The following is a 41,105-nucleotide window of genomic DNA, read 5'->3' on the forward strand; positions in this document are numbered from 1 at the left end:
GCGGTCTCGGCGGAGGCTGGTCGAGGCAGGTTCCGCAGGACCAGCTCCATGTGCCCGTACGCCTGGAGCCGCTTCAGGTACTTGGTGGACAGCTGGATCCCGCCGTCTCCGGTCCCGAGGCCCACGTGCTCGGTGGAGCGGGCGATACCGCGGAAGAGGGCACGGGCATCGGCGGCGCTCGCGTCGGGGTTCTCGTCGCACAGGACGTCCAGGACGGCCACCGCCCGCTCGGCGCCCAGGGCGGCCATCCGCCGCATGTACTCCTCGCTGTGCTGCCGCGCCTCCTCGTCGTAGTAGTTCTCCAGGACATCGAGGAAGAGTTCGCCCCGGGCGTAGGCGGCGAATCGCTGAAAGCGCCGAGCGAACTCGATGTCCTCGTGCAGGAGGGCCTCTTGGGCGACATCCTCCAAGGCGTCCACCAGCCGTCTGCCCTTGCCGTACGGCCCGCCGTAGCCACCCATGATGTGCGACACCGCGTCGAGGCGCTCCCGCACGCCTGCGTGCTCGGTGAGCTCCCGTGCCTCCTCGACCATGCGCCAGAGCGTGAAGCCGGATCGGTATGTCGCCATGCGGGGCACCCTAGGGCGTGTATCGAAAGTAGCGTCGTCCGCCCGGAGGGCGGGGCCTGCGGCGTCCGGTGCGTGCAATCGCAAGGCGGAGGGTCGCCCTCGTACTGGACGTACTTGGGCGATTCCGACAACGCAGCGAGTGTGCGTGCTGGGCGTCGCAGGCCAGGCGGGACTTTCGCAACACGCCCTAGAACCGGGCACTGACAACCGGGCCTGGTCCGGTCGGACCGCGGGCGAGGCCCCGGCGGCGGCGCCGCGGCCGGTCTCCGGATAGGGGCTCGGCCGAGGGCGGGGGCAAGGGCGGGGGCAAGGGCGGGGCGCCGGGTGGGGCTCCGTCTGCAGGGCCCGGGGTGTCACCAGGACGGCATCATCGGCTCCGGGTAGCGCGATCCGGCCGCGCCGCGCGGCAGAATCCGCTGGATGCGGGCGAGGTTCTCGGGTGTGAGCGTCACCTGCGCCGCAGCGGTGTTCTGGGCGACCCGCTCGGGGCTGCGGGTTCCGGGGATGGGCACGATGTCGTCGCCCTGGGCCAGCAGCCAGGCGAGCGCGAGCTGGGTGACGGAGATGTGCTCGGCATCGGCGAGTGCGGTCAGCTCGCGGACAGCGGCCAGGTTCTTCTCGTAATGGCCGGGCTGCCAGCGGTCGTCGAAGCTGCGCACGTCGTCCGCGGGATACTCGGCGGCGGGCTTCACCACACCGGTCAGAAAGCCCCGGCCCAGCGGCGAGTAGGGCACGAACCCGATTCCCAGCTCGCGGACGACCGGCAGCACCTCGGCCTCCACGGCACGCTCGAACACCGAGTACTCGGTCTGGAGCACCGACACCGGGTGTACGGCATGGGCACGCCGAATGGTGTCCGGGCCCGCCTCGCTGAGGCCGAAGTACCGGACCTTGCCTTCGGCGATCAGCTCGCCCACGGTGCCCGCCACCTCCTCGATGGGCACGTTGGGGTCGACCCGGTGCTGGTACAGCACATCAATAACGTCCGTGTCCAGGTGGCGCAGGCTGTTCTCGGTGACCTCCCGGATGTGCTCCGGGCGGCTGTCCAGCCGCGTGAAGTTCTGCGGATCGCTCAGATCGAAGCCGAACTTGGTGGCGATGACGATCTCGTCGCGGAAGCCCTTCACCGCACGACCGAGCAGCCGCTCGTTGCTGCCGGTGCCCATGCCGTACAGCTCCGCGGTGTCGAAGAGGGTCACGCCCAGTTCGTACGCCCGGCGGATGGCGGCGGTCCCGCCCTCCTCGTCCCCGGTGCCGTACGCCATGGTCATACCCATCGTGCCGAGGCCGATCGCCCCGGCCCGGAGGCCCTGGGTGCCGAGCCTGCGGTGGGGAAGGTTCTCGTTCTGTGTCATGCCGTGAACGCTAGGTCCGCGCCCGCCTCCGGGTCATGGGGCGCAGACCGCATAGGATTGCCTGATCCTCTCAACAAGGAGTCAGCAAGGGAGCGTCGGATGCTGGACGGGCTGTCGGCGGCCATCGCCCGGCACGGCGTGGGACTGTGGTCCGAAACGGCGGTGCCACGTCTCTCGCTGATCACGCTCGACGAGCTGATCACCCCCGCCGACCTGCTGTACGACCCGATGATCTGCTTCGTGTCCGACGGCGCCAAACGGGCCGTCGCGGGCGAGCGAAGCTGGGTGACCGGACGCGGTGACATGTTCCTCAATACGCTCCGGGTTCCGGTCACGGCCTCGTGCGAACGGGTGCCGTACCGCTCGGCGGTCATGCTGCTCGACGGCCGGGCGCTCACCGAACTGCTCCTGGAGATCGAGGAGTCGAGCCCGCGCCCGCTGCCCGGCCCCGGCGGGCAGGTCGCCGCGACGATGACACCGGAACTCCTTGACGCGGTCACCCGGTGGGTGCGGCTGGTCGACACCCCGGACGACATCGGCCCGCTCGCGGCCCGTATCGAGAGCGAGATCCTGTACCGGCTGCTCAGCGGCCCGCTCGGCCCGGTCCTGCGCCAGTTCACGCTGGCGGACTCGGTGACGGCCCGGGTCCGCACGGCGGCGGCGTGGATCTGCGATCACTACACCGAGCCGCTGAGCGTCGACGAGATCGCGGCGGTCGCGCACATGAGCACCGCCACCCTGCACCGCCGCTTCAAGGCCGCCACCGGCATGAGCCCGCTCCGCTTCCAGAAGCACCTGCGGCTCCAGGAGGCCAGACGGCGACTGACAGTGGGCGACACCACGGCGGCGCGGGTCGCGGAGGCGGTCGGGTACGTGAGCGCGACCCAGTTCAGCCGGGAGTACCGGAGTGTGTACGGCCTGCCGCCGATGCGGGACGCGGCCCGGCTGCGGGGGCGGTTGGCGCCGGGGCGGGAAGGCTAGTGCGGTGACCCGAGAGGTTTGCCGGTGAGCCTGCGGCGTCCGGTGCGGTGCCGCGCAAGGCGGAGGTCCGCAGCTCGTACTCGCCGTACTCGCGCGGTCCGACAACGCAGGGGGCACCACCCGAGCCCGCAGGGCTACGGGGGAGACGTGCCGTGCCGGGCGTCGCAGGCCGGTGAACGTGTCCGGTCACCACACTGGACGGACGCCGGTCGTCGGCGGGGCGGATCACGCGCGTCACCGGTGCGAGTCCTGCACGGCACCGGCCACGGCACCGGCCAGGCGGGGGGGGCGGTCCACCCGTGAGTGCTCCCGAAGGACCGGACCCTCAGGGCGAAGCCGTCCGTACACCCCCGGCGGCGCCCCCGCCGCCCGGGGAGGAGGCGTGGGCGCCGTGGTCCGGCGGCCGGTGAGTGGCCGTCAGGCGGCCGCCAGCGCCTCGGTCGGGGGGAGCCGGGCGGCGCGGACCGCCGGAAAGAACCCGGCCAGGCCCCCGATGACGAGCGTGGCGCCGATGCCGCCGGACATCGCCCACAGCGGTACCACCGCCGGCCAGCCCTGGTAACCGGCGTAGCCCGCCGTCACCGCGATGCCCAGCGCGACCCCGCCGAGGCCGCCGAGTGCGGACAGCAGCAGGGACTCGCACAGGAACTGGGTACGGATCTGGCCCCGGGTGGCGCCGAGTGAGCGGCGCAGGCCGATCTCGGCGCGGCGCTCCAGTACGGAGATGACCATGGTGTTGGCGACGCCGACGCCGCCGACCAGGAGCGCCACCGCGCCCAGGCCGAGCAGCAGCCCGGACAGGGCGTCGTCGGTGGCCTGCTTCGCGGCGAGGGCGTCCGAGGGCCGGGAGACGTCCACCTCGTTGGGGTTCTGCGGATTGATGGTGGCGCCGAGGATCTCCTGGACATCGGCGACGGATGCCTCCTGGACGCGGGTGTAGATCGTCGTCGGGTAGCCGTCGAAGTCCAGCTCCTGCCCGGCGGCCGGCCAGCCGATCAGCGCGGCGGAGTCGAGCTCGGGCGCGAGCTCGTTGGCTGCCAGCAGGCCGACCACGGTGAACCAGCGGCCGCCGAGCCACACCTGTACGTCCGGCCCCGCCTCGTACACGCCGAGCTGCTGGGCCGCCCTCGCGCCGAGGACGACGGCCGGGTGGCGCTCGGTGGCGGCGTTGAGCCAGCTGCCGTGGACGACGTCGACGCCGACCGTCGCGGGCAGGTCGGTGCGGGCCGCGTAGACCGCGATGCCGCCGGTCTGCCCCTCGGGTACGTGGTCGTTGCGGTACACCTTCGCTCGCGTCCTGCCGATGGCCGAGACCGACTCGACGGCGTCGATGCCGCCGACCATGCCCACCGCCGCCTCGGGCAGATGGGCCGTACCGCCGTCGAAGGTCTGCCCGGGAGCCGCGGTGAGCAGGTTGGTGCCGAGCGCGGCCAGCCTGCGGCTGAGTTCCTCCTGGCTGGAGGTGGAGATGCCGACCACGCCGATCATCGCGGCGATGCCGAGCGCGATGCCGAGCGCGGAGAGGAAGACACGCATGGGGCGCGAGCGCAGGCCTGCGCCGCCGGTGCGGATCACGTCCGCAGGGCCGAGCCGGGCGGCTCTGGGACGGGTCGGGGCCGGTGTCGTCATGCGCCCACCTGTTCCGGTGCGGCCGAGTCGTGCTCGATACGGCCGTCCCTGAGGTGCACCTCGCGCGGCAGGGAGGCCGAGACGTCCCGGTCGTGCGTGATCACGACCACCGTCGTACCGGCCCGGTGCAGTTCGTGCAGCAGCTCCAGCACCACCGCGCCGGAGCGCGAGTCCAGCGCGCCGGTCGGCTCGTCGGCGAGCAGCAGCGGCGGGTCGCCGAGCACCGCCCGGGCGATGGCGACGCGCTGCTTCTCACCGCCGGAGAGCTGGTGCGGCTCGCTGGACAGCCGGTGGCCCAGACCCACTCTGCGCAGCGTCTGCCGCGCCAGCCGGCGGCGCTCGCGGCGGGGCCGGCCGCCGTAGAGCATCCCGTCCGCGACCGCGTCCAGGGCCGGGACCCCGGCGGCCAGGTGGAAGGACTGGAAGACGAAGCCGATGGTACGGGCGCGCAGCGCTGACAGCTCTCGGTCGGACAGTTCGTCGACGGCGTGCCCGTCGACGAGCACGGTTCCGGAGGTGGGGCGGGCCAGCGTGCCCATGATGTTGAGCATGGTCGACTTGCCGGACCCGGACGGGCCGACGATCGCCAGCATCTCGCCGCGCCGGACCACCAGGTCCGCGTCGGCGAGGGCGGTCACGTCGCCGTACGTCATCGACACCCCGGACAACTCCACTACGGGCGGCCTCACTGCGGGATCCCCACCTTCAGGCCCTCGGTGACGCCTTCGCCGGAGACCTCGACCCTGCCGTCCGCGAACAGGCCGAGTTTCACCGGGCGGTACTCGACCCCATCGGCGGTGACGGCCTGCACGGCGTAGCCGCCGCCCTTGCGGGCGACCAGAGCGTTGACGGGCACGGCGAGGACGTTCCCGCGGCTCTCCGCGGTCAGGGTCACGTCCACCGGGGCGGCCTGGTAGCGGCCGAGCTTCTTCTGGTCCTTCACGGACAGGGTGATCGGCAGCGTGACCGTGTCGCCGCCGCCCTGCTCGGCGGGCTTGGCGGTGGCCGCGTTGCCGACGCCGGTGACGACGGCCCCGGTCTCGGTGTCGTCGGGGAGCTTCACGGTGGCCCTGGTGCCTTCCTCGACCAGGTCCTCGTACCGCGCCTCCAGGTCGACGGTGACGATCCGCTCGGTGCCGGTCCAGCTGAGAACCTCACCGGAGGCGGCGTGCCCGCGGACGGCCGTGACCTCGGAGACGCGCCGGCCGCCGGGGGCGACGACGGCGTCGCCGGGCGCGACCTTGCCGGTCTCCTCCCGGCCCAGGTCCTCCTGCCAGGCGCGCACGGCGTCCGCGGTACCGGAGGTGAACTCCCGGTCCACGGTGAAGCCGGTGTAGCCGAGGGCGGCGAGGTTCTTCTCCAGCTGCCCGACGTCCTTGCCCTCGGCGCCGACGTCCAGGGTGCGGTAGAGCGGGGTGGAGCCGTAGAGCAGCGGCACCTTGTTCTCGTCCACGCTGTAGACGGGCTCCCCGCGTTTGATCACGGCGCCCTCGCCGGGCAGCCAGGTGAGCGTCCCGCCGCCGGACCCGCTTCCGCCGTCGCCGGAAGACCCGCCCCCGGACCCGCTTCCGCCGTCGGACCCGTCGGGCTGCCCGCCCCCGCCGCTTCCGGCCCGTACGGGGCTCGGGTCGCCGTAGCCGAGGGTGCCGTCCACGGTCTCGCTGCGGGTCAGGGTGGTCTGTTCCACCCGCGCGGTACGGGCCGGGCCCGAGGGGGCCGCGGCCGGGGTGTTCCCACCGCCGCCGCCCAGCACGCCGGTCGCGGCGACCCCGCCCCCTGCCGTCACCGCGGTGACGGCCAGGACGATGAGCAGGGTACGCACCGGGCGCCGACGCCGCCGCGGCTTCCCGGCCCCGGCCGGGAAACCCTCGCCGCCGCGGTCGTCGAAGAAGGCGCCCCCGGGCTCGCGGACCCCGCCGGACTCTCGGACCCTGGCGGACTCTTGGGCCCCGCCGGACTCTCGGACCCCGGCGGGCTCTTGGGCCCCGGCGGGCACTCGCGGGGAGTCCTGGCCGGTCATCGGCCACCGCCGTTGTGCCTCATCCTGAGGTTCCCGGCCGGACGTTCGTCCTGGCAGGTCTCCAGGGCCTTGTCCAACGTCCGGTCTTCGCCGTCCGCGCCGACGCCCGTCATGTCGACCTCCAGCGTGTCGCCCTTGAGTTCGGGGTCGGGGAACTTCGGCACACCGTTGTCGCGGACGCACTGCGCCCACTCGCGGGCCTTTCCCAGGTCGGCCGGCGCCCCGCCGTCCGACCCGTCCCCGCCCTGCGGGGAGAGCTCCTTGCAGGCCTCCTCCGCCTTCTTGAACTCCGCCGACTTCGGGTCGACGCCGGAGTCCTTCCCGACCATCAGGCTGCCGTCGTCCGCCGGGTCGGGGAACGCGGCCACACCGTTCTCGCGCATGCACGTGGCGAACGCGACACCGCGGTCCGCCGCGCCGGAGGGCTTCGCACCGCCCGCCTTCTCCTCCGCCGAACCCCCCGAGCAGGCCGTCAGCAGTACACCCGACAGCAGCAGCGGGACGAGGGGCAGCACCCTCGCCTTCGTACGCCCGTACGCCCGGGCTCCGGCCGAGCCGCCCCGGGAATCACTCGCCTGAACCGGTGTCCGTCCCATCCTGGTCACTCCTCGTCACTCCTCGCCGCGCTACGCCGCCGGCCTCCGCCGCGCCGGTCGGCCGTACGGACAGCGATCGTGCGGGGCCAGGATCAGCAGGGCTTGAGCCGAACCTCAGAGGTTCCTGAACGTGCGCGCCGACGGTCAGTGATTCCTGAGCGAACTCTCAGACGACGCTCAGGCGGGCGGGCCACCATGCGGACACGGCCGGATCGGACGCGCGAAGGGGAGGCACGGATGAGCGAGGCGAGGGACGGACACCGGCCAGGGCCGAGGAAACGGCTGCTGGTGGTCGAGGACGAGCCGAATCTCCTGGAGGTGCTGGCCGGAAGCCTTCGATACGCGGGGTTCGACACGGCCACCGCGGCGACCGGGCAGGAGGCGCTGACCGAGGCGAGACGCCGTCGCCCCGACGCCGTCGTGCTCGATGTGATGCTGCCCGACATGGACGGCTTCGAGGTCCTGCGCAGGCTGCGCGCCGACGCGCCCGTACCCGTTCTGTTCCTCACCGCCCGGGACGCCACCGACGACAAGATCCGCGGTCTGACCATCGGCGGTGACGACTACATCACCAAGCCGTTCAGCCTCGGTGAAGTAATCGCCCGTATTCACGCCGTGCTGCGCCGGCACCATGAATCCGGCGCCGCCCCGGCCGCCCGGCTGGCCTTCGCCGACCTCGAACTGGACCAGGAGACCTACGAGGTGTGGCGGTCCGGCGAGCGGATAGCCCTGTCGCCCACCGAGTTCAAACTGCTGCGCTACTTCATGGCGAACCCCGGCCGGGTCCTGTCGAAGGCTCAGATCCTCGATCACGTCTGGGACTACGACTTCCGTGGTGACGGCGGGATCGTCGAGACGTACATCCACGCGCTGCGCCGCAAGATCGGCGAACCACGGGCCCGGCTGATCCACAACATTCGCGGGATCGGCTACGTGCTGCGGCCGCCGTCATGAACCGGGGCCTTCTCGCGCGGACGTCCTTGCAGGTCAGGCTGGTCGCCGCCGTCCTCCTCCTCGTCACCGTGGCGCTCACCGCCATCAGCGCGGCGGGGGTCACGGTCCTGCACGGACAACTGCTCGCCAGGACCGACTCCCAGCTCGGAACGGTGACCGCCGACTACTTCCGCGCACCGGTCGGCGAGGGCCCGAAGGGGACATCGATGGGCTGGAGCACCGGCACCGGCCTCTTCCGGGTCCAGCAGCGGGACGCCGGCGGGAAGCCGGTGGAAGACGGCCGCACGGCGGACGCGACAGCCGGCCCCGACGTTCCCGAGGACGCGGCCTGGCTCGACGAGCACGCGGGTCGCCCGGTGACCGTGCCGGCGAGAGGCGGTGGCGGCGACTGGCGAGTCCTGGTACAGCCGCTGGCGGGGACATCGGGCTGGATCGTGGTCGCGGGGGCGCTCGGGGAGCTCAACGCCACCATCTCCAAGCTCGTCACCATCGATCTGACCGTGGGCGCACTCGTCCTGGCCCTGCTGGCCGCCGTCAGCATCGTGATCGTACGGGCGAGCCTGCGGCCGCTCATCAAGGTGGAGAGGACGGCGGCGGCCATCGCCGCGGGCGACCTGTCCCGGCGGGTTCCGGACCATCCACCGCGGACCGAGCTGGGCCGGCTCGGCCGGGCGCTCAACGGCATGCTCGCCCAGATCGAGGAGGCGTTCCTGGCGCGGGCCCGGTCGGAGTCGTCGGCCCGGCGCTCGGAGGAGCGGATGCGCAGATTCGTCTCGGACGCCGGACACGACCTGCGCACACCGCTGTCGGTCATCCGCGCCTGGGCGGAGTACGCCCACCACGGGCCCCGCCGGGATCGCGACGATCTCGAACGGATCCTGTCCACCGTGGGAACGGAAGCCACCCGGATGAGCGCACTGGTGGAAGATCTGCTGCTGCTCGCCCGGCTGGACCAGCAGCGCGCCCTGGAGCGGCACCCGGTCGACGTGCTCGCGCTGGCCGTCGACGCGGTACGCGATGCCCGGCTGCTCGCCCCCGAGCGGGACATCCGGCTCACGGCGGACGACCGTGCGGTCTACGTCGTCACCGGCGACGAGATCCGGCTGCGCCAGGTGCTGTCGAATCTGACCGGCAACGCCCTCACGCACACCCCGCCCGGCACACCCGTCTCGATCACCCTCGGGCCCGGTCACCTCGGCGAGGCACCCGCCCTGGTACTGGACGTCTCGGACCAGGGCCCCGGCCTCACCCCTGAGCAGACGGAGCGCGTCTTCGAACGCTTCTACCGCGTCGACACCTCACGAACCCGCCGCACCGGCGGCTCCGGGCTCGGACTCGCCATCGTGGCCTCACTGGCCGCCGCCCACGGAGGCACGGTGAGCGTGCGCAGTTCGCCCGGAGCGGGGGCGGCGTTCCGTGTCACCCTGCCGCTCGCGGACGCGGACCCGCCTCCGGACGAACCCGGCGAGCTGCCCGGCGCACCGGGCGGGCCGTATGCCGACGGTGACGACCGCGCCCCGGCACGTAAAGCACCGGCGGGTGAAGCACCGGACACCTGAACCACCGGCACGTAAAGCACCCGCGAGTGAAGCACCGGACACCTGAACCACCGGCTGGACAGCGGGAGAGAGGTGTGAGTGGCCCGGGAGTCGGGCCCCGGCGAGCGGCTCGGGCGGAACGAACGCGTCGTACGCGCGACCGGCGTGGCGGCCCGTCCGGCCGGACAGCTCACCGCCTCTTGAACTCCACCGGCCCGCCGTTCATCTCGATGGTGCCGTCCGGGTGGAGGACGGGCCGCCGTTCGGTCATGCGGGCGCTGTAGGCCTCGATGTGATGGATGGCCGCCCCGTCGGGGGCGCCGAAGTCGATGAGGGCGATGGCGACCCAGTAGCGGGTCTTGGTGTTCTCGAAGAGAGGAACGGTGACCGTGGAGCCGCGCCCGTCCGTGATGACGACCTTCGCGCCGAAGCTGCGGAACGAACCGAAGCCGTTACTGACGGCGGAGTACGCGCACAGCAGTACGTAGCCCTGCTCGTCGGGGCGGACGATGCGGACGGACTCACAGCCGGGGACGCGGGAATCGCCGTCGAGGCGGATGAAAGGGTGGCTCTTCAGCGAGCCGAGGCGCTTGTAGTAGACGACATCGGCGCCCTTCCCCTTCTTCGTCGCGGTCCGGGCCGCGCCCTTGGCCCCTGCGGGTCCGGTGGCGTCCCCGGACAGCCGGTGACCCGCGAGGATGTGACCGCGCGGGAATCCGGCCGACGGGACGGGCGTCGGCCGCGCACCGTGGCCGTCTGTGATCAGGCGGCGGGGCTCGGCCGTGCGTCCGGGCGGGGAGCCAGGATCGCGGAGGTCACCGCGCCGGACGACGCCATGACGTCGGCGAGGAAACGCAGGCGCCCGACGCCGAGCCGGCGCAGTGCCCGGCCGTGGTCGACGGCGACGACGAGGGAGGCCACGAGGAGGAGAAGCCGCCACGCGGCCATCAGCGGGCGGCGCAGGGGGCGGGGCAGATCGGCGACGGAGGTGTGCAGGCGTTCGCAGTGGAACGGTATGTGGCGCTGTTCGTCGGCCAGGATCCGGCCGGCCACCTCCGAGGTGAGCGAGTCGTCGGTGCCGTCCCGCAGAGCCCTGTAGTAACGCAGGGCCACGACTTCCGCGATCATCAGCACCAGCAGTTCCGTACGCAGGCCCAGGAGGCGCCGCAACCGTACGAAGGCCCGGTCACTCCAGTGGCTGTCCAGCGTGCGTACGCCGCCCGCGGCCAGGAGGCGGGCGAGGAGACGCGCGTGGTTCTGCTCCTCGGCGATGAACAGCCGTACCGCCCGCGCGTAGTCGGGGTCCCCGGCCCGGTCGGCCTTGGCCACCAGGTTGGCACCGTCACCGTCCTCGCCCATCTGGAAGAGCTGGATGCTGGGCCGGACCGCCGGATGCAGGTCGGCGCCCCGGCCCCAATCCGGGTCCCCCTGGGCATGCCTGCGCTCACGTTCGTCCTCGAACCGCCGTGTCCACTGGGCGAATCCATCCGCACGCACCCGATCTCCCCCCTGCCTCGTCGGCACACCCGCCGTGCCCCGGAGAAAGGGGACGCCCATGGGCAGCGAAACGTTCCAGCGCTGCGCGGGGCGGCTCCCCGCACGCGGACCTCGTCACTCTCCCTTCGAGCCGATCACAGGTCCATCCGTGGCACCCCCGGACATCGCCGGAGTGCCGCCCGCCCCGGCCCGCGCGGCTGTCCCAAGCTGGCGGGGCGATCGGGAAACGGCGGTGTCCACGAGGGCGGCGCCGATCGGCCCGCGGAGGAGGACCGGGTGAATCCATGGGCTGTCATCGCGGCGGGCGCGGTGGTCGGCGGATACGCGGCGGTCTCGCGCCGGTTGTCGACGACGATGGTCTCCGGGCCCATGGTGTTCGTGGCCTGTGGTCTGGTCATCGGCCCGCTGGGGCTCGATCTCATCGATCGTGCCGATGACGCGGAGATCACCCGTGTGCTGCTGGAAAGCGCTCTGGCACTGGTGCTGTTCACGGGAGCCGCGTCGGTCCGCCGACGGGACCTGCGCAGGGAGCGCTTGCTGCCGGTACGGCTCCTCACGGTGGGGCTGCCGCTCACCATGGCGCTGGGCTGGCTCGTGGCCTGGGCGGTACTGCCCGGTCTGAGCGTGTGGGAACTGGCCGTGATCGGCGTCATCCTCGCCCCCACCGACGCGGCCCTCGGACAGCAGGCCGTATCGGACGAACGCGTCCCCGCACTGGTGCGGCACGGGCTCAGTGTCGAGTCCGGCCTCAACGACGGCATCGCGCTGCCGTTCTTCCTGCTGGCTCTCGCGGCGGCCGGTGGCGGACAGCACGGTCATCAGGGCCCGCTCGCGGCCTTCTTCCTCGCCCTCGTGGCGAGCAGCGCCATCGGCCTGGCGGCCGGGTGGCTGGGCGCACGGGTCCTCGGCCGGTCCATGGCCCGGGGCTGGAGCACCCCGGCCTGGCGACAGCTTCTGGTTCTGGCGGTGCCCGCCACGGCGTACGCGCTGTGTGCCGTGGTCGACGGGAGCGGATTCATCGGGGCCTGGACCGCCGGGCTCGCCTTCGGCTCCGTCATGCGCGCCAAAACACCCGCCGGCCTTCCGCCCGCCTCCATTCCCCCTGAGGCCAGCTCCGGGGAGGCCCTACGCGACGAAGCCGTACGCGACGAGGTCGAGCTCAGCGACCGTCTCGGTGAGTTGCTGACCGCGCTGAGCTTCCTGATGTTCGGCGGGCTGATCCTCGGCCCCGCGCTCCAGCACGTCGACTGGCGGATGCCGCTGTACGCCGTGATCAGCCTCACCGTCATCCGGATGGTTCCCGTCGCCGTGGCTCTCCTGGGCACCGGCCTGCGCGCTCCCACCGTGGCCTACATCGGCTGGTTCGGCCCACGGGGGCTCGCGTCCGTGGTGTTCGGTCTCATCGCCTTGGAGGAGCGCCTTCCCGGAACGGAACTGCTCAGCGGTGTGGTCGCCGTGACCGTGGGGCTGAGCGTGCTCCTGCACGGGGCGTCGGCCGCGCTGCTCGGTTCCCGCTACGGCTCCTGGTACGCCGAGGCCCTGCGCCGCTCGCCGGACCTGCGGGAGCGAAGTCCCGTACCGTGACCGCTCCCCCGGTGTCTCCCCGTCGGGAGTGCGGATAAGGCCGCTGTAAGATCCATCAATAATTTGCGGGGCGCGGGCGCACGGCCGAGGGGGGTATTCGGCCGGGTAAGACGTCGTCGCGGCCCGCTTCCCGGTTTCTGGGGAGGGACCACCCTTTGGCTCGGTACATCCGTGCGCGCCGTTCCCGTGGGCGTACGACTCTGATCGCGGTGGCGCTCGTCGCGTCCGTCGTCGTCGCGTCTCCGGTCACACCGGCTGCCGCGACCGACGCAGGTGCCGCGGGCACCGGCGCGGCGAGCGGTGGCGGGACGGCCGCCCCCAGGACCACCGCGGCGGCGGCCGGTGCCGTGGGCGCCCCGCTGGAGATCACGCCGAACTGGCGGGATCTGCCGAGGGACGAGCGGATCGCGGCCGTCGGCACGAAGGGGTTCGTGCACGCGCCGGAGGACACCGTGGAGGGGACGAACGAGCCGCACCGGTGGACGGACTTCGAGACCGGGAAGAGCGTCGAGCTCGGGCACGGGGGCGGCAATGACCAGTTCGCCGAGTTCGGTACCGGTGGCGACTACGTCTACGGCGAGCACGGCGCCGGCCCGGCGTACATACGGAATGTGGTGACCGGCACCGAGCGCGAACTCGATCTGCCGCAGGGTGACAGATATGTCGGTCTGCTGGGCGACTCGGTTCTGGTGCAGCGGTATCTCGCGCCCGACGACTGGTCGGACACCAGCGGCTGGTATCTGCTGAAGGCCGGTGACCCCGCGGGCGCCGAGGTGGCGGTGACCGGCTGGCCCGCGGGCGCCGATCTGCACGGGGCGCGGCTGGTGGCCGGGGACGGCACCGAGGCCGTGGTGCGGTTCGACCTGAACAAGGACTCGTGGGACTTCACCGAGCTGGGGCTGATCGACCTCACGACCGGCCGGATGCGGCACATCGGCGCGAGCACGACCGACAACGGCGGGGTCTCCGCACCGGTCGCGGTCAGCCCGGACTCGATCGGCTGGATCGACCGCAACCGTCAGATGCATGTGCGCGAACGGGCCCGCCCGGAAGGGCCCGGGCAGACGTTCCCGCTGCCCGAGGGGATCGGTGTCCGGCGGATCGGCCTGGTCGACGGCTGGGTCCTCGCGTTCGGGGACGTCAGCGGCTCCGACGCGGCGCTGAAGCGGAATCTGATCGCGCTCTCCGTCGACGGGCAGCGCCGGCACACCCTGCTGGAGAAGGCGGACCTGGAGATCGCCCAGATGAGCAGCGGCGCGGCGGCCGTCGTCGGCGGTTCGTCGGCGACGGACTGGCGGCTGCTCCAGGTGGTCGCGGGCGCGGACGGCGGTGTGCCGCGGCTGGAGAAGCTCGGCACGGTGGCCCCTCTCCCGGCGAAGATCGACGCGTTCTCGCTGAACGCGGGCGTGCTGTCCACCGTGGAGCAGAGCGGCCCCGAGGGCGCCGGGTTCTACAACCGGGACCTCGCGCCGGGGCCCGCGCCCGACCGTGAGTCGGCTCCGGTCTGGATCGGCCGTGAGCAGGGGCGTCCGTACGACTACACCCCGTGCGGCCAGCACGCCTGCACGCGGCTGCTCGGCAGCGGCGACGGGCGCAGCGTCTACCAGGTCCGCAACTACGCGTCCTCGCAGGCGCAGGTGGAGATCGTCGGCCGGCGCTCGGCGCAGGAGCCCGACCGGGCGCTGACGGGGAACTTCGACGGCTTTCTCGTGGACTCCTTCGGCCGGTACGCGGTCTATCAGAGCGGCCGGGCCGCGTACCCGGGCACGGTGATCCCCGGCGAGAAGACGATCGTCGTCGACCTGGAGGCGAAGCCCGGCGCGTCCGTGGTGGTGCAGCGCGAGCAGACGGGGGCGGCGGTGTGGGGCACCACCCTGTACACCGGTACGGCCCCGGGTGTGGTCACCCGGACCGATCTGCCGAGCGGCCGGAACCTCGGCACGATCGCCACGGGTGCCGACGGAGATCTGGCGGAACTCCAGGTCGTGGGGCACTGGCTGTACTGGGCGAGCGGCGGATCCCGGCAGGGGGTCGTCGACCTGCGGTCCGGGGCGAGGATCGCGCTCCCGCGCGGCTACAGCGGCGGGCTGCTCGGTGACGGGTTCTTCGTGGACAAGCAGTCGGACATGCTGAGGATTCTCGACTTCCACAGCGGTACGGCGGTGACGCGGTACGTGGGCGGCTCCACCCCCGACTACGTACCCGGGGACCGGCGCCAGACCTGGACCGTCGACCGGTTCGGCGGCGCGATCGCGTACAGGACCCCGGACGGCACCCTCCGTGTCGTGCCGAGCGGAGTGCCCACCTCCGCCCTGGCCGCCGTACCGGTCGCGGTCCCGGCCGCCTTCCACACGGGAAGCGGCTGGAAGCCCTCGTGGTCGCTGTCCAAGCCCGCCGCGTCCTGGCGGCTCACCGTCAGGAACAGGGCGACCGGCGCCACGGTCCACACCGTCACCGGCGGTGAGACCCGTGGTGTCGCCGAGGCCGCCTGGAACGGCAGGGACGCGGCCGGCGGTCTCGTCCCGAACGGCACGTACGCCTGGACGCTGACGGGGGTCCCCGCCGACGGCCAGGGCGCCGGCCTGGTGGTCAACGGCACGGTGGACCTCGCCGGAGGGACCGCGGCCCACCGCGATCACGCCGGTGCGGCGGGACCCGACGGGGTGGCCGATCTGATGACGCTGAACGCGTCGGGTGTGCTCGCCTTCCGGCACGGGAACGGCGCCGGCGGCTTCACCGGGGCGACCACGGGCAGGATCTGGTCGTCCACGGCCGTCGCCGTGCCCTTCGGGGACATGAACGGCGACCGGTGCAACGAGGTGCTGGTGCGTCTCGGCGGTCAGTTGCGGGCCTACCGGCCCGGCTGCGGCAAGGGGCTGACGCCGTCGGCTCCGTACACCCTGCTGGGCACGGTGTGGGCGCAGTTCGACGTGCTGACGTCCCCCGGCGACCTGACCGGTGACGGGCGCCCCGATCTGATCGCGCGCCAGCAGAAGACCGGCGACGTCTATCTGTACGCGGACGACGGCAGGGGCGGGCTGAAGGCCCGGGGCAGGATCGCCGTGAACTGGAAGGGCTACCGGGCCGTGTTCGGCGCCGGTGACCTCAACGGTGACGGCATCGGTGATGTGCTGGCGGTGGACGCGGCCCACTCGCTGTGGCGGTTCAACGGCACGGCGGCGGGCACGCTGAAGCCGCGGGCCCTGGTGTTCGGCGCCAAGTGGGGCACGGGCCGCAACGCCTTCGTCGGAGCCGGCGATCTGAACAAGGACGGCAAGGCGGATCTGATCTCCCGGAACGCGGCCGGTGATCTGCTGCGCAACAACGGCAACGGCAGCGGGTCGTTCGGGTCCACGGCCAGGCTCGCTCCGGGCTGGCAGGGCTACAAGATCTTCTAGGGCGTGTTTCGAAAGTAGCGTCGTCCGCCCGGAGGGCGGGGCCTGCGGCGTCCGGTGCGTGCAATCGCAAGGCGGAGGGTCGCCCTCGTACTGGACGTACTTGGGCGATTCCGACAACGCAGCGAGGGGGTACCTCCCGGGCCGCCAGGCCCAGGGGGCGTGCGTGCTGGGCGTCACAGGCCAGGCGGGACTTTCGATACACGCCCTAGGGCCTCTCGTGGGGACGTCGACCGGGCGGTCGACGAGACGTTCGGGGCGTCTCCCGAGGATCGTGCCGGGCGGCAGGGCGACGGCGGGGGACCTGAGCCGTGGGCCTGGGGGATTTCGTCCCGGATGTCGTCGAGGACGCGGTCGAGGGCGCGACCTCGGAAACGGGCGGGCCGGTTACCGGGATCCGGACAGAGAAGTCGTGGTGATCGAGGACGGCGACGGCGGCACGGTCTTCACACCGCGGGGCGGAAAATCCTGGTGCGACGATGTTCTCGAATGATGGAGTGCGGAAGTGTCACGGGACACGAGGACGGCGGCCCTTTCCCCCGACGAGGTGCGGGCGGTCATGCAGGTGATCCACCAGGCGATGGAGCTGCGCGAGGAGACACTGGCCGGGATCGGCTGCCGTTCCGGCGACATCGCCGTCACCCGTGCCGTACTGCGCGAACTGAAACAACGCCTGAAAGCAGACGACGCCACCGCCGTCCGCTTTCTGACCGATCCGGCAATCCCGCCTTCGGATCCGCCTGTCATGGCGCCGGGCGCCGCCGGGGAAACGCTGGAGGTCAGGATCGCCCCGCACACGGGGCAGCTGTGGAAAGCCATGGGTGAACTGGCCTTCACGGCCTACGGGGAGCGGGAGTTGTTCTACCGCACCGGCCGCACCCACGAGGAACGGCAAACCGCTTGGGGTCTCTTCGTGTTCTCATGAGCGTGAGTCCTGTCCGTGGCGGCCGAAGGGCGCTTCGGACCTGATCACTCGCGGTGACACCTCGGCACGCCCTCTCCCGGCGGCGGCGTACGCATGGGTTCGCAGCGTGAGCCGGAGCGCGGCTCGGCCGGGGTCGCTCGGGCGGCGGAGGGGCCGGTGAACGGCCCGCCCCTGAGGGGTGGTTAGCGCTTGGCGCCGGTCCTGAAGACGCGGCGCGCCCACAGGTAGCCGACCAGTGAGAGCCCCGCGCACCAGGCGAGGCCGACGGCCGCGCTGCTGCCGATCTCGGTGCCGAGCCACAGGCCGCGCAGGGTCTCGATCACCGGGGTGAAGGGCTGGTACTCGGCGAACCAGCGCAGGCCGGCGGGCATGGAATCCGTCGGCACGATGGCGCTGCCGAGGAACGGGAGGAACGTCAGCGGCATCGGGATGTTGCTGGCGGTCTCCGCGTTCTTGGCGATCAGGCCGATGCCCGCGGAGAGCCAGGTGAGAGCCAGGGTGAGCACGGCGAGCAGGCCGATGGCGGCGACCCACTCGACGGGCGTCGCGCTGGGGCGGAAGCCCATCAGCAGGGCGGCGCCGATGACGAGCGTGATGCTGATCATCGTCTGGATCACACTGCCGACGACATGGCCGGTCAGGAACGAGGCCTGGGAGATCGGCATCGTACGGAAGCGATTGACGATGCCCTCGGTCTTGTCGAGGCACACGCTGATCGCCGTGGTCAGGGCCCCGGAGGTGGCGGCCATCAGGATGATGCCGGGCGCGAGGTAGTCGATGTAGTCGCCGCTGCCGGTGGGCAGGCCGCTGATGCCGGTGCCCAGGGCGCTGCCGAAGACGTAGTTGAACAGCAGCAGCATCGCGATGGGCATGATGACGACGGTGAGCGTCAGGGACGGGTAGCGCAGGGCCTTCTTGAGGTTGCGCCGCAGCATCGTCCTGGAGTCGCGGGCGGCGTAGGACAGGGTGGCCATCAGACGTTCTCCTCGGGCGATGCGACGGTGTCGGCGGGGCGGGGCTGACCGGTGAGGGTCAGGAAGACGTCGTCGAGGTCGGGGGTGTGCACGGTGAGCGACTCGGCCTGGACGTCGGTGGACTCCAGGACGTCGAGCACGGCCCGCAGGTTGGGGATGGAGCCGTCGCTGGGGATCTGCAGGGTGAGGGAGTCCTCGTCGCGCGTGGCGATGCCGAAGATGCCCGCGGCGGTGTCCAGAGCCCGGGCGTCGGCGAACCGCACCCGGATGTGGCCGCCGGGGATGCGCTGCTTCAGCTCGTCGGCGGTGCCCTCGGCGATCAGCCGGCCGTGGTCCAGCACGGCGATGCGGTCGGCGAGTTGATCGGCCTCTTCGAGGTACTGGGTGGTCAGGAAGATGGTCACGCCGTCGTCGGCGACGAGGCCCCGGATGATCTCCCACATGGTGCGCCGGCTGCGCGGGTCGAGTCCGGTGGTGGGCTCGTCGAGGAAGATGATCCGCGGATCGCCGACCAGGGTCATCGCCAGGTCGAGCTTGCGCCGCATGCCGCCGGAGAAGGTGACGGTGGTCTTGCCCGCCACCTCGGACAGGTCGAAGCGGCGCAGCAGTTCCTTCGCCCGCCGCTTGCCCTCCCGCCGGTCGAGGTGGCGCAGATCCGCCATGAGGAGCAGGTTCTCCTCGGCGGTCAGCAGATTGTCGACGGCCGAGAACTGGCCGGTGACGCCGATCGCGGAGCGCACCGCGTCGGCGGCCCGGGTCAGATGGTGGCCCCCGACCCGGGCCTCGCCCGCGTCGGCGTCGATGAGCGTGGAAAGGATCTCCACCGTGGTGGTCTTCCCGGCGCCGTTCGGCCCGAGCAGGGCGAAGACGGTGCCTTCGGCGATGCTCAGGTCGATGCCGTCGAGCACGACCTTGTCACCGTAGGACTTGCGCAGTCCGGTGACGCTGATCGCCGGCGCCGCCGCGTTCGGGGCGATCGGCGCGGATGTCCGGGGAGCAGTCATGCCGCTTTCCTTTCGGTGCTGGGGAGTCGGGGTACGCGGGGTCAGGCGCGGCGGACGGTGATGTCGCCGGCCGAGGTCCGCGCGTGCACCTCGGCGGTCTCGTCGGAGTCGGCGGGGCCGTCGGAGGAGCCGAGCGAATGGCGTACCGTGCCGAACTTGGTGTTCAGGTCGAGCCAGGCCGCGGTGCCCTCGTGGATGCCCACGTCGATGCCGCCGTGGGAGGCGCGCAGATCGACTCGGCCGCGGATCACGTCGCCGACGCGGATGCCGCCGTGGGAGGACATCGCGTCGACCCCGGCGTGGGCGGCGCCGATCTCGATCCGGCCGTTGGCGGACTTGGCGCCGACGCTGCCGTGCGCGATGCCCACGGAGATGTCTCCGTTGGCAGCGTTGGTCTTCAGGCCGCCGGTGACCTCGCCGATCTCGGTCGCGCCCATGCTGTTCTTGACGGTCGCCGCGCCCTCGACCGTGCCGATCGTGATCCGGCCCGCGCCGATGACTTCGACGTCCTTGGTCGAGCGGGCCAGGCGGATGTCGCCGAGGTCGGTCTTGAGGTCGCCGCCCGCCATCTCCTCCACCTGGAGGTCGCCGAGCGAGGTCTTGAGCGTGACCTCTCCGAGGCGGCCTTCGCAGAAGAAGCCGCCCATGCCCGTGGTGCCCCGGACATCCGACCCGGCGGGCAGTTCCACGCTCACCTCGATGCCGCCCGGCTTGCCGAACAGGGACCGCGTCCTGGGCATCTTGACCGTCAGGCGGCCGCCCGAGCAGGTGACCTGGGTCTGCTGCACGGCACGTACGTCCTTCTCGTCGGATCCGTCGCGCGGCAGCACCTCCACGACCGTGTCGGTGCGCTTGCCCGCGGTGATGCGGGCGGTGCCGACCTCCAGCTCGAAGGTGACGGAGATCGGTTCGGGGGTCTCGTAAGCAGGCATGGCTGTCCCGTCCTCTTGGCTTGGGTGGGTGATCCCGCCGGTGGGGCGGGTGATGAGTTACGTCGGCCGGATCGGCGATCCGCCGGTGAACAGTGCGCCGGGCCGGGCCGCTCTAGCGGACCCAGCCGGTGAAGCCCCGGCCGGCCGGGTCCTTGTCGCGGCCCGGCGAACTCACGCGCTCCCCGCTGTCGAGTGCGGTGGACACGGCCCGCACCAGCCAGGCGTTGACCGACAGGCCCTCCGCTGCCGCGGCGTTCTCGGCGCGGCTCTTGAGGTGGGCGGGGAGGCGGAAGTTGATCCGCGCCATGGCGCCCTCGTCGGCGTCCGCGGGCGGGGGTGGCGGCGCGGGTGCGGCGGGGGCCGTGACCGGCGCCCGCGCCTCCTGGAACGCCTCGGGTGCGGGCGGTGGCGTCACCACGAACTCGGGGTCGAGTCCGCGCAGCCGCACGTCGACCGAGCCGGGCGCCAGCTCCCGGGTGACCTCTCCCATGGCTGCGGACAGCGCGTTGAGCAAGGTGAGCCGGGCGGCGGACTCCAGGGGGGCGGTGAGCCGCTCGGCCAGGGCGCGGGCTTCGTCACCGCCGGCGTCCGCCGCGACGGCGAGTTCTTGCCGGAGGTTGTCGACATAGGGCGTGAGGTCCATGACGCCATCATGGCACACTCACGGCGCCATGGCGAGCCACATTGGCACTCTTCTTGGCGCATGCCCTTTGACCTGGGATTTTTCTGTCATCTTGGCGCGGCACAGTGGCACATCGGGACAGACAGGGCTTGCGATGGCGCGAGGATGATGCCATCGTGGCGCCATCCGAGGCGGCAGCTCTGGTGCCACAGTGGCGCCCCCTGGCGCCATCTCCGGAGCCGTTCCCTCTCCTCACCACCGCACCCCGCTCAGCCCTCTTCGTTCCGCTCTTCCGTTCCCACTGACAGGAGTCCCCGCCGTGGCTACCTTCCTCTACAAGCTCGGCCGTCTCGCCTTCCGGCGGCGATGGCTGATGGCGCTGCTGTGGGTGGTGATCTTCTGCGGTGCGGGCTTCGCCGCCTCCTCCGCGCAGACGCCTCCCGCCGACACCTTCTCCATGCCGGGCACGGAGTCGCAGAAGGCCTTCGACCTCCTTGAGGAGAAGTTCCCGGACGCGCGTGCCGACGGCGCCACCGCCCGCGTCGTGGTCCGCGCGCCCGAGGGCCGGAAGATCTCCGCCCCCGAGCAGAAGGCCCACGTCGCGGCGCTGGTCGCGCAGTTGAAGAAGTCCCCGCAGGTGGCCTCGGTGAGCGACCCGTTCATGACGAAGGCGGTGAGCGAGGACAGCTCCACCGCCTACACCATCGCCACCTACAAGGTCCCCGCCACCGAGGTCGGCGACACAGCGCACGACGCGCTCGACGACGCACTGGCCACGGCCCGGGCCGGCGGCCTGACCGCGGAAGCCGGCGGCGACGCCGTGAAGATCGACGCCGCGATGGGCGGCACCGGCGAGAAGATCGGCATCCTGGTCTCCGCCGTGGTCCTCGTCCTCACCTTCGGCTCGGTGATCGCCGCCGGGATGCCGCTGCTCACGGCCCTCATCGGCGTCGGCGTCGGCATCTCCGCGATCACGGCGCTCGGCGCCACCCTCGGTCTGTCCAGCACCACTTCGACCCTGGCGATGATGCTCGGCCTCGCCGTCGGCATCGACTACGCCCTGTTCATCGTCTCCCGCTACCGCGCCGAACTCACCGAGGGCCGCGACCGCGCCGACGCCGCGGGGCGGGCGGTCGGCACCGCGGGCTCCGCGGTCGTCTTCGCCGGGCTCACCGTCATCGTGGCCCTCGCGGGCCTGGCCATCGTGAACATCCCGATGCTCACCAAGATGGGCCTGGCCGCCGCGGGCACCGTCGCCGTCGCCGTACTCGTCGCCCTCACCCTCGTGCCCGCGCTGCTCGGCTTCGCGCCGGTCAAGGTCCTGCGCCGCCGGGACCGCAAGCGGTTCTCCGGCAAGCCGCTCAGCGCCCGCCAGGAGCGCAAGGCCGCCAAGCACGCCGAGAAGGACGCCCGGCGCAAGCCCAACCTCGGCTCCCGCTGGGCCGGTTACGTCCTGCGCCACCCCGTCGCCGTACTGCTCCTGGCCGTCGTCGGCCTCGGCGCGGTCGCCGTGCCCGCCGCCAGTCTGGAGCTGGGTCTGCCCGGCGAGGGCACCATGGCCCCCGACACCACCCAGCGCAAGGCCTACGACATGCTCTCGGAGTCCTTCGGCGCCGGGTTCAACGGGCCGCTGACGATCACCGTCGAGGGCCAGGACGCGGCGGCCGCCGCCCAGAGGGTCGGCGAGCGCCTCGCCGAGCGGGACGGCGTCGCCACCGTCACCCCGGCCACACCCAACGAGGCCGGCGACACCGCGATCCTCAGCGTCATCCCGACCACCGGTCCCACCGACGGCGCGACCGAGGACCTGGTCCGCTCGATCCGCGCCCTCGCCGACGGCTTCCGGGCCGACACCGGCGCGGAGGTGCTCGTCACCGGCCAGACCGCGATGTTCATCGACTTCTCGAAGACCCTGGACGACGCGCTGCTACCCTATCTCGCCCTGGTCGTCGGCCTGGCGTTCCTGCTGTTGATGGTGGTCTTCCGCTCCGTCCTCATCCCGCTCAAGGCGGCCCTGGGCTTCCTCCTCTCCGTGACGGCGGCGCTCGGCGCGGTGGTGGCGGTCTTCCAGTGGGGCTGGCTCGCCGATGTCTTCGGCATCGACCAGCCGAGCCCGATCATGAGCACGATGCCGATCTTCATGATCGGCGTCGTCTTCGGACTCGCCATGGACTACGAGGTGTTCCTGGTGACCCGCATGCGGGAGGCGTACGTCCACGGGGCGCGGCCCGCCGAGGCCGTCGTCACCGGGTTCCGCTACAGCGGCCGGGTGGTCGCCGCGGCCGCCGCCATCATGATCAGCGTGTTCTCCGGCTTCATCGTGGAGGACAACGACTTCATCAAGATGATCGGCTTCGGCCTCGCGGCCGCGGTGCTCTTCGACGCCTTCATCGTCCGCATGACGATCGTGCCCGCCCTGTTCGCCCTGCTCGGCAGGAGCGCCTGGTGGCTGCCGCGCTGGCTCGACCGGCTGCTTCCCGACCTCGACGTCGAGGGCGAGAAGCTCTCCCGCACGGCTCCGGCCGGGCGGGTGGCGTCTCCGAGCCGCGCACATGAACTGGTCGACTAGCCAGGAGGCTTGGGACCGGGTCGACGGGGGTTCGCGGACCGCCGGACGTGGCTGAGCATCACGCTCCCACCCGGCTCCGCCCGGTCGGGCCGCCGGCCTCCGCCGCCTCCGGGAAAGTCCTGTAGGGCCCGGCCGGCTCACCCCGGTCCGGGCCCTACCGCGGGTTCAGGAACCTCCGAGCCCACCCGCCGTGCCCGGCCCGTGCGCCGAAACCCTCGGCACAAGCGGGAACATCGCGGCGAGGACGACGGAGACGGCGTCGCCCCTGCGACGGCTGACGCGGCGACGAACAGGCTGAGGCGGTATTCCCGTCCCGGTGGTCGGGTCCCCCGGCACTCAGTAGCCTCGGAGCCGAACGGGAGCGAGGTGAGCGGGTGCCCGGATCGGCGCGGGCCAACTGGCGTGAAGCGGACTGCGTACGGTGCGCGGGGGCGGTGGCGGCCGGGGCCGGGGTGCTGCTGTGGAGCCGGTCGGGGAGCTGGGTGACGTATCACCCGGAGCACGCGCCGGAGGCCGAGCCGGGTGGCATGACCTCGGACGTCGAGGCGCTGCGGGTGAACGAGTGGGACGGGGAGTGCGAGGTGTGCGGCGGCCCCGTGGCGGCCCGCGCCGGGGTGCTGGTGCTCGCCCCGCCCGGGCACGGACGCGGGAAGTGGCGCGTGGCCCACCGCGAGCACGTCCGCGAGGCCGCGCCGCCGCCGAGGGGCGGGCACAACGGCTGGCACCGCGGGCCCCTGATGGCGTTCGACATCGCCACGACGGGCAACCGCTACGGCGTCGACCGGATGCTCGGCGCGGCGGTGCGGGTCACCGACGGGCCCGGCCGGTGGTGGCTGATCGACCCCGGCCCGGAGGAGGTGTCCGTCTCGCCGCGCAAGACACATCGCATCACGGTGGAGGAGGCGCGCGCCGAGGGGGTGCCGGCCGCCCGGGCGCTCGACGAGCTGGCGGATGTGCTCGCCGGTCGTCTGTCGGCGGAGGAACCGCTGGTGGTCTGGTACGCCCCCTTCGTTCTGACCACCCTGGAGGCGGAGCTGCGGCGCCATGGGCTCGCCTCCCTCGCCGATCGCACCCCGCACGGCGTCTCCCCTGTCTGCGACCCCCTCGTACTGGACCGGCACGCCGACCCCGACCGCCGGGGCGGGCGCTCCCTGGAGGCCGTGACCGAGTGGTACGGCGTACCGCACGGCTCCCACCGGGCGCCGTACGACCACCCCGGCGACCCGCGCTGCGACGCCGAGGCCGCCCTGGCCCTCGCGTCTGTCGTCGGCGCCTGTTTCCCGGGTGTAGGACGGCTGTCGGGTCCGGTGCTGCACGCGAAACAGACTCGCTGGCACAGGGACCGGCAGGGGCAGATCCGGGGCGGGAAGTCCGGTGCCGGGGTGGAGACCTGGCCCCTCGATCAACCCGTCGAAGTGCTGCCCTGGCGGGACCACGATGCCGGGTAGGGCACGTACGGCACCCGGGGCCCGATCCCACCGTGCCGGTGTCTCCGACGGACCGGGGCGCACGCGGACCCCCTCCTGAACGGCACGAACGTGGTCACGGCGGTGGCAGAACGGGGTACGGCCCGGGCGTCGACGGGCCCACGTGGGCAGGAACGGCGGCGGACAGCCGCCGGGTCGGCGGGCCCGGGCCGGGGCGCGTGGGGTCAGGCGCGAGGGGGCGGGGGCTCAGGCTTCGGGGAGAAGCGTCGCCGGGGTGCCCGCGCGGGAGGTGATGTGGGGCGGGGGCGGGGTGTCGTCCGGGAGGGCGGGGTCGGGTACCGGTTCGCCGAAGGACAGGGTCATGGGGAGGGTGCCGGCCCAGATGCCGAGGGCGGCGTCGGGGCCGTCGCCGTCGTCCGGGGGGCCGGTGCGGACCTTGACGGACGCCTCGTCCAGGGACAGGGCGAGCAGCGCGGTGGCGGCCAGTTCCTTACGGCTGGGGCGGCGGGCGTAGTCCCACTGGCCCGGGGTGGCGTGCTCGGTGAGGCGGCGCAGACCCGCGAGTTTCTCCTCGGGGTCGGTGACGAGGCGCGGGGTGCCGTAGATCATGGCGCTGCGGTAGTTCACCCCGTGCTCGAACACCGAGCGGGCGAGGACGAGTCCGTCGACGTGGGTGACCGTGACGCACACCGTCGCGTCCGGCGAGGCGACCAGGCTGCGGCTGGCCACCGAGCCGTGGAAGTAGAGGGTGTGCCCGTCGGTGCCGTAGACGGTCGGCACGACCATGGGGTGTCCGTCGACGACGACCCCGAGGTGGCACAGAAAGCCGGCGTCCAGGATCGCGTCGAGGGCGGCACGCTCCCCGCGTCCCTGCTCCCGCAGGCGGCGGTGGCGGGTGCGGTCGGTCTCGGACAGCCGGGTCGGCCGTGGGCTCTGCTTCACATCGGCTCCTGCGACGGGCCCCGGGGGCAGGTGCCGGGGTTCGGGGTTCGGCGGTTTCCGGGTCGGGGGCAGGCACCGCAGCCGGAGACCTCCCCGGCTGCGGGGTCGGCGCCCCAACTCCTTGCACGCTACCGATATCGCGGCTGTAACGCCATAGATCAGCGGAATCAGTTGAATAGGCGACCTAGAGCCACGGAATCGCTTGTACGGGAATCATCGGCCCTCGCCGAGACGGGCTCCCCGTTCCGTACCGCCACACACCTCACAGGGCCCACCAGCAGTACAGACGCTCACCGGCCGCCCGGGCGCGACCGGCCAGCGCCGACAGCAGAACCAGCACCTGGAGCGCGGTTTCGGAGGGTATTCCGGACGCCCGGAGTTCGTCGGTCTCGGACCACGGGCCGGCGGCTTCGGCGAGGGAGGCGTGCGCCGCCGACGCCAGCGCCTCCTGCACGGTGTCGGACACACTCACGATGAACGCGCTCTCCGCCTCCGGGGACGAGATCAGTTGCCCCGCGCGGGGACGGCGGGTCGCCTCGTCATAGGTGCAGCCGGTCAGGATCGCTTCGAGGCGGGCCATCACGACGACCGGATCGATCCCCTTCAGCGGCACCACGTCGAACGCCGACGCGTCCGGTCCGCCGGGCCGGTCGAGAACGGAGACAGCCGCGTCGTCGCCGGACGCCGAGAAGTAGTCGCACATCACCATGCCCGCGATCCTCGCATCCGGCACTGACAGCGCCCCGCTGACGACCGTGCCGCCGACCCGACGGAACAGCCGGGCACCCATCCGAAGCGGCACATGCCCTGTATACAGCGGTAGTTGGCGGGGACATTGATCCCCAGCACCTGAAAGGGTGCGTACGGGCGAGAAATTCACGCTGCGCGAACCCGACAGGCTCGGCCGCACCGGCGACCCGCTGTTCACCACGCGGCACGACCGGAGGCTCGCCGTTCGAGCGCCAACACCGCCTGAAACCCCCTATAGAGGGATGAGTACCGCTACTCATGCCCGGGCGCGCCCCCCGGTCCACTGTGGAGATCACCACCTACGGACCGACCCGAAGGGCCCGCGATGCCGAACGCCTCCCGTCCGCGCAGCCTCCCGCGTCTGCGGCAGTTCCTCGCACTCGCCACGGACACCTGGCTCGCGCGGGGGTATCTGGCCGTCCTCGCCGCCTCCGTCCCGGTCGCGTTCCTCTTCTCGGGGAGCGTCTACGCCGCGGGACATCTGCTGCTCACGGCACCCCTCTCCACCGTGGGCATGGCCTTCCCCTTCGGCCCCGGCACCGAGGGCGGCGGAGCGGCCGAGGTGCTCGCCACGGCGTTCTCGGCCGTCTGGCTCCTCGTGAGCGCCCTCGTCAACGCCGCCGTGCTCGGCGCCCTCGCCCATCACGTCCGCGACCGCCGCACCGCCCGGCAGGCGTGAACCCCGCGCCGGGTCCCTCCGGCCTCCCCCGCACTTTCACGCGCATCTCGTATCGCGAGTCCCGCATCACCCTGACCGGAAAGGAATGGACATGGCACGTTCTGCACACCCCCGCCTGCGGAGGATCCGGGCCCTGCTGGCACCCGCGGTGGACAACTGGCTCGCGCGCGGATACCTCGCGGTGGTCGCGGCGTCGCTGGGGTTCTTCCTGTACGCCGCGTATCTGTCGCCGGACCCGGGGTTCGCCGGGATCTGGCCGTTCATGGCCACGGCGCCGCTCAGCACCTTCGCCTTCCTGGTGCCGACACCCGGGTGGGACTCCTCGCTCGCCTGGCTGAGCCCGCTGGTGTTCTCGGCCGGGGCGGCCCTGGCCGGACTGGTCAACGCCGTGCTGCTGGGCCTGCTCGCCCGCAGGCTGCGGGCACGGGAGCCGCGCCCCGCGGCCTGAGGGACGCACCGGATCGCCGGCCGTTTCACCGCCGGGCACGGGTACGGGCACGGGTACGGGCACGGGGGCAGCGGCGACGGTACCGGGGCGCGCCCCGGGTCGGCGGGCGGTCCCGGGGCCGGCCTTCGGGCTCAGGCGATGTCGACGACGGCCCGCGCGCCCCAGTTCCCCGAGCCCGGGCCGGACCGATGTCCGGGGCCCGGGCGGGGCGCGGTTCGGCCGGGGATCGGCGCGCCCGGTTCCTGGTTACGCGTCGCCCGGACGGCGCGGTTCGCGCCACATCCCCCACAGCACCGGCCCGTCTCCCGGCAGCCTCAGCTCCTCGCGCACGGTGAAGCCGAAGTGCTCGTAGAAGGGGAGGTTGGACGGTTTGGAGGACTCAAGATAGGCGGGGAGACCCGCCGCGTCGGCCTTGGCCAGCCCCGAACGCAGCAGGGCGGCGCCGTGCCCCTGGCCCTGGGCGGCCGGGTCGGCGCCGATCAACGCCAGGTACCAGTGCGGTTCCCGGGGTGTGTGCTCGGCGACCGTCTCGATGGTCTCCCGGAAAAGCGGGGCCCGGTCGCCGAGGATGTTCAGCAGCTGCTGAATCGTCTCCGCGTCGGGAACGGCCTTGGCCTGCGCCTCCGGCGGCACCCAGAAGGCGACCGCCTTCTCGGTGCGCTCGCACACGGCGTGGTGAACGTACTGCCCGGTGAAGATGGTCGTGAAATAACGGCTCATCTCCGCCTCGCGCGAGGCGGCATCGGGGAAGAACCCGTTCATCATCGGGTCGTCGTCAAAAGCGCGGGCCAGAGTACGGCTGACCAGCGGAGCATCGTCGATCGTGGCTGTCTTCGGGGTGTTCATTATCGACATAAGGCTCATTGTGCACCCCGTGATCTTCGGCGCCGGGACGAGGTCCCCCCGGCCCCGGCGAGGCCCGTCGGCACCGAGTCCGACGGCGCGGCCACGGCTCGTCGATACCGGCCCGCAGGCCGGTATCGCGTGCGCGGCACCGGTGCCACGGCTCGGCTCCGGTGCACGGCGCGACAAGCGTCGGACGGAGGGACGTACGCACCGGACCAGCGGGTCGGCAGACCGGTGGATCGGCAGACCGGTGGGTCGGCGGATCAGCGGGTGCGCGGGTCAGCGGAAGCCCGCGCTCCAGCCGCCGTCGATGGAGATGTTCTGGCCGGTGACCCAACTGGACTCGTCCGAGGCGAGATACAGCGCGAGCGCGGCCACGTCCCCACCGGTACCGGCCCGCCGGATGAGATGCATGTCCAGCATGTAGTTACGGGCGTTCTCGTCCATCGAGGCGTCGGTGGCGGGCGAGGTGACGAACCCGGGCGAGATCGCGTTGGCGCGGATCCCGTCGGCGGCACCCTCGGCGGCCAGCGTCCGGGTGAGCGCGATCACCGCTCCCTTCGCCGCCGAGTGCGCGGCCTGCCCGATCGCGCCGATGCCCCGATTGCCGGAGATCGAGGCGGTGTTGATGATCGAGCCGCCGCTCTCCCGCAGATGTGCCCAGGCGGGGTGGGTGACATGGAAGACGATGTCGAGTTCCACCCGCATCACATGCCGCCACATGTCCAGGGTGAAGTCGGCGAACGGCGCGAAACCGAACCCCGCGGCGTTGTTGTAGAGCACATCGATACCGCCGAGGCGCTCCGCCGCGGACTCCACCCAGGCGCGGGACGCCTCCGGGTCGGCGAGGTCCACCGTGTCCCCGTGGACGTCGAAGCCCTGCTCCGCCAGCTTCGCGGCCGTGCGCCCGGCCGCGCCCTCGACCACATCGCAGCCCACGACCCGCGCGCCCTCGCGGACGAAGAGTTCCTGGGCGGCCTCCCCCTGTCCGCCCGCGGTGCCCGTGATCAGAACGCGTTTGCCCGCGAGGCGCTGCCCTGTGCGCGGAGTCGTCTCCGCGGTGGTGCTGGTGCTCATGGTGCCCCTTCCTGACCCGGCCGAGACGGCTCGGCCGATGTGTTCGGCGGCGTCGGGTGCGACGTATGCCGCGTCGCAGCATCACAACGGACGAACCTTCCGAAGGTCAAGCCTTAGAAGAACATCATTCTTCTTTCTCGCCCTGATTCATCCCGAATCATCGGGTAAGTTCACCGAACTCAATCACATTTTCTCTTCTCTCCAGAGAAAGATTCCCTCAACGGGAGATGAGGCAGGCGACCGACACCGCTCCGGGCAGGAAAAAGGGCCAGACCGACGGCCTGGCCCCTGATCACCCGCCCGGTCAGCCGGTCGCGGTCCCGCCCGCGAAGGCCACGAACCGGGCCCAGGAGGCCACCGGGACGACGAGGGCGGCGCCCTGTTTGTCCTTCGAGTCACGGATGCCGACCCGATCGGTCAGGTCGGCGATCTCGACACAGCTACTGCCCGCGCCGCTGCTGTACGAGGACTTGAACCAGGCGTCTTCGGCGGCCGTCTCAGTGGCCGGAATGTGAGTGTTGATGACTCCGCTACCTTTGGCTAGTTTGTTCAGGACTTCGGTGGATTCTTGGGGCGGTCCGGACGTTTGCCGTCCGGTCCGCCGGGATCAAGGATTGCGAAGTCCTGGCCCGCCCGGTACCCGCGCCGGGCACCCACCGCCCTTATTGAGACACGGTTTTCGGGCTCGGCCCCTACCGCCCCGGCGCGTTCACTGCCGCAATTTCCCGCCAACGCCCAGCGGGGTCGGCGAGCCCCGTTCCCCCAAACCGGCCCGAAGGCGTACAGGCGTGCCACCCGCCCGGGCCCGGCGGGCCGCCGCGCCCCCCGCGGACGCCGCTCCCGGTGCCGGGTCTCCACGTGGGGCCGCCGGACGCCTCCGATGACGGCGGAGTCCGAAGGAGGCCGTAAATCACCGTCCGGGAGCCATGTCGGCGGTGTCGAACATCTGGTCCACGCCGTGGCCGCGCAGCCGGTAGCTGTCCCCCTTGAGGCAGACGACGTCGGCGTGATGGGCGACGCGGTCGATCAGGGCGAGGGCGACGGGCGAGTCACCGAGGACATCGGTCCACCGGGCGAGCGGCTTGTCGCTGGTGACGATGACCGAGGCGCGCTCGTAGCGGTGGGAGACCAGCCGGAACAGCAGATTGGTCGCCTCGGGTTCGAAGGGGACATAACCGATCTCGTCGATGACCAGCAGAGGGAAGCGGTCGAGATCGGCCAGCTCCTCGGACAGCCGGCCCGCGTGCTGTGCCTCGGTGAGACGTGCGACCCACTCGGTGGCCGTGGCGAAGCGGACCTCGTGACCGGTGCGGCAGGCCCGCATGCCGAGCGCGATGGCCAGATGGGTCTTGCCGGTGCCGGGCGGGCCGATGAGGAGAGCGTTGCGGCGAGCGGTGACGAAGTCCATGGTGGCCAGGCGGGTGACGGTCTCGCTGTCGGCGGCCCGCTGGCGGTCGGCGTCGAACTCCTCCAGCGACTTGCGGGCCGGGAAGCCCGCGGCCCGGACACGGGCCTCGGCGCCGGAGCCCTCCCGGGTGCCGCCCGTGTCCTGCGCGGGGATGAACTCCCGCAGCCCCGTGGGGGCGTTGGACTCCTCGTACTCCGCGAGCCGCTCCGGGCCCCCGCCGCGCGGGCCCCCGAGGGCGGCGGCGTGGGCCGCGTGGCCGAGGGACTCCATCGGGCCCGACATGTACGCGAGGATCGCGGCCGAGAGGATGAACGCCATATGGATCACCGTCCCCCACAGCAGCGAGTGGTGGGCGGTGTGGTCGACGTCGACGAACATCTGGAGCAGATGGACCGACGAGATGCCGACGATGGCGGTGGCCAGTTTCACCTTCAGCACATTGGAGTTGACGTGCGACAGCCACTCGGGCTGGTCCCGGTGGCCCTGCAGTCCGATGCGCGAGACGAAGGTCTCGTACCCCCCGACGATCACCATGATCAGCAGATTCGCGATCATCACGACGTCGACGAGCTTCAATACGGCGAGCATGACGTGTGTCTCGTCCGCACGGCCGGTCATGACGTGCTGGACGAGATGCAGCAACTCGTTGAAGAACTTGTAGACATAGACGCCCTGGGCGGCCACCAGCCCGAAGTACAGCGGGGCCTGGAGCCAGCGGGTGGCGAACAGGGCGTATCCGAGCGAGGGAGCCGCATAGCTCCTGATGTCCGGTTTGGGCGACGCGGGCGTGGCGTGACCGAGCAACGGCTCTCCAAGGGTGGCTTGGCGGCGGACGGGCGCAGCCCGTGTACACGCCTTCAACGGTCGGGGCGGGGAAGGCGTCACGGACCCGGCGGGGGTCGGACCTCACCGGACCCGACCCGATCGGCGGATCCGGACACCGCCGCAGGGGCGCGCCGGACCCGGGGAAGCAACGCACCGGCCTCGCGACGCCGTGGGCCGGATCCGGCCCTCCGGAGGCCGAGGGGCGCGGACCTCGGAAGGCCGTGGACGCGGACCCCCGCAGACCCCGGACCGGCCTCCGCGGGCGGGGCGGGGCCCGGCCTCCTGCCGACGTCCGGCGGATGGCCGGAACTCCTCGGTTACCGTGGGAATATCATCGGACTTCACTGACTTGGGGGGGCTTGCATGGCTCTGTTCGGAAACGCGCACCCGATCGATCCCGCGGCGGCGGCACAGGAGTACGCGCGGCTGCTCGGCCAGGGCGAGCAGGTGTTCGCCGCCTATCTGCTGATCCGCGACACCATCCTGTTCACCGACCGCAGGCTGCTCCTCGTCGACAAGCAGGGGATCACCGGCAAGAAGGTGGAGTACCACTCGATCCCGTACCGCAGCATCACGCACTTCGCGGTCGAGACGGCCGGGACCTTCGATCTGGACGCGGAGCTGAAGATCTGGGTGTCCGGGAACTCCGTCCCGGTGCAGAAGACCTTCACCAAGGGCGTCGACATCTACGAGGTGCAGGCCATCCTCACGCAGTTCGTGACCCGGTAGCCCACCCGGACCCGCCCGGGGTGCGCCGAACCCGCCCCGGGCCTCCCGGACCGGGCCTCCCGGACTCGACCCGGACCACTCAGGACCTCCCGGACCGTCCGGGCCGCCCCGGCGCCTGCCCGCCCCGAACAGCTCTCCCCGGACGCCCGCGGCTGGCGGCTCTCCCGCGCGACTCCCCGAACGGCCCCCGCTCCGACGGCCCGCACCCCAACGGCCCGGCATGCCGGGCCGGGCGGTGGGGCCTTGACTGCGAGATGGCGCGACGGAGGCCCGGTGGCCGGGCCCCAGCCTGCGCCACACCGCGCACGGGCCACCCGCGACGGCAACGGCCGGGCCTCGGGGGCGAACGGTCCGGTGGCCGCCGGACGCAGGGCGGATGGTCCGGCGGCCGACAGTGAGCGGCCCGGCGGGCCGCCTGGGCACGAGCGAACGGCCGCGGCAGGCCGCCCGGAGGCCCGGTGGCCGGGGGCGCGGGCTCCCTCGTGGGGTGACCGCGTCCCCGGCGCCGGCCAAGGGACACCGGCGAAGGGGATCAGCCCTTGCCGCCCTTGCTCGTGCCCTTTCCGGGCTCGCCCCGCCTGTTGGCGATCTTCACGGTGACCGGCTCGTCCGCGTTGGCCGCGGTGATCACATACGGTCCGGTGACCGGGTTCTCGGGGAGGACATGGCCCTTTGGCGCACCGGTCTCCCGGAGCCAGTACGTGCCGGCCCCCAGTTCGTCGAAGACGCAGGAGCCCGCGCTGTCCGTGGAACAGCCCGGGCACCCCGGTGACGCCGTGGCGGACCTCCCCGGCGAACTCGCCCGGCGAGACACCCGCGTCGTAGATCGCCGCGTAGGCCGTATGGCCGGGCGGGAGCGGCTGCTCGGTGCTCGTCCGGCCGGTGGTGAACGGGCCGCCGTCCACACTCCGGTTCGCACACAGGCGCAGCGTTCCCGTCGCCCTGCCCACCCGGCCGGCCGCTCTGCCCGCCGGTTCTCCCGTCACCTCGCCCGCCGCCTCGCCCGTCGCCTCACCGGCGGTTTTCACGGCGTCCGCGGACTCCGGTTCCCGCTGTGCCGCGCCCGCGGGCACGGTCAACGCCACCAGGGTCACCAAGGCCCCCACGACCCACGACCGCAGCAGCCTGCCGGGTCTCCCCGGTCGCGACGGGACCGGCGGACCGGTGACGTCGCTTCCTCGTGTGCGGCTTCGACACCGCCATCGATGAACATGGCGGTATCAGACCCACGGCCTGTTTTGTCCGAGGCCGTACGCACCGGCTCCCTCGAATATTCGCCCGGTGATTCACCCGGTCGCCACACGGTTTCGGGCGAATTCACCCGTACGGCCCTCACGGCGTGCGAGGGCTCCCGGCCGCACCTTCACTGGCCGTACACCTGCGCACTCCCGCGCGGGCCGAGCAAACCAGCGCAAGAACAGGGCGAGAACAGGGAGAAGGAGGCGGGCGGCATGAGCGGTCGATGGCGGCGGCCCGTCGCGAGCGCGGCGGCGACGGCGGTCCTGGCGACGGCGACGGCCGCCGGAGCGGCCGGGTGCTCGAACGAGAACACCCCCTCCGGTGTCGCGTCCAAGGCCGCGTCCGCCCTGTCGTCGGTGGGCGCCCAGGCCACGGCGGCCATCGCCTCCGCCACCGAGGCGGCGGAGAAGAAGCTCGACGAGATCAAGAACGGCGTCGACGCCCGGGGCGAGGTGACACTCGGCACCCCGAAGACGGGCAGCGACGGCATCACCACCGTCGAGGTCACGGTCCGCAACACCGCCGGGTCCGCGAAGTCCTTCGCCGTCCAGGTCAACTACCGCGACCAGAACGGCAATCTGCTGGACACGGTCGTGGTCACCGTCCCCGACGTGCCCGCCTCCGGGTCGAAGTCGGCCACGGCACGCGGCACCCACAAGCTTTCCGGCGAGGTGAAGGCCGAGGTCGGCACCGCGCTGCGGTACTGAGTGCCCGGCGGGCGCGGCCGAGCGGGCCGCCGGAGTGCCCGCCCGGCACCCGGCACCCGCCCCACACAGGCACCGGAAACCGGAACCGGAAGCACGCGTACGCGATGACCGTGCGCGATGGCCATACCCGAAGGCCCGGATCCGATACGGACGGCACCGGGAGAACCCGTACCGCGCGAACCCGCACCGGAGCAACCGGTGTGGTGAAGGGAGCCCACCGTGGACGACTACCCTCTCCTCAATCTCTTCTGGACCATGCTCTGGTTCTTCCTCTGGATCATGTGGCTGTTCCTGCTCTTCAAGGTCATCGGGGACATCTTCCGCGACCACGAGATGAACGGCTGGGCCAAGGCGGGCTGGCTGATCCTGGTGATCGTGCTGCCGTTCCTCGGTGTGCTCATCTATGTCGTCTTCCGCGGCAAGTCGATGGGACAGCGCGAGGTCGCCGCCGCCGAACAGCGCGAGGCCGCGTTCCAGTCGTACATCCGCCGGACCGCGGGCACGGGCGGCGAGGGCGGCGGCAGCCACGCCGACCAACTGGCGAAGCTCGCCGAGCTGAAGGAGAAGGGCTCGATCACGGACGAGGAGTTCCAGCGCGCGAAGGAGAAGATCCTGGCGTGAGCCGCCGGCGCGCGGCCGGGTGCCTCCACCCCCGCGCGCCGGGCCCTCTCCCGCCGAACCGGCCCGGCTCCGCCCGCCCTGCCCCCTCCCGACCGTCCCGGCCCCTCGCGCCCCGCGTTCGGGTCCCGCGTTCGGGCCCCTCCCCGGCGCCCGCGGTTCGCCGAACCCGCCCCGACCCGCCCCCGCGTCGTTATCACGGGGTCATCGCGTCAATGATCCGTATACGAGGCGCAAGGGTTCACGCCATCGGATCCGTGCCCCGCTCCCCCGCTCCTAGGGTCGGACGCGATAAACGATCACAGACTGCACGGGGGCACATCCATGTCGTTCGAAGCGGAGTGGGCACAGGCCAAGGCCGATGCGGCGATGCGGCTGAACAGGGTTCCGGACGAGCCGGGCGTACCCCGGGGACCGGGCGGCGGGTCCGGTGACCTGCTCGTACAGCGGGACGATCTCGGGCTGATCGGCCGTGCCGCCTTCCGGCTGCGCGGCGGTCTCGCGTCGGCGGGCAAGCACGCGGCCGAGGCCACCCGGGGCGCCGCGGGCGAGCTCGGCGGGGGCCGCTTCAGGACGGGCCCCGCGATCGCGGGGCTCGCCGGTGCCTGGGACAACCAGGTCAAGGCGCTGCTGGAGGCATGTGCGCACATCTCCAACCATCTCGACTTCACCACCAAGGTCCACGGCGAGGACGAGCGCCGGATCGAGACGTCGATGAAAAACACGGAGAAACAGCCGATGACCGCGTCCCGGCTGTACGAGTACTTCCAGTAGGCCGGGGGGCGAGCGCGAGATGGCGCATCTGACGTTCGAGGACGTGCTGCATGTGCGGCTGGGCAGGCTGGACCAGGCCGTCACCGACTGGACCGCGATGATCGCCAAGCTGGAACGGCTGGCCGACGAGGCGCGCGACAACATGAAGGCGAAGTCCGACACCGCCCGCTGGCAGGGCGAGAACGCCGGAGTCACCCGGCCGTTCGTGGACAAGACCACGAAGGAGTTCCGGGACGCGGTCACCGAGGCCACCAGCGTCCGCAACATCCTGCGGGACGGGCACACCGCCCTGAAGTCCGCCAGGGACGAACTGCGGCGGATCGTGGACAGCCCGCCCGCCGGGGTCACCATCTGGCCCGACGGGGTCGTCGCCCGCTCGGTCCACCCCGACCGCCGCGCCGCCGGCTCCACCGACCCGGGCCCGTCGGCCCAGACCCTGGACGCCGTACGGGACCGGATCACCCGGGCCCTCGACACCGCGAGCGACGCCGACGACACCGTGGCCCGCGCGCTGCGCGACATCACCGAAGGGCATCCGTACGACTTCGGCGACGACCGCTACGCCGGGCTCGACGACTACCGCGGCCAGGACCGGGCGGAGTCGCTCCGGGACGCGGACACGGCGGTCGGACTGGCGTCCCGGGGCACCCGGATGTCCGACGCCGAACTCGCCCGCCTCAACGACCTCCTCGCCGGCAACCGGGACAACCCCGTCTTCGCGGAGCGTTTCGCGGCGAGCCTGGGCGCCGAGCGCACCCTCGGCTTCTACGCCGGTCTCACCGACCCCCGCCAGGTGCCCGCGATCAGCGACGCCCGGATCAGGGAGCTGGGCGAGACCCAGCGCAATCTGGGGCTGGTCCTCGCCCAGGCGACCCACAGCGACACCCCGGCCATGCGGCAGTGGAAGCAGGACGTTATCGAGCTGGGCCCGAAGCCGCTCGAACCGGGCGGCGCCTCCCGTCCGTTCGGCTTCCAGGTCATGAGCAATCTGATGCGCGACGGCGTGTACGACAAGAAGTTCCTGAACGACTACGGCACCGCCCTGGTCGCGACGGAGAAGAAGATGCGCCTGCCGGAGAAGTACTGGCACGGGCCCCTGAACGCGGACACCCATCTCAACTTCCAGGACTCCGACGACGACTTCGGGCGCGACCCGATGACCGGCTTCATGAAGGCGCTCGCCCACAACCCGGAGGCGTCCACCCAATTCTTCAACACCACCGAGCCGCAGGACAACACGGCCTGGGTACTCGGCGAACGCGACTGGTTCGCCGACGGCATGAAGCAGGACGGCCCCCACGCGAACCGGGACGCCCTCGGCTCCGCGCTGGTCGCCGCCGCCACCGGGATGAACCCCGACGACAAGAACGCGGTGTTCACCGAGCACACCGTGGAGCACCGTCAGGTCCTGGACCGGTCCCTGGCCCAGCTGTCCGGGGCCGGCGACGACTTCCCGCCCGAACTGCGCGACGACATGGCGAAGATCCTCGGCAACCACGGGGACGTCGTGCACCGGGCCGCCAGCAGCCTCGACGCCACCACCAGCCCCCTCGACCGGGACCAGCTGCTGGAGGTCGCCAAACAGGTCTCGCGCGACCAGAACGCGTACGGCATGCTCAACGAGGCCCTCAACCGCGAACTGGTCCACGACATCCACCAGGACCGGGGCGGTAACGAACCCCTGCTGCGCGCCGGGCAGACCGTCGGCTTCCTGGAGGAGGCCCGCTACCAGGCCCTCGCCACCGACAAGGACGATCCGTCCTGGAACGCCAAGTGGGCGTACCACATAGGCGGCGGCATCGTGAACTTCCTGCCGGTCGTCGGGGACGCCGCACAGCGCAGTGTCGACGTCATCACGTACGCCTGGCAGTTGGAGGAGCAGGGCCGGATCAACGACCGGGCGGGCGAGGACAACGCGAAGGTGTTCAAGGTGCGCGAGGAGCAGCTCGGGGCGCTCGCCAGGGAGTGGCACGCGATCAACCCGGGCCTGGCGGAGAGCGCGTACACGGCCCATGACCGGATCAACGGCGCGGCCAACGACGGGAACGCCCGCGCGAAGGGCCTGGCGGGCGACCAGTGACCCGCCCTCCCCCTCCGGACCGCCCGTCCGGGCCCGACCGTCCTCCCCCTCCGGACCGCCCGTCCGGGCTGGACCGCCCGTCGCGTCCCGACCGCCTGTCCCGTCCGGGCCGGGCTCGGCGTCCGGGCCGTCTTCGCCGCCCCCGCGGGGGCCGGTGCCGGATCGCCGTGGCGGTGGCGGCCGGGTCGGCCACCGCGGGCGCGCTGGCCGCCGTCGCCCTGTGCACGGGGCCGGAACGGGACTACGCGGTCCCCGCGAGGATCTGCGGGACACCCGTAGCCTCCGAGACGCTCGGACCGCTGCTGCCTCCCGGCGGCTCCTACCGGGAGTCGGACCGGGCCTCCCGGCCCGGCAGCCCGCGCTGCCGGCTCTTCGTCGACGACAGGCTGGTGCTGTATCTGGGCGGTGATGTCGTCCCGGCCGGGCTCAACCCCTTCGACAACCCGCGCGGGCTGGTCAACCGGTTCGAGAATCCGGAGAAGCCGGGCATCGGGATCGACTCCCGGCTCGGGGACGACGGCGCGGCCGCCCTGGTCGCCTGCGAGCGGCGGGGCGCACCGCTGCGGTTCGTCCTCCACGTCGATCTGTCGTACGACGTCCCCCGGGACACGGGGGAACGGCGGCGCAGACTGGGCGAGTTCCTGGCGTCGGCGCTCGTGGAGTGGTCGGCGGCGGCGGGCTGCGCCCGGGGGTGAGGGGCCGTGGCCGGGCCGGTGCGCGGGGGACGGCCGGGCCGGGTGCGCCCCGGCGTGGGGCGGTCGGCCGGTCCCGGGGAGGGTGCGCCCCCTCCGGGGTCAGCCGGCGGTGTCGTACGTGTAGAAGCCGCGCCCCGACTTACGGCCCAGCGTCCCCGCCGCGACCATACGGCGCAGCAGCGGCGGCGGTGCGTACAGCGGCTCCTTGAACTCCTCGTACATCGACTCGGCGATGGACTGCGCGGTGTCGAGCCCGATGAGGTCGAGCAGCCGGAGCGGGCCCATCGGGTGGGAGCAGCCGAGGACCATGCCGTTGTCGATGTCCTCGGCGGACGCGGCGCCCGACTCCAGCATGCGGACGGCGGAGACGAGGTACGGGACGAGGAGCGCGTTGACGACGAACCCGGCCCGGTCGCGGGCGCGTACGGCCGTCTTGCCGAGCGTGTCCTCGGCGAAGGCCACCACCCGTTCCGTCACGGAGCCGGTGGTCAGCTGGGTGGGGATGATCTCGATCAGCCGCTGCACCGGGACCGGGTTGAAGAAGTGGACCCCGACGACCTGGTGGGGCCGACCGGTGACCGCGGCCAGATCGGTGATCGGGATCGAGGAGGTGTTGGACGCGATGACCGCGTCCGCGCCGAGCACCCGGTCGAGCTCCTTGAAGACCGCCGTCTTCGCCTCCGGCCGCTCGGCGACCGCCTCGATGACGAGTTCCCGGTCGGCGAAGTCCGCGAGGGAGGCGGTGAACGACAGTCTGCCGAGGGTGGCTTCGTGCTCGGCTCCGGTGAGCTTGCCGCTGCGCAGCCCGCGGTCGAGTGAGGCGGTCAGCCGTTCCCGGCCCGCCGCGAGGGCCGCCTCGTCGCGTTCCGCGACCAGCACATCGAGTCCGGCCCGTGCGCAGACCTCGGCGATGCCGGCCCCCATGAGGCCGCATCCCACGACTCCCACCCTGCTGAACTGCCTCATGTACCTGCCCTTTCAGCAGCTCTCACCGCCAGTCGGTGTGCCTGACCGTGTCGCACAGTTCGACGACGAGTTCGCCCGCGTCGAGGTCGGCGGCGGCCACGGGCCGTACCCGGGCCCCGATCCAGACCAGATGCGGCGCCGCCCCGATGACCCGGCAGCGGAACATGAAGCCCTCGGGGAAGCGGACCAGGGACTCGTTGCGGGCGATCCGGGTGTACCGGTGCACCACGGACGAGCTGATGACGATGCCCTCGCCCGTGCTGCGCTCCGACTCCAGATCGCTCGACGCGCAGACGGGACAGAGGAGTTTGCGGAAGGAGGCGGTGCCGCACCAGCGGCACCGCTGATAGATGAGACCGACGTCTTCCCGTACGTCCGGCACGGTGTCGGTTCCGGGCTGGGACATGGCACGACCCCCTGCACTCGGCGTGGATACGCCCCGCTTTCGCAGCGGCGCCTTCGCACCATATGACACTCAGTGTCGAGGTGTATAGGTACTGAGTGCCACATCTTTGGGTGGCCGGTTTTTGTCGACTCCCGTCAACATCACGGGCCTTCGAGGGCCGCCTCGATCCCCTGCACGACCCGCCAGACGGGGGTGCCCTTGCGGGCGACCATGACGATGACCTCGTCGTCCTCGGCGAGGGTGCCGACCGGGCCGCGTCCGCCCTCGGCGGCGGTGGCGGGGACGGTGTGCGAGCCCTCGGCCTGTGCGGAGGCGGCGGGCGCGGGACCGGCGGTGGAGTCCGCCGCCGGGAGCGGATCCGGGGCGGCGCCCCACACCTGCTGCACGAGCCCGAGCGCATGGTCCACCGCCGCCGCGGCGTCGCCCTCGCCCCCCGAACGCAGCCAGCCGCGCAGGGCGTTGTTGTGCGCGGCGACCACGGCCGACGCGATCACCTCGGCGCGCAGCGCCCCGTCCGTGGTCTTCGGGTAGCGGGCGCGCAGATGGCTCGCGAGGGTGCGCTCGTAGCGGCGCACGACCGACAGTTCGTACGTCCGCAGCCCGGGCACCTCACGGGTGAGGCGGTAGCGCTGTACGGAGAAGTCGGGCTTCGCGGCGTACATACGCATCACGATCCGCGCCGCGTCGCACACCGTCGCCACCGGATCGCCGCCGCCACCTTCCCCGCCGCCTTCGCCGTTGCTCCTGGCCTCCAGGAAGGCGGTCATCTCGTCGAGGCAGCTCTCGTGGTCGGGGAAGACGGCGTCCTCCTTCGACGGGAAGTAGCGGAAGAACGACCGGCGCCCGACACCCGCCCGCGCCACGATGTCGTCCACCGTGGTCCGCTCGAACCCCCGCTCCAGAAAGAGCTCGAAGGCGGCCTCCGCGAGGGCCTCCCGCATGGGCACCTTCGCGGTTCGGCCGGTTGTGCCTCCGGGACCGGTCCCGGCGGTGGGGCCGGGTTCCGGCTTGCGTCGCCTGCGCACCTCAGTCATGCGGGGAACGTAACACCGCCGCACCCCTTTTGGCACTGCGTACCTTTACAGAGGGTACCCAGTGCCATAGGCTCGGGTGGACTAAACCCTCCATCCGTAGGAGAGCCGGCGTGAGCTTGAGGATCGTTGTCTGTGTGAAGTATGTGCCCGACGCTTCTGGTGACCGGCGTTTTGCGGGTGATCTGACGGTGGACCGTGAGGATGTGGACGGTCTGTTGTCGGAGCTGGATGAGTATGCGGTGGAGCAGGCGCTGCGGATTGCGGAGGGGGTGGAGGGGGCTGAGGTGACGGTGGTGACGGTGGGTCCTGAG

The 41,105-nt window shown here is 72.0% G+C and carries 37 protein-coding genes and 1 pseudogene (1 of these 38 only partly in view); 17 read left to right on the forward strand and 21 right to left on the reverse strand.

Going from position 1 to position 41,105, the window contains the following annotated elements:
• A protein-coding gene (locus ACFYT4_RS06015) for a Shedu anti-phage system protein SduA domain-containing protein (RefSeq protein WP_389265688.1) crosses the window boundary here: on the reverse strand, positions 1–569 show its 5' portion. 652 nt of this gene lie to the left of the window's left edge; only the first 569 of its 1,221 coding nucleotides appear in the window; it begins with the start codon at positions 567–569; the stop codon falls past the left edge of the window.
• A 353-nt stretch (positions 570–922) separates the two neighbouring features.
• Positions 923–1,924, reverse strand: a complete 1,002-nt coding sequence (locus tag ACFYT4_RS06020) for an aldo/keto reductase (RefSeq protein WP_389265690.1) — start codon at positions 1,922–1,924, stop codon at positions 923–925.
• A 99-nt stretch (positions 1,925–2,023) separates the two neighbouring features.
• Between ACFYT4_RS06020 and ACFYT4_RS06025 the strand changes: the two genes are divergently transcribed.
• Positions 2,024–2,905: an AraC family transcriptional regulator N-terminal domain-containing protein gene (locus ACFYT4_RS06025; protein ID WP_389265692.1), complete on the forward strand. Its 882-nt coding sequence runs from the start codon at positions 2,024–2,026 to the stop codon at positions 2,903–2,905.
• A 417-nt stretch (positions 2,906–3,322) separates the two neighbouring features.
• Here the strand turns inward: ACFYT4_RS06025 and ACFYT4_RS06030 are convergent, their stop codons facing one another.
• From ACFYT4_RS06030 to ACFYT4_RS06045, 4 genes are all read right to left on the reverse strand, one after another.
• A complete protein-coding gene (locus ACFYT4_RS06030; protein ID WP_389265694.1) occupies positions 3,323–4,534 on the reverse strand; it encodes an ABC transporter permease in 1,212 nt (403 codons plus the stop codon).
• Positions 4,531–5,223 carry an ABC transporter ATP-binding protein gene (locus tag ACFYT4_RS06035; protein WP_389265696.1) on the reverse strand — a complete coding sequence of 231 codons (693 nt, stop codon included), beginning with the start codon at positions 5,221–5,223 and terminating at the stop codon, positions 4,531–4,533. The genes ACFYT4_RS06030 and ACFYT4_RS06035 overlap by 4 nt, the downstream gene beginning before the upstream one ends.
• A complete protein-coding gene (locus ACFYT4_RS06040) occupies positions 5,220–6,356 on the reverse strand; it encodes a peptidoglycan-binding protein (RefSeq protein ID WP_389265698.1) in 1,137 nt (378 codons plus the stop codon). Before ACFYT4_RS06040 ends, ACFYT4_RS06035 begins: the two co-directional genes overlap by 4 nt.
• A gap of 194 nt (positions 6,357–6,550) precedes the next feature.
• Positions 6,551–7,150, reverse strand: a complete 600-nt coding sequence (locus tag ACFYT4_RS06045) for a hypothetical protein (RefSeq protein WP_389265700.1) — start codon at positions 7,148–7,150, stop codon at positions 6,551–6,553.
• Positions 7,151–7,387: 237 nt separating this feature from the next.
• Between ACFYT4_RS06045 and ACFYT4_RS06050 the strand changes: the two genes are divergently transcribed.
• Together ACFYT4_RS06050 and ACFYT4_RS06055 are read left to right on the forward strand one after the other, a co-directional pair.
• Positions 7,388–8,104 (forward strand): response regulator transcription factor, encoded by a 717-nt coding sequence (locus tag ACFYT4_RS06050; RefSeq protein ID WP_389265702.1) that lies wholly within the window; start codon positions 7,388–7,390, stop codon positions 8,102–8,104.
• Positions 8,101–9,663 (forward strand): sensor histidine kinase, encoded by a 1,563-nt coding sequence (locus ACFYT4_RS06055; RefSeq protein ID WP_389265704.1) that lies wholly within the window; start codon positions 8,101–8,103, stop codon positions 9,661–9,663. Before ACFYT4_RS06050 ends, ACFYT4_RS06055 begins: the two co-directional genes overlap by 4 nt.
• A 741-nt stretch (positions 9,664–10,404) precedes the next feature.
• Here ACFYT4_RS06055 and ACFYT4_RS06060 read toward each other — a convergent pair.
• A complete protein-coding gene (locus ACFYT4_RS06060; RefSeq protein WP_389265706.1) occupies positions 10,405–11,139 on the reverse strand; it encodes a ferritin-like domain-containing protein in 735 nt (244 codons plus the stop codon).
• A 276-nt stretch (positions 11,140–11,415) separates the two neighbouring features.
• Between ACFYT4_RS06060 and ACFYT4_RS06065 the strand changes: the two genes are divergently transcribed.
• The 3 genes from ACFYT4_RS06065 (at position 11,416) to ACFYT4_RS06075 (ending at position 17,043) form a co-directional block, all read left to right on the forward strand.
• The gene (locus tag ACFYT4_RS06065) at positions 11,416–12,723 is read left to right on the forward strand and encodes a cation:proton antiporter (protein ID WP_389265708.1); all 1,308 of its coding nucleotides are present in this window, start codon (positions 11,416–11,418) and stop codon (positions 12,721–12,723) included.
• Positions 12,724–12,878: 155 nt separating this feature from the next.
• A complete protein-coding gene (locus ACFYT4_RS06070) occupies positions 12,879–16,121 on the forward strand; it encodes an FG-GAP-like repeat-containing protein (RefSeq protein WP_389265710.1) in 3,243 nt (1,080 codons plus the stop codon).
• Positions 16,122–16,677: 556 nt separating this feature from the next.
• On the forward strand, positions 16,678–17,043 hold the full coding sequence (locus tag ACFYT4_RS06075; RefSeq protein WP_389265711.1) for a hypothetical protein: 366 nt from the start codon (positions 16,678–16,680) through the stop codon (positions 17,041–17,043).
• A gap of 182 nt (positions 17,044–17,225) precedes the next feature.
• Here the strand turns inward: ACFYT4_RS06075 and ACFYT4_RS06080 are convergent, their stop codons facing one another.
• The 4 genes from ACFYT4_RS06080 to ACFYT4_RS06095 all read right to left on the reverse strand — a co-directional run bounded on the left by ACFYT4_RS06080 (position 17,226) and on the right by ACFYT4_RS06095 (position 20,596).
• Positions 17,226–18,017, reverse strand: a complete 792-nt coding sequence (locus ACFYT4_RS06080; RefSeq protein ID WP_389265713.1) for an ABC transporter permease — start codon at positions 18,015–18,017, stop codon at positions 17,226–17,228.
• A complete protein-coding gene (locus ACFYT4_RS06085) occupies positions 18,017–19,021 on the reverse strand; it encodes an ATP-binding cassette domain-containing protein (RefSeq protein ID WP_389265715.1) in 1,005 nt (334 codons plus the stop codon). Before ACFYT4_RS06085 ends, ACFYT4_RS06080 begins: the two co-directional genes overlap by 1 nt.
• A gap of 41 nt (positions 19,022–19,062) precedes the next feature.
• Positions 19,063–19,953: a DUF4097 domain-containing protein gene (locus ACFYT4_RS06090; protein WP_389265717.1), complete on the reverse strand. Its 891-nt coding sequence runs from the start codon at positions 19,951–19,953 to the stop codon at positions 19,063–19,065.
• Between the two features lie 112 nt (positions 19,954–20,065).
• A complete protein-coding gene (locus ACFYT4_RS06095) occupies positions 20,066–20,596 on the reverse strand; it encodes a toxin-antitoxin system HicB family antitoxin (RefSeq protein WP_389265719.1) in 531 nt (176 codons plus the stop codon).
• Positions 20,597–20,894: 298 nt separating this feature from the next.
• Between ACFYT4_RS06095 and ACFYT4_RS06100 the strand changes: the two genes are divergently transcribed.
• Together ACFYT4_RS06100 and ACFYT4_RS06105 are read left to right on the forward strand one after the other, a co-directional pair.
• The gene (locus tag ACFYT4_RS06100; protein ID WP_389265722.1) at positions 20,895–23,144 is read left to right on the forward strand and encodes an MMPL family transporter; all 2,250 of its coding nucleotides are present in this window, start codon (positions 20,895–20,897) and stop codon (positions 23,142–23,144) included.
• 374 nt (positions 23,145–23,518) lie between these two features.
• Complete coding sequence (locus ACFYT4_RS06105; RefSeq protein WP_389265724.1) at positions 23,519–24,592, forward strand: hypothetical protein; 1,074 nt, start codon at positions 23,519–23,521, stop codon at positions 24,590–24,592.
• A gap of 225 nt (positions 24,593–24,817) precedes the next feature.
• Here the strand turns inward: ACFYT4_RS06105 and ACFYT4_RS06110 are convergent, their stop codons facing one another.
• Positions 24,818–25,513, reverse strand: a complete 696-nt coding sequence (locus ACFYT4_RS06110) for a pyridoxamine 5'-phosphate oxidase family protein (protein WP_389265726.1) — start codon at positions 25,511–25,513, stop codon at positions 24,818–24,820.
• Positions 25,514–25,775: 262 nt separating this feature from the next.
• Positions 25,776–26,315, reverse strand: a complete 540-nt coding sequence (locus ACFYT4_RS06115) for a hypothetical protein (RefSeq protein WP_389265728.1) — start codon at positions 26,313–26,315, stop codon at positions 25,776–25,778.
• 273 nt (positions 26,316–26,588) lie between these two features.
• On the opposite strand from ACFYT4_RS06115, the gene ACFYT4_RS06120 reads away from it, so the two are divergent.
• Both ACFYT4_RS06120 and ACFYT4_RS06125 read left to right on the forward strand, forming a co-directional pair.
• On the forward strand, positions 26,589–26,942 hold the full coding sequence (locus ACFYT4_RS06120) for an SCO4225 family membrane protein (protein WP_389265730.1): 354 nt from the start codon (positions 26,589–26,591) through the stop codon (positions 26,940–26,942).
• A 91-nt stretch (positions 26,943–27,033) separates the two neighbouring features.
• Positions 27,034–27,390, forward strand: a complete 357-nt coding sequence (locus tag ACFYT4_RS06125; RefSeq protein ID WP_389265732.1) for an SCO4225 family membrane protein — start codon at positions 27,034–27,036, stop codon at positions 27,388–27,390.
• Between the two features lie 246 nt (positions 27,391–27,636).
• Here the strand turns inward: ACFYT4_RS06125 and ACFYT4_RS06130 are convergent, their stop codons facing one another.
• From ACFYT4_RS06130 to istB, 4 genes are all read right to left on the reverse strand, one after another.
• Positions 27,637–28,245 (reverse strand): GNAT family N-acetyltransferase, encoded by a 609-nt coding sequence (locus ACFYT4_RS06130; protein WP_389265734.1) that lies wholly within the window; start codon positions 28,243–28,245, stop codon positions 27,637–27,639.
• A 270-nt stretch (positions 28,246–28,515) separates the two neighbouring features.
• Entirely contained in the window at positions 28,516–29,313 is a 798-nt protein-coding gene (locus tag ACFYT4_RS06135; protein WP_389265736.1) for an SDR family NAD(P)-dependent oxidoreductase, read from the reverse strand.
• 304 nt (positions 29,314–29,617) lie between these two features.
• A complete protein-coding gene (locus tag ACFYT4_RS06140; protein ID WP_389265790.1) occupies positions 29,618–29,866 on the reverse strand; it encodes a DUF397 domain-containing protein in 249 nt (82 codons plus the stop codon).
• A gap of 357 nt (positions 29,867–30,223) precedes the next feature.
• Positions 30,224–31,525: an IS21-like element helper ATPase IstB gene (gene istB / locus ACFYT4_RS06145; protein WP_389265738.1), complete on the reverse strand. Its 1,302-nt coding sequence runs from the start codon at positions 31,523–31,525 to the stop codon at positions 30,224–30,226.
• Between the two features lie 384 nt (positions 31,526–31,909).
• On the opposite strand from istB, the gene ACFYT4_RS06150 reads away from it, so the two are divergent.
• Positions 31,910–32,275, forward strand: a complete 366-nt coding sequence (locus tag ACFYT4_RS06150; RefSeq protein WP_389265740.1) for a PH domain-containing protein — start codon at positions 31,910–31,912, stop codon at positions 32,273–32,275.
• Positions 32,276–32,807: 532 nt separating this feature from the next.
• Here the strand turns inward: ACFYT4_RS06150 and ACFYT4_RS06155 are convergent.
• Entirely contained in the window at positions 32,808–33,089 is a 282-nt protein-coding gene (locus ACFYT4_RS06155) for a prealbumin-like fold domain-containing protein (RefSeq protein WP_389265742.1), read from the reverse strand.
• Positions 33,090–33,726: 637 nt separating this feature from the next.
• On the opposite strand from ACFYT4_RS06155, the gene ACFYT4_RS06160 reads away from it, so the two are divergent.
• The 5 genes from ACFYT4_RS06160 (at position 33,727) to ACFYT4_RS06180 (ending at position 38,388) form a co-directional block, all read left to right on the forward strand.
• The gene (locus tag ACFYT4_RS06160) at positions 33,727–34,221 is read left to right on the forward strand and encodes an FxLYD domain-containing protein (protein ID WP_389265744.1); all 495 of its coding nucleotides are present in this window, start codon (positions 33,727–33,729) and stop codon (positions 34,219–34,221) included.
• A 219-nt stretch (positions 34,222–34,440) separates the two neighbouring features.
• Complete coding sequence (locus ACFYT4_RS06165) at positions 34,441–34,842, forward strand: SHOCT domain-containing protein (RefSeq protein WP_389265746.1); 402 nt, start codon at positions 34,441–34,443, stop codon at positions 34,840–34,842.
• Between the two features lie 321 nt (positions 34,843–35,163).
• A complete protein-coding gene (locus tag ACFYT4_RS06170) occupies positions 35,164–35,613 on the forward strand; it encodes a hypothetical protein (protein ID WP_389265748.1) in 450 nt (149 codons plus the stop codon).
• A gap of 19 nt (positions 35,614–35,632) precedes the next feature.
• Positions 35,633–37,693 (forward strand): hypothetical protein, encoded by a 2,061-nt coding sequence (locus ACFYT4_RS06175; protein ID WP_389265750.1) that lies wholly within the window; start codon positions 35,633–35,635, stop codon positions 37,691–37,693.
• 173 nt (positions 37,694–37,866) lie between these two features.
• Positions 37,867–38,388: a hypothetical protein gene (locus ACFYT4_RS06180; RefSeq protein ID WP_389265752.1), complete on the forward strand. Its 522-nt coding sequence runs from the start codon at positions 37,867–37,869 to the stop codon at positions 38,386–38,388.
• A 99-nt stretch (positions 38,389–38,487) separates the two neighbouring features.
• On the opposite strand, the gene ACFYT4_RS06185 is transcribed toward ACFYT4_RS06180, so the two are convergent.
• From ACFYT4_RS06185 to ACFYT4_RS06195, 3 genes are all read right to left on the reverse strand, one after another.
• Positions 38,488–39,354: a 3-hydroxybutyryl-CoA dehydrogenase gene (locus tag ACFYT4_RS06185; RefSeq protein WP_389265754.1), complete on the reverse strand. Its 867-nt coding sequence runs from the start codon at positions 39,352–39,354 to the stop codon at positions 38,488–38,490.
• A gap of 22 nt (positions 39,355–39,376) precedes the next feature.
• Entirely contained in the window at positions 39,377–39,760 is a 384-nt protein-coding gene (locus ACFYT4_RS06190) for a Zn-ribbon domain-containing OB-fold protein (protein ID WP_389265756.1), read from the reverse strand.
• Positions 39,761–39,900: 140 nt separating this feature from the next.
• Positions 39,901–40,701 (reverse strand): TetR family transcriptional regulator, encoded by an 801-nt coding sequence (locus ACFYT4_RS06195; protein ID WP_389265758.1) that lies wholly within the window; start codon positions 40,699–40,701, stop codon positions 39,901–39,903.
• Between the two features lie 203 nt (positions 40,702–40,904).
• Between ACFYT4_RS06195 and ACFYT4_RS06200 the strand changes: the two are divergent.
• Positions 40,905–41,105 (forward strand): annotated as a pseudogene (locus tag ACFYT4_RS06200) (electron transfer flavoprotein subunit beta); the annotation flags it as partial.

Source organism: Streptomyces sp. NPDC004609 (assembly GCF_042873655.1).
GTDB lineage: Bacteria > Actinomycetota > Actinomycetes > Streptomycetales > Streptomycetaceae > Streptomyces.

Coding starts and splice junctions, on each gene's coding strand:
- ACFYT4_RS06020 (WP_389265690.1), bottom strand. CDS start 1,924: ATGACACAGAACGAGAACCTTCCCCACCGCAGGCTCGGCACCCAGGGC.
- ACFYT4_RS06025 (WP_389265692.1), top strand. CDS start 2,024: ATGCTGGACGGGCTGTCGGCGGCCATCGCCCGGCACGGCGTGGGACTG.
- ACFYT4_RS06030 (WP_389265694.1), bottom strand. CDS start 4,534: ATGACGACACCGGCCCCGACCCGTCCCAGAGCCGCCCGGCTCGGCCCT.
- ACFYT4_RS06045 (WP_389265700.1), bottom strand. CDS start 7,150: ATGGGACGGACACCGGTTCAGGCGAGTGATTCCCGGGGCGGCTCGGCC.
- ACFYT4_RS06050 (WP_389265702.1), top strand. CDS start 7,388: ATGAGCGAGGCGAGGGACGGACACCGGCCAGGGCCGAGGAAACGGCTG.
- ACFYT4_RS06055 (WP_389265704.1), top strand. CDS start 8,101: ATGAACCGGGGCCTTCTCGCGCGGACGTCCTTGCAGGTCAGGCTGGTC.
- ACFYT4_RS06075 (WP_389265711.1), top strand. CDS start 16,678: ATGCAGGTGATCCACCAGGCGATGGAGCTGCGCGAGGAGACACTGGCC.
- ACFYT4_RS06080 (WP_389265713.1), bottom strand. CDS start 18,017: ATGGCCACCCTGTCCTACGCCGCCCGCGACTCCAGGACGATGCTGCGG.
- ACFYT4_RS06085 (WP_389265715.1), bottom strand. CDS start 19,021: ATGACTGCTCCCCGGACATCCGCGCCGATCGCCCCGAACGCGGCGGCG.
- ACFYT4_RS06090 (WP_389265717.1), bottom strand. CDS start 19,953: ATGCCTGCTTACGAGACCCCCGAACCGATCTCCGTCACCTTCGAGCTG.
- ACFYT4_RS06095 (WP_389265719.1), bottom strand. CDS start 20,596: ATGGACCTCACGCCCTATGTCGACAACCTCCGGCAAGAACTCGCCGTC.
- ACFYT4_RS06120 (WP_389265730.1), top strand. CDS start 26,589: ATGCCGAACGCCTCCCGTCCGCGCAGCCTCCCGCGTCTGCGGCAGTTC.
- ACFYT4_RS06125 (WP_389265732.1), top strand. CDS start 27,034: ATGGCACGTTCTGCACACCCCCGCCTGCGGAGGATCCGGGCCCTGCTG.
- ACFYT4_RS06130 (WP_389265734.1), bottom strand. CDS start 28,245: ATGTCGATAATGAACACCCCGAAGACAGCCACGATCGACGATGCTCCG.
- ACFYT4_RS06135 (WP_389265736.1), bottom strand. CDS start 29,313: ATGAGCACCAGCACCACCGCGGAGACGACTCCGCGCACAGGGCAGCGC.
- ACFYT4_RS06150 (WP_389265740.1), top strand. CDS start 31,910: ATGGCTCTGTTCGGAAACGCGCACCCGATCGATCCCGCGGCGGCGGCA.
- ACFYT4_RS06160 (WP_389265744.1), top strand. CDS start 33,727: ATGAGCGGTCGATGGCGGCGGCCCGTCGCGAGCGCGGCGGCGACGGCG.
- ACFYT4_RS06170 (WP_389265748.1), top strand. CDS start 35,164: ATGTCGTTCGAAGCGGAGTGGGCACAGGCCAAGGCCGATGCGGCGATG.
- ACFYT4_RS06175 (WP_389265750.1), top strand. CDS start 35,633: ATGGCGCATCTGACGTTCGAGGACGTGCTGCATGTGCGGCTGGGCAGG.
- ACFYT4_RS06185 (WP_389265754.1), bottom strand. CDS start 39,354: ATGAGGCAGTTCAGCAGGGTGGGAGTCGTGGGATGCGGCCTCATGGGG.
- ACFYT4_RS06190 (WP_389265756.1), bottom strand. CDS start 39,760: ATGTCCCAGCCCGGAACCGACACCGTGCCGGACGTACGGGAAGACGTC.
- ACFYT4_RS06195 (WP_389265758.1), bottom strand. CDS start 40,701: ATGCGGGAGGCCCTCGCGGAGGCCGCCTTCGAGCTCTTTCTGGAGCGG.